This is a genomic window from Ralstonia pickettii (assembly GCF_000607165.1).
Classification (GTDB): domain Bacteria; phylum Pseudomonadota; class Gammaproteobacteria; order Burkholderiales; family Burkholderiaceae; genus Ralstonia; species Ralstonia holmesii.
This window is the reverse complement of sequence record NZ_JFZG01000038.1, coordinates 1-52,729: the sequence shown is the minus strand read 5'-3', so window position 1 is coordinate 52,729 and position 52,729 is coordinate 1. Positions and strand designations below refer to the sequence as shown.

Below are 52,729 nucleotides of genomic sequence, written 5' to 3'. Positions count from 1 at the left end.
TTCGATGAAGAAGAGCGGGATGCATATGAATACAAGCTGGAACGCGATGCTCAGGATGTTGAGCGTGCTCATCGCTGTCGAAGCATCGGGCGGCATCGTGGCCTGGGTCAGCAAGCCTGCGAGCTTTTCCGCCAGGCTAGCGCTCGGCGCGGCGGGAGCTAGCGCGGTTACAGCCGCCGTCAGCTTTGTCATGTAGTTGTCCGTAATCTGGACAAACATGATGATGAAAAGTGATGCAACGACGATGAGGAAGACGAAGTACAGCGCAGTGTTCAACCACGAGTAGAACAGTGCTTGCGTTTGCTTCCAGATCAACCAGATAACGAAGAACGGGCCGACAGCAAGCACGAACGCGAGGCCAAATTTGGCATACAAGATGTTGTAGGCCGCCGCAACGAGAAGCAGGATGCAAGCGACGGACACAAGCAGCAGTGCAACCAAGAGGATCACGCCACCGCCCACGTTCAGGTTCTGGAAGGAGTCAACCATGGCTGAGCCGATGCCCATACAAAGGCCCTGCATCTTGTCGCTCAGCGAGTCGAGAATCTGGCTAGGGCTTCCGCTGGTTCCGATGGCATTGGAAAGCTCGCTGGGCAACTTGAACAGCGGCGCAGAAATCCAGCTTGAGTAGTAGTTTCCAGCAGCGTAGAGAATCAGGCAGATGGTGATTCCCTTCATTACCCAGTCGTTCATTGGCGAGTCGATCTTGCCCTGCATAACAAGGAGCGACCACACCAGCGCCGACACGCCGAACATCACCCAGCCAATAGGCAGGACATACCCCGACATGCCGTTCGCGGCCTGCGTGAAGACCGACTGCAATACGCCGTCGACGTTCTGGAAGAAATCAGCAAACGTGCTGGAAGCCATGATGTACTGCCTTTACTTGAGGTTCACGCGCACACCGACAAAGCCGGCCGGATTGGCCCGGATCATCTTGTTAGCTTCGGTGTTGGCAGTCTCGAAAGCGGAGCAATTCACGCCGCGCTTGCCGCCCGCAATCTCGTCCTTGCATGCCTTGTTCAGCGCCAGCCATGGCGCGGTGTCGCTTCCGTCGTAGTAACCCTTGGCAGCCACCAAGGGTTCCGCCACGGCCTTGGGTTGATCGGGCGTGGTTGCGGCCGACTTAGGTGCCTCCTGGTCGCAGGCAGCCAGCAGAACGGCGATCAACAGAACGGTGAAATAGCGCATGTCAAATTCCTCTGAAATTGGCAATCAGAAGCGGATGCCAGAACCGGTCGTGAGCATCTTGTTGGTGGCTGCCCCGGCGTTCATGCGATCCATCCTGTCTTGCGCGTCCTGCATGACCTTGAACATCGCCAGCTTGGAAGCCTCGTTCTGCTGCTTCACTTGCTCCAGTGCAATGCGCGCTTGCAGGTCTTGCAGCGACTTGGGGTCGGGCGAGTTTTGGATGGACGAGAGGAACTGCGACAGGTTGTCGATGTTTGCTGCGGCTTGCGCATAGCCTTGCGAGCCGGTGTATTGCGCAAGCGACGCCTGTTGCCAGCGCTTGTTGCAGAGCGCCTGGGCGGCCTGGTTGCTGGAAACATTCGCGCACTGGACAACGGCGTTCTGCTGCTGCGTGTTCTGGAGGATGCCGCTAATACCAGACAGGGAACCAGAGACGTTCCCGTTCTTCAACGCGCCAAGAAGCGCTTGTTGGTCTGGCGTAAGGAACTGCGAGAGAAGCTGGTTATTCAACAGCTTCGACACGTCGCGCAAACCATTCAGCGCATCGAACTGCGACTTCATCTGATCCAACTGAGACTTCAACTGCTCCAACTGCTGCGCGGCAGTAACGAGCTGCTGAACCATCTGCAAGTTCGCAGCGTTGTCGTACGTGGAGATGCCTTGAGCCTGGACACCAGTGAAAGCGACAAACGCGCTGACTGCGAGAATAATTTTGCGGATCATGATTAGTGCCTCTTACGGAAGAATTGGGGGAGCCAAATTTCGGGCTTTTCGCCGTACTGCTCGATCAGGTCACGAACGACCATCACGTTTTCGATGCTTGCTGAGAGGACGGAAATCATGTCGTCCATGCCACTCAAGTCGTTCTTCACAACAACCGACTCATTGCCCTGCTTCAGAAGGAACTTGCCTGGCTCATCAAGCATCTCCCGTTTGACGAAGTTGAACTCACGTCGGGTGAGCTTGAGGCCGTCAACATAGTCGCTCTCGTGCGCCCGATCGTTCGGTAGCACGATCAGCGTCGGGAACTGTTGCATCAGCGTCCCCCTGATTGGGGAATTGCTGAGGTCAGTCGGGTCTTGTGTATCCAGACCGATAATGCCCTGCTGCTTGCGTACGGTTTTCGCCTTGTTCTCGATGGTGTTCAACAGGAAAGGGTCTTTCAGGGCCTTCCACGCTTCAGCGATATCAAGAACAAACGGGCTTCCATCGATACCGCTTTCGATCTTGTGGTTGATGAGCAATTGAATCGGCGTACGCGCGTACTCGTTGTCTAGGAACGAGGTCATGTCGAACCCGAAGTCGTTTGCGTTTGACATATCGAAACGATCGACCTTGTTGTCGAGCACCCAGCCGTATGGGCTATCCGGGCCAATCCATCGCTTCAGTGCAGCACGCAAACCTGTTACCAGCACACCATTCGGTAGACGCTTTGCATCCTCATCGCCCGGCAACGTGTCCATAATCCGGGCCAAACGCCGATTTGCCGCGAGTTTGTACACATCGTCAATCACGCTCAAAAGAATGTCGTCGTCTGCGCCCGAGCGCGTGTATGTCTCATCGGTCTGAGCGCACCACAACAGCAGTTCCATAATGAACAGCCGCGATTGGGGCGTATCAGGAAGCGAGAACGGATTCAGGCCGGTCGGCTTGCCAGGTTCGAAGGTGAAGTAGCGCCCCCCCATCGCCCGAATCAGAATTTCCTCGCCATAGTCCTTGTCCCAGGCGTAGGTCTTGAAGGGCCGCACACCAAGACCCTTCCGCTTTTTACGCAGCAATGCGCGAAGCTGCATTTTCGTAAGCGTCTTGCCGGAACCAGACGGGCCGATGATGATGTAGTTGCCCAGCTCCTTTTTGTGCTCTCGCGCAGCGCGCCCTTCCCGTTCACCTTCGGCGGATGCACCAGCCAGCTTGGCCGGATCGCTCACATCGTCACCACGCGAGCTAATAATGGCCGGCGCTGATACAACATCCTGCATGCTTTGCTGGTCTTCATCCTCGTCTTCAGCGTCGTCACCCTCTTCCCTCTCTTCTGTGTATTCGAGCCTGATGCCCTGGTTCTTCAGACTTTTCCGGGTGACGTGATAGTTGAAGAAATACGGTGCTCCGCTCGTGGTCTCAAATACCGTGATAGGCATCCCCCACTGGCTGCCATCTGCGCGGCCTGTGAGGAAGTTATGCATCGGGAAGAACGCAGCAAAGTTGTCCGTGCTGATCGGCATCGCATCGAGCCGTTCAGTGATGAAGTTGCCGGGCAGCATGCCGAAATACTGCGTGATGAGCTTGCCACGGCGCTTGCGGATTGCCGTCAGGTTCTTTTCTTCCAACGCGGCGACAGCAAAGCCGATACCCTCGTTGACCTCTTGGATGGAATCACCGTAGATGGTCAAGATGAATTCGTGCTCGCCCATCCCAAACTTGCCGGATGAGAGGTTGTTCCGAGCGGCCTTCAGTTCGTCCAGTTGCGTTTTGTTCGATTCTTGGTCGGTGCTTGAGAAGTTCGAAATTTGCTGGTCGAGAAACTTGTCGGCCTTGTTAATCGGCAGGAAGGTGAGCGACTGGCTAAGGATGAACTCGCACGGCAACCGCAGCAGACTGTGGAACACAGACGCGTCGATTTCCGTTGCACCATAGGGCGCTTTGAGGCCGATGATTCCTGCAAACCGGGAACGGGTCGGCCCCATGATTTCAATAATTTCCGTCCCGAAGTTCAGTTCGCTACGCTGAATGGCATATCGAACCGAATAGCTTTCGAGAGGAACCGGAGCCCATTCCCCATTGAGAATGAGCCCATAGAAGGATTGCAGCTCGGACAGGGCGGGCTTGTCTTCAAACTCTTGCACCCCAAGCACGGTCGGGTGGAAGCGGCGAAGACTGCGGCGGAGCTGATTGGTGATGCGGTCGATCTGCTCAACGCCAGCCTCAAGTAGCGCGCGGCTTCCTGTCTTGTCGAGCTTGGAGCCAAGTCGCTCAGCTCGGCCTGGTGCTGTCCGGTACACCGTCGAAAGATACAGCTCGTTCAGATAGAACGTCTTCTTGTCGACGCGCTTGGCATACTGGTCGCCAAGCATTTGAGAAAAGTGGTTGTCGTACTCGATATCGCTCAGGTCATATTGCAGCTTGCGACGAACCATGTGGCTCCACAATGCCACGCGGGTGTTGTTTGCCCCGAGGGTGTTGACGGCGGCAAATAACTGAGCCGTATAGCCATTCAACTCGTCCTTCCCCATCGTCTCAAAGGGAATGCCGTTGAATTGAATGGTGCGCGTCAAATCGCGATCAATCGTGACGCAAGTGTGGGCGTCAACCTGCGACGAATACGGAATGTATTTCGTCGCAGGTTCTTCTTTGGTAATCAGGGATTCAACGAAGGCCGTCATAGTCGTTCTTTCTTGCGTTCGGCGGTGTTGCGCAGAAGGTCACGACATTTTTCCCATGAAGCCCTTTGTTCTTGATGAAGAGCCACCAGTGGTAAAAATCCGCCTTCAAAGTCGTCAACCAATGAAAGTCTTCGGCCGTCTTCACGACAAAGTAGAAATGGATCGGGATAAGGGTCAAAACCCAAAAACCAATCAGGCGGAACAGCGCCAGGCCGACCATTGCTTCAGTGAGGAAAACAGCGAGGGGCACGTAGAGCATCAGGGCGGGGCGTTGCCCCGCCCGGATGACGACACTCTTCGCCAGCTTGTCGTCGTCCATGCTGCTCAGACGCCGCTAATGCCGCTGTTGGTGCCGACAGCGCCCTTGATGAATTGGATGATGCCCACGGTGCCAAACGCGAGGCCGGTGCCGATGAGCGAGTTGATGAAGGTCTGCTTAGGGTCTCGGGCACCGAGGAAGTTGCCGGCCTTCCAGTTCATGGCGGAACCCAAGGAAGCGATGCCGCCGACCACGCCGACGATGCCGTAGAGGGTGTTGAAGATGCTCTCGCCCGTGGAGCGCAGCGATTGGGCCATCGCTGGGTCGCTTACCACGAGAAGCGCATAGCCGCCGATGAGAGCGACAGATTGAATGCGGCCGATGCGCTCGATGGTGATGGATTTGCGTGCGGAGTTCAGCTTGCTAAGTGCTGCCTTGGTTTGCTGGATCATGACCTACCCTCTCAAAAGGGATGTTTATTTCTTCGAACCGTCGCTCGAAGATGGCTTCGAGCGTCCTAACCGCCTTGTCGAGACTCTTCCAAGTGCGGGGTTCGGACCTGTTGTGGAACTTGGTGACTTTGTGCTCTTCCGATACAGCCCCTCCCAAAAGGACGCCTACTTCCCACAGCCCCTGGTCGTTCTGCCGGAGCTTGATTTGCGCGATGTCGCCGGCCAGTGCCGCAATGTCTTGAAGTCTCATGGTTTCCCCGATGTGGTGTCAGTGTGTCAGGCGCCGGAATTACACCACATCGCGCATTAGCACCGTTCTGAGACACCAAACATGGGCAGTTGGTAAACTGTTTGTGCTCATATAGTACACTAAAAGATCATAAAAAGGAACTCCCTCCCATAGTTAAACGGGGTTGCAAAACGACTTCTCTACCTGGCGAACGTTGCCCGAAGCACCACCGGGCCAGCCTCATCCGTATTGGGTCGGCGGGCCTCCACGCGTACAGCGCTAGGGGCGACGACGGGGAACGACCTAGGCACCTCCCCGGCATCCCCAAACAGCGATTGGGATGGCGCGGAAAACATGCTGGGGCTGCTGGCATCCTCTTTTGCGACCTGTGTGACTGGCTCAGCACCCGCCACGTCGCGAGACGCATCGGTTGCCGGCATTGCCGGAAACGCTGCTGAGGGGATACCGACCCGCCCAAGAATGTCGCGGGCGTAGCCATTGCTGACGGGGTTGTGGACACTCCCCGAGTTGAAGCCACGGAGCGCGGCAAATGTCGCCCCGTCCGCGCGATAACCTGCCTTGATCGCCTGCGCGTAGAAGTTGCGATAGATCGCACTTCCAACGCGGAGATTCATGCAGGGATCAAATGCTTGCTCCCATGTCATGCCATAGCGCACAACATTCGAGATATGCACTTGCGCCAAGCCCACCGAAAATCCCTTCCCTTCTCGCGCGAGGTTAACGGCAGTTTTGACAGCTTCTTCATAACTCTTTGGTTGGGTCTTCAGAACGGCCTTGCCATCCAACCCAATCGCGTAGGGATTGAAATTCGACTCCTGGCGAACCAGCGACGTGAACAGCCGGCTATCAACGCCGGCTGCGCACACGTCAATTGCCTGAGCCTGCGCTGGCATTGCTGCTGTTATTGGCATTGCCGTTCTTGTAGAGAATCGACGCGCTCTGATAACCGCTGGATGAGCCGCCAAGGTTGAAGTAGTAGCTGTTGTCCATCGAGCCGTTGTAGACGCGCATGGCGTAGCTCGTGACCCCATTTGGAGGAATCGTGTATTCGAAGTATTGAGTGCTTGGCGTCCCGAAATCGTTTGTGGTGACGTACGTGTAGCAAGCGGCACCCGCGACACTTGGCGAATATGCCGCGCACGTCTGAATGGGGCGCAGGCATACGCCCGTGAGCACGACGGACCCGTTATCGGTTGTTGCCTGTTCGGCCGTGAAGCCAGAGGGGCACTGCACGTGGGGTTGGGAGTAGTAGGCGACCTGCGTGTTGTCCTTGTCATTGAACAAACAGGTGGGCCACGGCTTGAACTTCTTGATGAAGTTATTGATGAGCCAGTTCACGGGCGGCTGGCATTTGCTCTCCGCAGTCGGCCCTTTCGGGTTGGCAAAGCACAAGACGATCGCGCAGGGGAAGTCCTGCTCTTGAACATCCCCGTTGAAATTGGGGGATGGGGCTTGGGCTGACGCCGTGCCGCAGTAGGCGGCCAACGCCAGCGTCAGCAGTGAAACTAGTTTTTTGGCAAATCGCATAGTGACTCCTGAAAGTGCATAAACAGTACACCAAATATGTATTTATAGTAAGAGCGAGCGTGGCGCAAGCAAACGTACGTTTGTAACGGCGGATGGAGTCGTTCTCTGCATTCCCCATGAGAGGGGTTGTGCGAAGCACCATATGAAAAAAGGGCCACTTTGTTCCCAAAGTGACCCCTCAAAAGTTCCCAACAAGTTCCTAGCAAGTTCCTATTGTGCTCCCAATTCGAGCTACCTACCGCGTTCGAGACCTGCGCTGACCAGGCTTGCGCGTGCGCGATGGCGCACCTGAAATTTCCCGTGCAAGCGTTTGGCGCGCTGTTGTCGCCGCTCCCTTCTCTTGCTGCCGAATCGAGACCGCTGCCCGGAGAATATCGGCCTCACGGCGATCGTCACGCAGCTCCAGCGCGGCGTACTTTCGCGGCTCGCGGGACATGGATTCGGCCAAGCGGGAGTGGTTGTCGGTGTAGATCGTGAGGTTGTGCCTGGCCCGCGAAATCGCCACGTAGTACACAGCACGGTTGCTGGTCAGGCTCCGAGTATCGGCGTCCATGAGAACGCGATCCGTGGTCAACCCTTGCGCGCTGTGTACGGTCTGCGCGTAGCCATGCTGAGCGTGAATGGCCGCCGACCTCGACAAACGCGCGCCGTTCTCCAGAACAATCGCATCGTGGTAGACCGCCTTCACTTGGTGGCGCTCCCCGTTGTAGACGTGCTGCTTGTTGTCATTGCGGGTAATGCGCAGCCAGTCGCCCTGCACCACCTCGATCTCGGCGCGTTGATATGTCGACACACCGGCCAGCTTGCCGGCGTCCACGGTAATCGGGCTGCCGTCGCCGCCCTTCAGAATCAAGGTGTTTGCCCGCGAATCGATGGCCGTAACCTCGTAGTGCTCGCCCCGCTTCAACCCATGCAGCCCATCACGCTCGGCCAGCAACACAACACCCTCCTTGTAACTGGCAGCCTGGCGATGCTCAGCACGGGTCATGTCGAACGATTCGAGCGCCTGTACGCGCTCGCCGGCCGGAAGGTTTAGTCGTTCCCGAACGAGCTGGTTCACCTCCCGCCGCGCATCGTTGGTTCCGACAACAATGATGGTCCGATCACGCTCTTCCGCAGTTTGAGAGGTGTAATCGACAGCGATGGCCTTATGACGGTCTTCGGGCTTCTCAATTTGCTGCACGCGCTCTTTCAGCAGGAGAACGGAGCCGCCAATGTTGTCGTTCGCTGCCTTTTCAACGGCCGCTTTCAGCTCCGCGTCCTTTTGCCGTTGAATCTCGGTGATGTGCGCAGTTTGCATGCCGGCATCTTGAAGCTGCTCGAACGGCTTGCCGGCCTCCACCGCCTGTGTCTGCTTTCTGTCGCCCAGCAGGACGAGACGAGCCCCATGCTGTTCAATGCGCTGCATCAGGTCTTCCATCTGGTGTGCAGGAACGACGCTGGCCTCATCCAGAAACACGATCGTTTTGGGACTAAGCAAACCGGGCTCTGGCTCCTTCGCCAGAAAGGACGCCAAGGTGTTCGATTCCATCCCCAGCTCTTTGAGGGCCTTGTTCTGCGATCCATACGGAGCCAAGCCGATGACCTTGTACCCCTCCCCGGCTGCCTGCTTTTGAGACTCTTCCTTGATCGCATTCACTTGCTTGCTGAGTGCGTGACTCTTCCCCACGCCCGCGAAACCCTGAATTCCAACAACCCTGTTCGTTGTGGTCAACACAAGCTTTGCAGCGTCACGTTGCCCGGCGTTGAGGTCGCTGCTAGCCAGCATCGCGTCAACCTCAGCCGCTGACTTAATCGGAGCAACAGTCTCCCGCCCCAACCGTTCCATCCAAAGAATCCGCAGTTCGCGATTGCGCATGTCGGTCGTGGTGTACCGCTCTTCCGTCTCCACAAGGCGGCCACTCGCAATAGCTCCGTCGACGGTCTTCTCTGCCCTAGCCTGGTCATAACCTTCGACGTGAACAAGCATCGAGACCCATGAAGCGCGCGTCAGCTTCTGAAGGTCGTTGTCGTGCCGGAATTTCTCAAACTGCTTGTCGACGGCCTTTGTCTGAGACTCGCGAGAAAACGACTTCGCGGTCTGATACAACGGCAGTTCAGGAAGAAGCCGGCCATCAGCCTTGGCGCGTTCCAGCTCGCGATCAATTTCTGCCACACCGCCCAGAGCCTTCAGGTATGCCCGCTCAAGCAGCTCCCCACGGGTAAAGATGCCCTGCCGCTCGGTCAAGTGTTCAATCGCAAACTCAAGCGCCGCCTTCGCCTTACCTGATCGATCAATGCCATGCTCAGGGGTCTTTGCGTCATGCTCAGGGGTCCGCGCGGGTGCGCCGGCTTGCGGCTTAGCTTCTTGAGGTAATGAGGATGCCGGTTCGTCCCGAACAACGGCCGCTGGCACCTTCTCGTCCGCTGGAGCGGCCGGACCACCGCCGCCACCACCAGGACGAGAACCAGAATCGCCAGGCGCTTGCGCGCCCTGCCCTTGGTCAACCTTTTTGCCGCTCTGCGGTTCCCCTGCGCCCTGCGGCGATTGCGTGCCAGGCTTTTCGCTGGCGGAACCACTGGGCGGTGGCTCCTTTGGCATCGATGAGCCGCTATTCGCCTGATCGGGCGTGACTGGCTTTCCTCCACGGTCATCGATCGTCGGCACTCGTAGTGGCGCAACGCGATTTTCTGGAGCCGCCTCGGGGATCTCTATGCCAGCCTGCTTCAAAGCATCGCGCCACTCCTGGCGCAGCGCGGCGCGATCGCCCTCGTCCTTCCGCTTCCGCGTGTTCTTCGTGATCGCTTGCTTCATGCCTCCTGATGCTGTGTCCCTGGTGAGACCTTGCGCATCAAGTTCTTGCTCAATCATGCGGCTGCGCTGGCTGAATAGCTTGATAGCCGCATCCGGCACAGAGGCCATCTCGAAGCCATCTCGTGTCGCACGGATTTCGTAACCCATATCCTCAAGCCGCTGGGCAAGCTGCGCTCGGTAATAGGCTCCGACCACCTTGACGCTCTTCAACATCTCTTCGTTTGCGATGGCAGTCCAGCGGCCATCTTCACGCTGCGTGAGATTCATCGTCACCGCATGCGTGTGCAACTGTGGGTCTTGATCGCGCGATAGATCATGCTGAAATTTCGCGACAACAAGCTTGTTGGTGTGCTCACGAAACGAGATACGCTTGACCTTCTTTCTCGCGACAACTTTGCTCTGCATGAGCTTGAGCGCATCTTTGACTGCTTCATCGTGCGCAGCGATGACGCGGCGATCGCCGCTCACCAGCGCAACGATACTCACGCTTTTCGGTGCACTGAAGGTGAAGTCGATACCCAACCGAGGGTTGACGCGCTTGCCGTCTTTATCCGTCTTCGGCGCGGGCTTCCGAACAACACGGCCATCGGGCAACTTGCCGTCAAGAAGCTCTTTGAATGTTTCGCGATCGACGCCCCCCTCAAGGCCAAGCGCAGTCGCGCCATCTCCATCCCATTCGCCTCGATGGCCTTCCTTGGTGTAGTAGTCGTCGGTTTCTTCGTAGTAGCTCGCGGCCTGACGAGACTCTTTGACAAACGAGAAGGTCAGCATTACTCGTCGCTCGCAAAATTGAGAGTAGACACCGAGTTGAAGTCAGGGGCGGTTGTCCAACGGTTCTCCGCCATAACAAGGGGCTCGATAACGCTCTTGCGGTTCTTGTAGAGCATCGTCACGCGCGAAATAGGGAAGTTGCCCGAATACTTGAGGTAGCCGGTGAGGTCGGGCAGGGTGTGGAGCTGCGATGCCATCACCACCCGTTCCTTTTCCTTGTCAAAGGACGTGCTGGCACTCCTGCCGCTGGTCTCGCGTTTGCGGATAACCTCGTGCTCGCCCAGGCCCCTCGAAATTTCTTCAGACGTGTAGGTATCCATTTCCGCCACACCCAAGCTGAGCGTGCTGCGCAGACTGTTCCGCAGGGTCAGGGCATCGTCCTTGCCGTTGGTTGAGTTGAGCTGCGCGTACGATTGGAACCCGGCAAGGATGTACAGCTTGTGCTTACGACCCTTGGTCGCGGCAGGAATGAGGTAATTCAGCTTCTCCAACGAGTCCAGTTCGTCAACGACCAGATGAAGGGCAGGGCGGTGCTTGTCGATTGGCGTCGACAAGGCAGCGGCGCAAGCCACATCAAACATGCACGAGATGAGCGGTTTCAACGCGTGGAGCTGATCTTCCCGCCATGTAATCCAAAGGTTGCCGGTGCCGGTATCAATCCAATCCCGCAGAACAAAGTCGTTGGCAGCCTTCTCCATGGCTGACAGATACTTGTGTGGAGTGATGTAGCGCGTCAGCACAGTCCGTACGCTGCCAAGGGTTTCCTCCGCGCCGTGGAACATCCCGGCCGCCGCCGTGTCCGCGAGCATTTCCTGTAGCTGTTCGTTCGGCGCGATGGCCAGCCAGTAGACCAACTCGTCCGTGGTGCCCCGTTGCAACCGCCACAGCTTCAACATAACCTCGGCGGTAATCGTCCGTGCCATAGCGTTCCACTGCTCCTGCTCCGTCGACGGACTTTTTGGAATAACGCTGACTGAAAATTGCTCCACGTCGAATGGAACGCGAATTTCGTTGAAAATACCCCAAGAAACCGAACGCTTGTCAAACGGGTTGAGGATTTTGTCGCCCGGCCTGTAGAATTTCTCCATAAACTGACCGTTAGGGTCAACACAGATAATTCGATCCGGCTTTGAATTTGGTCTCCACCATTTGGGTAGATTCCTCGCCAGGGCAGATTCAATATAATCTGCGATTGCCTGCGATTTACCGGAACCGGTGGAACCGATCGCGCTAGCATGCTGCCCTTCCACCTTCGTTGGCATCGGAATGCCACCCAAGCGAAGCTGTTCAGTAAACCAACTACGCGTCATATCCGCCAACTGCGCAGCACTAACCATGCGAGTGCCGCGCAAAAACATCATAAAATCCGCGCCATCAAAACCGCTGCGGGTGTAGAAGGCGATTACCGCGAAAATAACGAACCCGTACAGAAAGGCAATAAGTGCCGGAACCCAAAGTAGGGGAGTGTGCGGCGTCGAGAGCAGCGCATAATAAAGTGCTTTCGCATATTGACCTCGGGGGAGGGTGTACGTCCGATTGGCCGCCCAAAACCACGCCCCCACCGTCATCCCCAGCACCATCAGGAACAGCCACCCCTTGTGTCGGTCGTCATACCGCCGCGAACCTGCGCTCATAGTCCACCCCCAGCCTTCAAAAAGTCTTCCACCGCCTTCGAGCTGACGTAGCGGTCAATGACCAGGCGAGCGTCCTTCCCGAGCGACATGTGAAGCATCAAAAAGATAGCGGCAAGCAGCCGCAGTTCTGTATCCCGGTCGTGCTCTTTTTGTTCCTCGGCGTCGCCGGAGCTGGAACCATTTCGCCTCATATCTGAAAGCATCGATAGAACCATTTCTGAGTTGCGCCGCAGCTCAGATAGCAAGCCTTCACCGGGGTTCAGGTTGCCGAAATAGACCCGCTTGATGTGAGGGCCAAGGTCGGCTTCCCCTGCAATTTCCATCTGCCGGCGCATAAACGCCTCTTCCTCGTCCTTCAGTCTGACGCTGACCACCCTCATAGAACACCTTGTATGACAAACAAATGTTGAAATTACGCGCATCCTACACCCTCGTGTATGACAAAGTAAGCCCGCGCATACCACTGGTTTTGTCGTGAAGCCAAGTGGAGCTTGGCTTCACAGCACCTCGCAAGAGGTGCGTATGGTGTGTGACCCCTAGGACCGTAGGTCGACCAGCCGCTTTTGGACCGTGCCGGGGCCGTTTTTGGACCGGTCGGGCCATCAAAGGGCGTATTTAACCCGTCTTTTGTGGTGTTTGGATCACTTATGAAGATGCGGCAGGGATAGCATCTGTAGTAAGATGTTCCCTAGATGTTCCCTACACGTTCCTACAACGTTCCTTTTCTGTTTCTTTTCAGCAAAATCGCTACGCAAAGTGTTCCCTTTTAGTTGCCTTTAAGTACCCATCAAGTTACTATCAAGCCCATGGAATCCACAGACGAACTCGCCAACATAGAAGCCATGGCCCGCACGCTGGTCGCTCAACAGTTGCGATCTAAAGCGGTCCTGCTGGAGCGCTTGTTGCCGCTCATCGACGAAGCCAACGCACTCGGCCACACGCACGCGAAGATTCAAGAGACTCTGCAAGCGGCCGGCCTAGAGATGACGCTGCCGGTCTACATGCAGACCCTGAAGCGGGCGCGCAAGCGCGCTAGGGAACGGGCTGCGACCGTCACGGCTGGATCGATCAAACCGCAGCAGCTTGGCGGGCCAGGCGGGTTGAAGAGTGGTTCACCTGATCCAATTAGTAGTGGTTCACATGAACCAAACCGAAGTGGTTCACATGAACCAAAGCAAGCCGAGGTAACGCCGTCACAGGGAAGTGAGGGGGACGCCTTAGAAGTTCGTACCGCCTTGAGGGAAGCACAAAAGGCTTATCAAACTGATTATCGAAACATCGCCCGTCAGAATAGGAAACCGACATGACCACCAAAGACCTGAAAATCGCCGTCATCAACCTGAGCGGGAACGTTGGCAAAACCACGCTCTCCGTCAACTGGCTTGCGGCAAGTCGCCCGAAGGCGAAATTCATTTCGGTCGAAATGCATAACGCCTCTGTCGCCAACGAGGTCGAAAGTGTTCAGGCTGAAGAATTCTCGGCGTCCGAGTTTCGCGAGATTTTCAAACAGCTCATGCTGCACGATGACGTGATTATTGATGTTGGCGCATCGAACGTTGTCGGCTTCATGTCGGAACTGACGCGCTATAAGAGCGCTATCGGTGAGCTTGACCTGATTATCGTGCCAACCGTTCCGGCCGATAAGCAGCAGAAAGACACCATCGCGACTATCGAATGGCTTTCCAAGCTGGGGATTCCGGCCAGCAAAATCCGCGTTGTCTACAACATGTATGACGGCGGAGAAAGCGGTTTGCTGGCGGTCGAACAGGTTTATGCGCAGATTAGCGGCTACGCCATGACGGACGGCAAGAGTAAGGCCACTTATGAACCGCACATCGTTATCAGGCAAAACGAGGTGTTTGATTTGGTCCGCCGCAAGAACATTCGCGAGCTGGCGGAAGATCAGACGGACTGGAAGGCCAAGCGAGCAGAGGCTAAGGCTGCGGGCGACTTCGAAATGGTTGAACAGGCCATCGAGCACCAAGCGGACCACGACTTGGCCGTTCACGCGTACGCCAACCTTTCGACCGCAACCGAACAGCTCTTCGGCAAGGCCAAGAAATGAGCGAAGCGGCCAAGCAGCAGGAGGGCGGCCCCAACACGCGGCGCGATGCCGCTATGCGGATTCTCCTGGGCGAGTTGCATGAGACTTTCGATAGGGCGGAAGCCCTCATGAACGACGTGCAATCGGTAGAAAAGCAATTGAAGGAGACCGCGCGCACGGTTCAAGATAGCGCGCGGATGGCCCAGGACGCTGCCCGGATCGCAAAGGCAGCAACCGCAGCACCTGAACCTGTTGCCTTGGCCGCTCCCGCCCCACAAATCCCCCGTGCAACACTCGCCATCGTCGGTGTCTTAGCCGGCTTGGCGGCCAGTCTCGTTGTGGTCGCGGGAATGTACGTACTCAACAGGGATCGCGATGATGCGAAAGTGGGCCGCGCGGTAAAGGCTGCGTTCGCGACACTCGACGCAGCCACCCAAGCCAAGCTGCAAACGGCCATCAACAAAGCCCCTGAGCAGTGATTGCGGGGGAAAATCCCCAACATCATGCGAATAATGTCCGGGTATTACAGTTAATGACACTGTAATGCCCCTTTTTTTACCCTCCGTTACTGCAACTAGCGTCAGGAGTGTCCGCGCCTATGCAGGATCGGTAGGAGTAGGGCGGCCGGCAGAACTCCGGGCGGTTGCCGCGCGACTCAGCGCGACTCGCGGGACCGAGTAGCGGGTATCACCATCAACGCCAGACCCAGGCCGGCACGCGAAGGAACCCCCCCTCTCTGCAAGCCAGCTTTTCACAGCGCTCGCCGGCCGGCCGCGTCGGTACGGGCTTCGGCGTTGGCCGACCTGGCGCATTCCCAGCGCGCGAAAAATGGGGGAGCGACCGGCCCGTAAGTGGCAGGGGCGCGGTGCGGTTGTCCACGGGCCGCCAACGGCGGACGGTGGGCAACCGCACCCCCATTTCCATGCCAGAGCTGCTGCGCCGGCACGCGGGAATGCGCGGCGCTTGCACGCAAGCGCCTGGCGCGGTGCCGGCCGCCGCGCCAGGTTCGCGGCGCGCGAAAAATGGGGAAGCGACCGGCCCGCAAGAGGCAGGGGCGCGGTGCGGTTGTCCACGGGCCGCCAGCGGCGGACGGTGGGCAACCGCATCCCCATTTCCACACCAGAGCTGCCGCGCCTGCACGCCGCGAATTGCTCCCACTCTGCGGCGGAAGCCGCCACTTGTCGGTGCGGCCGCCAGCTCGCGCTAGCGCGAGCTGGCGTAGAATTGGCTCACATGAACCAATTGGATCATGTGAACCAACTGGTTCACATGATCCAAAATCGTCCACTACAGGGTTAAATGCAAACGCCCCACGGCAAGCCGTGGGGCGCTCATACTTTTGCGAGCCTGGCCGCTATCACCAGCCTGAGTAGGGCAGCCGCTCAGCGCGCCCTCGTTCTCCAAACGCGCGGCAGAAAGCCCGCGCGCCAGATTCCCAGCAAACTAGTCGCAGTGAATCCGACCTGTTGCACCAACAGACCATATCGACCGATCCCAACAGCAAGACCAGCCATCGCTAGGTTTGCAGCGAGAAACCACAACCAGCCATAACGGGAAATGCGACTGTGCGTCGCCAACAGAAACGCACCAGTCAACCCCATGGCAGCCCCCGCCCATTCAAGAACCGTGAGCAAGTTCATGACTTCAACCCCTCCTGTTCGAATGCGGCCAGCACGGTGGAAGCCCTCGACAACCAAGCCGCCCGCGCTTTTGAGCCAAGCGGCATCAACCGCAACCCTTCGCGCAGCACATGTGCAACGCCATGAAACGCGGGGCTAGGTGCCATCTTCACGTAAGCAATCGAATCGCATTCCGGGCAACGACCAACGGGGGAGGGGTCGCCAGGAGTCAAGGCACATTCCTCAATTTCTGCGGTATCAGCCGCAACGCCGACCCAACCGCAGTTACCGCAGCAGGAGGGTTGGCAGTCATCAACATGATCGACGGTTGCACGGTATCGAGAGGTAGTCATTGCACAAGCCCCTCAATCGAGAAGAACGCGAGTAGCCACAAGATCATCAAGGCGCAGCTTGTCGCTCGAATCCCTAGAAATGAGACAGTGGAAGACGGGCACACCCAGGCGGGTTGCTTGCATCCATTCGCCGGGCACACCGCGCTCCGGTGCCGTGCCGGCAACGGGGCGAATGTTCAGCTCCTTCAGCTTCGCCCGCGCTTCGGTGTCCTTGGCTTCCAGCCAACAGAGGCTGTACGTGCTGCGGAAGTTATGCTCCATGTAGAACAGGCGCTCGGCCGGCTCTTCACCGAGTTCAGGGTGATAAATCATTGCGTTCCCCACATCGATCGACATGTGGAAATTATACCTTTCGTATCTCGTTTTGTCTATCTTTAATGCGATAGATTTTCCTTAACTTTGCGCGGCTTTGATAGCCGTTCCTACCCCGAGACGGGAAGGTTTGCCGGCATCAGGCGAATAGATCGAGCTGGTCTGCCTTCTCGATCCGCTTCGCTACAATCGCCGCACGTTGTGCGTCGATTGAAGTTGGTTCAGCAGCAAGCTTCGGCGCGTCCCCAGCCACCGGAGCAGCGGCCTCGGCCGGCTTGCGCTCGCCTTCGGCGCGTTCGCGCCGGTTGAGCCGAACATCCCACATGCCCAGGACATGCGCGGGCGTCACCCAGTGGCCCCAGGTCTTCTCTGGCCACAACGCGTTGCCATGAATCACGATTGCAGGAATGTGCAGCAATGAGAGCTGGATATAGGCCATGTGTACGGCGGTCAGGTCAATATCCGTCGTGGTGACATGCATGGCCTGCTGGTAGTTGATTCCCTGATCTTGGATCGCGTGAGCCGTTGCGATCACCATCGCACCGGCCCCGGCTGTCGGCTCATTGAGCGTGAAGAATCCCTCTTTCTCGATCACGGCCGCAACGTTGGATGTGACGATCTTCGCCATCAGGTAGGACACCTCATAGGGTGTGAAGAATTGGCCCTTCCAATGATCGCCAAGCTCCATCGCCATGAAGACTTGCCCGAGACAATCGCACATGCCCGCGCTCAGTGCCTCGACAATGCACCTCAGCATGGCGGGGAAGCGCTCAACTTCTTCACGCTCATAGCGAGCAACGATTTCCAGATAGCGCGCTTCACGTTCCTCGTATTGGCTCCGGTCAACCGAGTTGCTGATGCTGAGGGCAGCCATCTCGCAAAAGTCGCGGAAAACCTCGTGCCGGCGATAACGTCGCGAGTTCATCTCGACCAGCTTCACAAACTCTTTCTGTGCGGCGTCCAGTCCGGCCGACTGTGTTCTCTTAGCCATGTCTTCGCTCCCTCAAAGGTGAGAGAACTATACCCAAGGTATCTCGTTTTGTCTATCTCTTGATGGTAAAAAAAACCCTGGCAGAATTTCGCCAGGGCAAAGTTGCGCCTCCGGGGGTGGGTCGCGCATTCAGTGAGGGTTGGATTCCTGCACAAATCGGATGATTGCGCCTTCCAGCGAGGCCGCCACGTCGGACATGTCGGCTTTCAGGCCAGCGCCACGTACTGCATCCGTCGCGGCTTGAAACGCCGCTTCAACGGCTTGCTTTTGTGCGGGTGGCAGCTTGTCGCGCAGCTCGAACCACTGCAAATCTTGTTTGGTCATTGGCATGGTGCATTTACCTCGTGTTTTTGATCGTTAGGCAATGAACAGGGCAGGGGAGTCAGCGGCCAGGTGGGCGCTCGCCGGGTTCTGCTGAACGTAGAACCACGCATTGCCCCGGAGCCTGGGAGATGTTTCCAGACTCGTCCAGATCGAAACAGGTGCCGCCAGCATCCCGTACGCCGCCATCGACAATGCGGATCGGCGGCTTTGCGTCAGCCTTTCCTTGATCGCGAAGCGGATCAGTAGACCGCTGTTCGCTGTAGACCGTAATAACGGTGATCGGGCGAGCCGCAGCCAGCGTGAACGCCTGTGCGCTCGTTCCGAAAGCTGCCAGGAGAATGACGCATGCGGAGAGAGTCGATTTCATGATGGTTTCCGTATTCGGTTGGTTAGGCGTTCGGATCAAAGTGCGGCACGACGTTGCCAATGCGCACCGCAATGTGCTTAATCTCGGTTGCGCGCGGTACATCAGGAATTGCGCACAACTCGGCCGCATCGCCGGGCGCATAGTCGATGCGCGATCCAACAATATTTTTTGGATCGACTACCTCCACGTGCGCCCAGTACGATCCGTCTGAGCATCGCGAAACCTCGATGTGACCGCCTGGAAACTGAACCACGGCGGTGCTCGGTTCCGGGTTGCGCTTATCGCCTTTGAACGTGATTTGCACTGCGTCTTCGGAGTGCGTCACTCTTGCTCTTGCCATTTCGTCGCCCCTTTCAGCTTTGCTCGTCGTCGTCTGTCTCGGACGGCTTGCCATCGCCCAAGAGGCTTTGCTGGCGCGGATCGCCCTCGGCATCCGCTCCACCCTCCGGGCCGCGAAGCTTCTCAGCTTCGGCGTGCAGCTCCATCAGCTCTTTGAGATACCGGGCAGAAACGGGGATCGTCTCGTCGTCGCCAGCGAGAGCAACCTTGCCGCGCAACTCGTCAGGCATCGCAGAAAACATGTCTCCGACGTTCTTGGCATAACGGTTTGCGAACTTCGCTGGCAACCGGCGCGCGGACTCAGGATTGCGGGCGGCATTCGTCACTCGTCGCGTGACTTTCTTCGGCTGGCCGTCGCTTGTCTCGTCGCCCACGCCACGCGCCGAGTCGGATAGCTCTTGAAGAAGCTTGCCCGCGTCATCGCCATATTCGCGGATTGCTTGGAGAGCAGCCCCTACCGAGACCCGCTCAAGCGCAAGAAGGTCTTGTACATCGGCGTTTGCGTTGGCGAGTGTCAGCGCCTGCTCAACGTGCGTGATCGAAACATGCCGACCCGCACAGATATCCTGCTTAGACCAGCCGAATTTCAGGAGCCGCTTGTAGCCAAGCCCCTTTTCCAAAGTCGAAAGCGGGCGGCTACCATCGCCGGAACCGAGCATGTGCAATACGCGATCAACGTTATTTCCGTCGACCTCGCGAACGTCCACCTTGCGAACTTCGTGCCCCTCCGCAATCGCCAGCATGATTGCCGCGTGGCGACGATGGCCGTCGTCAATGACTTGCGTGCCCTTGTGTACATCGATCGGCGGAAATACCGCGCCCGCGATGTACATCTCCTTCAGAAGATTGATGGACTCCTTCAGCGCTGGCGTCTCAATGCGCAGGTTGAACCCAGGCTCAACCTTGAGAATTCGCGGATCGACCTGATAGATGGTCTTCTTGGAGACAGCATCGTTGCCTTTGTCCTCCGCCATTTGCTTCAGCGACTGCGACTTGGTGCTCATTGTGTAACCCCCTGTCAGTGCTTGTTCGTTCACCATGGGAATAATTCTAACCTGCGTATCTCGTTTTGTCTATCTCTATTTAGATTGAATTTTCCGATCAGCTTGATTACCTGATAGCCACCGATCTGCCCGCCAAATAAAAGGCCCGTTCTCGGGCCTACGTCTTTACGCTGCCGGGCCGGTGCCCACCTAAGCGGCAGCAACAATGTCGTTCACAGTGAGACAACCAGCGAAGATGCGCCCGCTCTTATGCCAGCCCTCGCGAGTCCCGCACGGGTATGCGCCAACACACCGGAAATCGTGTTTCTGCGAGGCCGATTCAACCGTCACAACCGCGCCGCTCCGTGTGAGATATTTCCCCGGCGCGGTAATAATGGTTGGGAGCAAAACAAGGGGAGCGAAGTAAGCAGAGGCCATAGCCACGCCCTCAGAGCAGCGATGCCGGGATTGCCTCGCACCCGATTTCATAGTTGTCGATAAGGTGCTGGTAGCTCTCGCATGCTTCTGCGCCCCTTTTCCGCAGGAATGCCAGATGGGATTCCTGGGTCATGTGGTCAGGCGTGACGCGACCCGTATAGAACAGCGCCAGGGATCGCACGTGTTCGCCTACGTCGGCAGTTTTCACGGAGCCGTGATACAGGTCGTAGCGCCCCTTGTAGATGAATCCGTCGTCAAACTCGATCATGAAATCGCACTTGTCGTAGCCGCCGTTGGCTGGTGCCGTCGCGCTCCATGCCCTCAGAACACCATTTGCTTGCTCAAACGTGCTGCACTTTTCCGACCGACCGCAAGCACCAAACGGGCCTTCTGCACGAGTAACAACAATGGTCTTCATTCCGATCTTGGTTGCTGCGGTCATGACGCGATTCCTCTTTCCGTTTGCAGTGTCTGTCTCGATCGCCATGTAAACAATTATACGTTTCGTATCTCGTTTTGTCTATCCCTCGATTGATTGATTGTTTTAATGCCGCTCACTGTTCGATAGGGTGCGCCGATTGGCATGAGCGTCTGATAGACCCCCCTTATTGCAAGCCAGCTCTGCCGTTGATGACCGGCCAGGCGTATTCCGCTGGTGCTGTCCCTTGCCCGACAGTCCGGGGGACTGTCGGGTGTGCCGGTAGGGGCTGGGGCCGTAGCCCTCGGGGCCGCACAAGCGGCCACGACCCCGTATCCCGGCACAGGACACCAGCGGCCACCAACCTTCGCGAACCATCGCCCAAACGCAAAACGCCCCTCGGCATTCACCAAGGGGCGTCATGGTTATCCCTTTCCAGAGTTGTGCTAGGCACCCCCCCAGGTCAGAAGCGCTTTCAGGTTTTCGGCGTCCAAATATCCGCAGCCCTCATCAGTGCGGACCGCTTCACGCCCATCCACATCGACAGTTATAACGTCTCCATAGACGCCATGCGTATCGCTGCACGGGTCGCAGGACCACGAAATCGACGCGTTGTATTCGGTCAGCAACGTTTGAAGCTTTTGGAGAAATTCGGCACGACGCTTCGCAGCCTGTTCGGTTGTCAGCACGGGTTGCCTCTCTGCTCAGTTGCCAGCGGTGGCACAAGCGGATTCAATGAAATCGCTTGCCAAGCAACGGGGTACATCCCATCCCCAATCGGTGCGCAGCACTTCTTGCAAATCCTCCACTGCGTTGCTGTTGCTCGCGTTGCGAGCCTTCACCTCTGCGATCAGCTCGCGCAACTCACTCGGAATCGTCATCGGCGTTTTCATCGCCATCCCCTTTCATCCAGTAGCGTTAAATGGCGATGCCCTTGTCGGCTTTGTCAGCGAGTATCACGCGACCGCCGATCACTTCCAGCACAGCCGCGCCGGGGTGTTCTTCCATGAAGGCATTGGCTTCGCGCGTGCCGTCCTCACTGTCGGGAAACTCAGCCACGATGGCGAACGACCGGTCGAAAAGGGTGTGGCGCTTTTGACGTGGCTGCGTAGCTTCCGTCAGCTCACGCGTGTTCTTGATTTCCGGCTTCATGGTTTCATCTCCCTCGATCACTATGGGACTAGTATAATTCACGTATCTCGTTTTGTCTATCTCATTGCAATTGCATTATTTGATGGCTGTCGATTGGCGATAGCTATTGCCGCAAAGAGAAACGCCCCTAGGCGTTCGCCAAGGGGCGTTCTCTGTCCATTCCTCGGGTGTCAGTCGATCACGACTACCGTGCCGCCTTGGCGCTCGGCTGCGGCCTTGGCGAGCTGTTCGTCGGTGTATTCGGTGGCCTCCATCCAGTCAGCGGTCCATGTGTTCCACGCGGTCAGGTACTTGCCATCGCGGCGAATGATGAAGACGGGCATTGCTGTCTCTCGTGTGTTCAGTGGCGGGGGTTAGGCAATCGCGGTCCTGCTAATCCGGATCATCTCTGCCCGCAGCTCGTTGTAGTCCATCGACATGATTTTTGCCTTTGCTTCGATTTTCGATTCCAGGCTGTCAAGCGGGTTGATGTTTGCCATCAAATCCTTGCGCGCCGTTTGGCAAAACTTCAGCATGTCAGCGCCGCCTTGGTTCGGGCTGTATTGGTTGTCGCGTGCCATCGTCGTTCCCTTGTTGGTCGGCAGCGCGGGTTAGGCGAAATGCAGAACGCCGCCAATGTCGCTGTACGGCTTGGCGGTCGCCCACCCGCGATGGAAGTGGTTGTAGTAGCTCTTGCCGCTCACTAACTTCGATTGATTGTCGTACCGGATAGCAAGGCCAGCGGCGACCAACGCACGTGCGGCAGCCGATTCACGTGCACCGGACACGGCGATACAGACTTGGCCATCGCGGCGGTCCAGCAGCTTCTGCATCGTCTTGGTCATCGCCGCTTCCTCCTATCATCCGTAGACGATGTGGCCGAACATGGCGGCCTGCAAGATGAGGTCAGCCAGCTCGCCGTCCACCTGACCGGCGTCGTCCTCGACTACTGCGACGAGTAGCGCCCCACTGTGCGAGCTGTGCACGTTCGCATGGTCTTCGGGCTTGTCCATGGTGCGCGTCATGATGCGGCGCATGCCTTCCGCCAGATCAGTCAAGCCAATTTCCTTGCGGCTAACCGCGCTATCCGCGTCCCCATACTCGGTCACGCGCACGCGTGCATGCTCCGGGCCGTGCTCGCCTTCGTAGCGTTCCAGCGTCTTGAACTGTGCCCAATAGTTGGACCCACCTTCTACGGCCGTGCACAACACGTCCCAAAGGAATTGGTCGGAAACTTCCAGCTTCAGATTGATATCCATCATCACCCCCTTGTTTCAGTTTGGCAGGCCAAGCGCTTCACGGCGATCTGCCGTGGTCAGAACCTTGTTGACCTCGTTCAACTTCTCGTAAGCCACCGCAGGAACGCTCGCATTCCATTGCAAGCCGTACTGACGTACCAGCTCACGAAATGCACTCATTGCTTCTTCTCGCGTCACGCTTCACCCCCTCGTTAACCATGCAACCATTATAGTTAATGTATCTCGTTTTGTCTATCTCAAAATTGATTGATTGTTTTAATGCGGCTCACTGTTCGATAGGGCATACCGATTGGCATAAGCGCCTGATAGCCCCCCCTTATTGCAAGCCAGCTCTGCCGTTGATGACCGGCCAGGCGTATTCCGCTGGTGCTGTCCCTTGCCCGACAGTCCGGGGGACTGTCGGGTGTGCCGGTAGGGGCCGGGGCGGTAGCCCTCGGGGCCGCACAAGCGGCCACGACCCCGTATCCCGGCACAGGACACCAGCGGGCACCGTGGCATGCCGGCCGACAGTCGGTAGAATCCACGGGCCGCCAGCGCTTGCGCCCAGCGGTAACGCCACATAACCAGACAGAAGAGGGGATGCGCCAATGAGCAAATCCAAGCGCCCTCTATACGGCGAGGACGCTGCGGCCCTGCGGAAGAAAGCTGGGCTCACTCAAGTGGAATTAGCCCAACGGTGGGGGTTAAGTCGCTCGCAAATTGGCCGCTATGAGAGGGTGGGAGAAATCGTGCCGCAGCGGATAGCCGACGCCTATTACGGCTTGGCCTTCAGCCAGCAGAACGCCTAAAATATGCCGCATGCATGCGGCATTTGGCGCTTCCGTGCGCTACAATCCGTGCAGCCTCTCGGCTAGGGTGGGCGCGCTTAGCGCGCAGCTCGTTTGAACAGGGGGGAGTCGCGTCAACGACCGCGATTCCAAAATCGAACGCATACCTCGTTCGCCGCGTTCGCGCGGCGTTTGGTAACAGATGACGAACTCAATGGACCGCCTTGCCCTGCGCAGCATGTCTGCGGGGCGATTAATGCGTGTGGCTGTTGCGCGATCCTCGCTGGGAATCGCGCTCGCTGTCTCACCTTGGATGGCTCACAGCCAGGAAGCCGCCCAGCCAGTAGCCGCCTTGGGTGCGGCGCAGCCGTTGCAGGCTGTGAATACAGACGCTGGCGATACGCCGGGCCAGACCGGCTACCGCAGGTATTCCAGCAACAGAAAGACGAACGACAGGCTGAACGCGGTTTTTTCGCTGATCCGCACGGAAGGCAACGGCCTGACGTGGGAAAAGGCGCAACCGGAGGATGAGGCCGAAGACCCGGTTCGAGTGGCAGCAAAACCGGTTTCGGGGAAGGGCGCGAAAGATGCCACAACCGCCACGGCCAGCAAGGATGCTGCCAAGCCGGTTGCGCCTGAACCGCCTAAGCCTGAACCGCTGCCCGTGCTGACTTGGACATTCAAGCCAAACGCGACGGCACGCGAAACGCTCTCGACATGGGCAAAAGCGGCCGGCTGGAATGAACCGAAGTGGAACGCAACGAATCCCTTCCAAGGACAAGGCGAGGTGCGCGGCACGTTCATCGACGCACTTCAAGCAATGGCCTCTGCCGCACCGCAGTTGGATTTTCGCGCCGAAATCGATAAGCGCGAAATCATCGTCACCGACGCTAGCTCACACTAACGTATCCCACATTGTCTATCGCACACTGCGGAATGATTTAAAAATTCAATCGGTGTTGCGATAGACATATCGAATTACATTGATTATGATGGCATCGTAGTCATCGATCAGGACATTTCGCAAGAAGCTCATCAACCGGAGAAGAACATGAAGCACGAGGGAGTTTTCAACCATTCCGCCAAACTGATTGCCGTGGCATCGTTTGCGCTCGTCCTGGCGGCCTGCGGGGGTGGCGGCGACGGCACCACGGCCACGAACGGCGGCGGCACGGGTGGTAGCACTGGTGGGACGACAACGCCGGCAGGAACGCCGATCGACCCGTATACCGGCCAGGCTGCAAGCGGCACGCCCACGGCGAGCGTCAGCGGTTCCGTGGTCAACGGCCCCACGGCCGGCGCAACGGTCACGGCATACGTGGTGAACAGCGACGGCACGAATGGCACGCAGCTCGGCGCGACGACGACGGACGCCGCTGGCGCATTCAGCATGACGCTGAGCCAAGCTCCGGCCGGCATGGTGCGCTTTGTCGCCACGGGCGGCACGTTTGCGTCGGAGGCCGATAGCTCGCAGCAGAAGAACGTTGCCCTCCAGCTCGTCGCGCCCTATGTCACGACTTCGCTGTCGAACTTCGTGATTACGCCCGTGACGCACCTGGCGTCCACGCGGATCGCCTATCTGGCATCGACTGGAGGTAAGAGCCTGGCGACGGCATACACGACGGCATCCTCGGCCGTGCTGCAACTCCTGACGGGCAACAACGTCATCGCCTCGGGGAACCGCAGCCATGGCGGCGTGGACTACTTGGCCATCATGCCTGGCACGGCACAGGACACGAACAACACGTACGCTGACGCGTTGACGGGGGTGGAGTACTACGGCGTCGCACATGACCTGCCGTCGCACGTCGCACTGCGCGTCCTGACGCTGAGCAGCGTGACCGGCACGCCGTCTGTCAACGACAGCAATGGCCAGGCAATCAACGTGGGCACGTGGACGGGCAGCACGTTCGATGAGAGCCAGCCCTACACTCTCGCGCAGCTCTCGTCCACGGTTGGCGGCGGCTTGCCGGCCAACGATGTGCTCGCGCTGGTGCAAACCATGAATGCTGTGACGGCCTGCACGACCGGCGACCATGCAAGCTACTACCTGCGCTACCCGCTGGCACAAGGTCAATCTGACTATCTGGACACGGCTGCATGCGGCGCGTACACCAACAACCTGAACGCGGTGAAAGCGAAGACGGCAACGAACAACCGCAGCAAGTACGTGAGCTAACGCGACTCCCGCAGGCACAAAAAAGCCCGGCATGCCGGGCTTTTTCTTTCTTTCACCGCCAATCAGCCACCGCCCGAGTTGGGAGAACCATCCGTCTGATCTGACCGCACCCACCGCGCATTGCTGCCACACAAGCCATCCCAGTTTCCATTCGCCACAACGCAGATGCCGCCATGTGTCCAGCCGTCGATCCATCCGGTAGGAGCTTGCATGTAACCAATCACCGAGCCATTCGAACTACCCACTGCTGGCCGCCATACCCCCCCCTGACAGGAGAGAACCTGACCATTAGGATCAGTCGTGATTGCGTTGCCAGAACAGCCATAGCCAGCCCAAGCCAGTGCCGGCAGGTACACCACGTTGTTTGCGACCAGCGCGCCGTTCACGGTGTGGGTTCCATACACCGTTTGATTGCCATAGACCGTGCTGTAGCTGGCCGTCGTTTGATACGCGGACATGGTGCCCGAGACGTTGGCATTGCCGTTGGCGTTGACGTTGCCGGCGTTCACTGCCACATAGTTGCCGTTCACGTCTTGGATGTAAGCGGACCCGCCAGGCGCAGCACGCACCGCGATATTGGTGGCATCCCCATACAGCGCCGTGCCCGCAATCTTCAGGCTGTTGCCGGCCGGAAGAGTCATGGTGCTTGCGGTGGCCGGCCCCGTGTTCAAAGACGCTGACGAGATATTGCCGGCCCCGGTAATGTTCTGCCCGTTGGCCTGCATGGTGCCAGTCAGCTTCCGGCTGCCATCCAGTTTGTAGAAGGGCAGGGTATCGACGTAGCCGGTCGTGAGAGACCCCGCGCGCATAGCAATCGCGCCTGACCCGCCACCCGCGTTAGGCAGGCTCCACGAACCGGATACCCCAGTGAAGTTGGACGGGTTGCCGGGCAGAGCCTGGCCACCATCGAGGCCAGCCGCATTCATGACATACGCCGCCAGGTCATTGCGTACGTTGCCCTGCAAATCGCGGTACTGGCTCGTGGTGATGGTCGCCGGCAGGGTACAGCCAACACCGGGGCAATTCGACGGCTGGATGGATACCGCGAGCGTCAGCTTGCCTGGATTGTTGGTAGTGAAGCCCAAGGGCAAAAACCCGTTCTGCTGCAACTCTGCGACGGTCGGAGCGAGCGGGTTGGCAATCGTAATGGTGCCGCCCGAAGGATTGGTAATCGGGCCTGCTGAGCGGCCGGCGAGTACATCGCCGTTCGTAGCGATGTACTTATTCACGCCGCCTTGCAGGCCGTTCAGATACTGGCCCGTGGTGATGGCAATGGTCCGCTCAGCCGCACGCAGCGTCTGCATGTCCATCTGGACAAGGCTACTGGCTGTCAATGCAGCCGCGAGTGTAATGTCCAACATCAACGACATACGACCCCCTACATTCTTGTTAACGAAGAATGGGCCTGCTGCTTATGCGCGCAGGCCCATATAGGCATCTTACTGCCTTTGAACGACGATGGTGTTGTTCGTCGAGTTGCAAGAAGCAGTCGGGTCAAATTTGCCGCCAAACGCCTTCACGCTCGTGCCGTTCAAGGACATGGTGGCCGCACTGCCGGCTACGCCCTGAATGACCTTCTTGCACCCTTCCTGGGCAAAACCAACAATCGTGTACTGGCCGGCATCGTTGGCCGATTGCACCGTGCCAGGGGCCACGGTCAACGTGCCGCCGCCCTTGATGTTCACAACACCACCGCCTGCGTCTTGGATGGTGGAGAACCCGTTGAACAAGCCGGACTTCTCGGCGTTGGCCGTGGTGAACTGCGCCCACTGGCCGGTATAGGCATTGCTGGAGTTGGCGGCCAGCTCGTTGAATTCCTTCACGAAGTCGGAACCGACCTGACCACCCGAGCCCCGGTTGAACGCCAGGATGTAGACGAGAGCGATGCCGGCAGCAATGATTGCCCACAGCATGAAGTTCTCGATGGTTGCGCCTGCTTGGCGGCCAAGGCCCCGCTTGAGGCCACGGCGGATGCCGCGCGAGGTGACAGCAACGCTCCCGTTCATTTGCTTCTTCATAGTTGCACTCCTTGTGAAAACACTGACGTGGTAAATAAAAGTGGTTTGCCGCCTTAACGGGTCGGCATATAGGTGCTCATGCTCACTGCATCTTGGAACTGCCATCCCATCGAGTAGAACCCGGCTTGAATGCCGATCACAATGGCAACCAGCAGGATTCGGGACCAGAGCTGAATGCGCAACGCGCGCCGCTCCATTTCCTTCGGGGATTTTGCAAGCGAGTTCTTTGCGACGGTGCGCAGCATCCGCGACACGTCGGCATAGTCGGCAATGTCCTGCATGCGGAATTCAACATCGCGATCCACCATGCCGACCTTGAAGTTCTCGCCCTTTGCGTGCGGGTTTTCCTCGTAGTTGGCGAGGATGCGGCGAATGTGGTGAGACAGCCAGACCGTCGAACTCGACTGAATGAGCCGCAATGCGTTGGGCACCGATATCACGCGGTTGTTGATGCGTTCAGTAACGGCAGCCAGGGTCACAAAGAACGAAACCGCTTGAAACTCGGCGTACAGCTTGTAATGCAGGATATGCCGGTCCATCCACTCGCGATATTTCCCGATGTAGTTCGGAACGGACCAGATCACAAGGCCAATGAAGGCCACGATGAATGCGATCCAGAGCGGCCAGAAATGCCGCACCAGAAAGCTCATCCAGTGCATGACGATGGCCGCCGTGCCCAGGGTCTCAACAGGTACGTTCGCCGGCAAGCCGCGCTCAATCTCAGGGATGATCGAGAAAGAGTAGAAGCCCACAAAAATCTGTGCCGCGATGAACGCGAAGATCAAGGTGAACCAAATCACCGCGATCGCTTCCTTCGTTGCATCGAGTGCTGCCGTCACCTCCGACAGCTCCTTGAGACCCTTCGCCAAGTTGCCGTGCTTCTCGGCAACCATCAGGGGGGCATAGTCTTCAGAAGGAACGCTTTCCCGAATGGCATCCGCAAACGAGGCGTCCAGCCGATAGTTCTCCAGCCATCGAGCCGCCAACCGCCCCTTTGGCTCGCCTGGATAGCGCTCGGCAATGCGTTCGATGTGAACGGAGATGTTGATGCTGGGCATAGCCTCCATCGTCTCCGCCAGGTCGTTGTAGAACGCGGCGCGCTCGCCGGCAAACTTCCTTCGGTCCTTAGTGAAGCGATCCCCGACGAAAGGGAGGACTTTAGCCAGGTCGCCCAACGGGCGGCCGATCTTTTCAGCCAATTGCATCATTGCGCGCTCGCGAGGTGGAGGTGATTGGTTGCCTTGAAGAGCCGGGCTTGTTCGTGCTCGTACTGTTCGATGGTCTGGAAGCGCTTTTCCGCCATCGAGAGGCAGATTTCGCCACGCGACACCTTGTACATCGCAATCTCCAACGGGGATTTGCCATCGGAGTTGTCGCTATCGAACCCTGCGGTGCGCAGCGAGCGGTAGTAGTGCTGCAACTCGATGTTCTTGGATTCTCGGATCAGCAAGAGCATGTCGGTTGTCGGCTCGATGATCTGAGCGACGAGGGTTCGCCCACGAATGCCGTTGAGTTCGGGCACACCCTCGCGGGAGCAGGCGGGGCAACCATGAGGGTTGCGAACCTTCATGCCGCCAACGTCGAAAGAGAAGAGGCGGTTCACACGCGTGAGCGATTCCACAGCCGATACCGCGATCGATGTTTCAGCAATCTCCACAATCGCCGGCTCGGGACTGCGCAGCGCGGCCCTCAATACTTCCAGCGTGTTCGGATCATTGACAGGCAGCGCGCACGACTGGCAGTTCTTGGGAACAAGCGCCAGGTGAATCAGCATCTTCAGGAAGTCTGGCATCGTCACTACGTCGAGCGACAGCCCAAACTCTTCGCTGACGAGACGCTGAGGAATAGCCAAGGCGCTTGGGGCGTGGATGGTGGTAAAGCTCGGTTGCCCAGCAAGCACGGCGTCACGAAACGCACTCGTCGTGTTCACGTCCCGCAGCTCGGAGATGACCGTTACATCCGGGTCAGTCCGTTTGTTGGCCATGCTGAACGGCGTGAACGCGTCTTTTCCCTCGTCGTCGCCAATGCCGCGCGACGTTGAGTGTTGGTTCGCGCCCTCATGGCTGTGCAGATACTCAATCGGGTCTTCTGCGGTGTTAATTTCGAAGTGAGAGGGCAACAAGCCGACAATGGTCTGGAGCAGCTTCGACTTGCCTGAGTTCACGCGGCCCGAGATGACCCAGCCGCCGCCATCCGCACGCAACGCGCGCAGCAGCGTTTTCTCTTGATACGCTGGAAGGCCGGCACCGTTTTCCTGCATGCCGAGCGAGGTGAAAATGTCGCTCGCGTCGAGCTGCATCACCCGATGAGTGACCTTGAGCCCCTTGTGGATCGGAAACTGGGACCAACGGAAACCAAGGCGTTGGCCGCCGATGGTTTCCTCGATCTGACACTGCAATACCTCGCGCTCGGAATACGAGCTGGTTGAGGTGGAGTTGCCCCGGAACGAATACCAGAAGCTCAGCATGCGGAGCATTTGGCCCGAATTCATGCGGAACTTCTTCGGTCGGATCACGTTGCCATCCATGCGAAAACCGACTGGGGAATACTCCTGTTCGGCGCGATACCGAAAGTGGATGTCTGAAACGCCGTTCGCCACGGCGAATTCCGCGATGTCCACGAACATTTTGTAGAAGGGGCTGTCGCGATCGGCGGCCAGCCGCGACGCTACGTCGGCACGACTATCGGCGCGGGCAAGCTCGGACACCACTGATTGCGTCGCCACATAGACTGCCGGCGCATCAGGGCGATACCCCTTCTTTTGCAGGTCCGAGTAGATTTGGTCGACCACATCGTTGCCCACCATGTCCCGAATGAGCACGATCGCGAATACACGCTTTTGCTCATCAGAAACCGGGCGGAGTTGGATGGGGCAAATCGAGTGCTTCAGCTCGTCGCGAATTGACACGTCCGCCTGCAGCGACTTGATGAACTGCGGCAGCTCAGCCGTAGCAAACACCTCGCGCTCTGCGACTTGATATTCACCATGCCGCGCCGACTCCCCCGATTCGCCATCAGCATCGAGTACAACGCGATTGAATGCCCTGGCGGGCATGGCTTCAGGCACAGCTAGCCGTTCAGACTGCTGGGGCTTCGCTGTCGCTTTCAGGCGGCCAGCGATACGCAGAAATGGGTTCGGCAGGTTCTTGAGCATGATTAGCGGTAGGCGGGTTGGGACGGCATTCCGGGGAACAAGCCGGGAGCCATTTGTTGCGCGGCAGGCTTCGTGCTTGAGAGTTGGTCGGGGTCCGCCTGATAGCCGGTTGTCGAATACAGCGGCCAGACGTGTTTCTTGCCGCGCTTATCAACTGCCGTCAGCGCTGAATCCGAGATAGCGGTGACGGTGTAGCCCTCGAACTTCTTGCCCTTGTAGACGCCGCCAGGCACCAAGCGGCCATTGATGGCGAACTGCCCGTGGTAGTTGTTCGTGCCGTCTTCGGTGCTCAACCCATAGACGGAGAAGAAACACGGCTTGTTGGCGTCCTCGGGGCATGCCTCGCTGAAGCGCGGGCGCGGTGGCTTTTCAGCGGGCGGAAGGGCGGCCGTTGGTGCTGGGAGCTGCGGCATCGTGGGCATCTGGCCAAGCTGCGGCGTCGCAGGCGCCTCGGCGGCCTTGAGTTTGTCGAGCTGGGCCTTGTAGGCGCGGCGCTGACCCAAGTCCTCCCAGTCTCCCAGCGTGGGGGTGCGATCAACGCCGGGAATGCCGCCATTGGGCTTCGCCTGCGCGGGAGATTGCGCGGCATTCGCCGTTGCTGCCGGCACGGGCGACGCGGTGGGTTGTTGCACGGGAGCAGGCGCGGGGGCCGGTGCAGGCTGCGCGCTTGCGCCGGGCAAGCCAGGTGTGGCGGCCACGGATGGTGCGCGCTGAACTGCGGGGGCGGGAGCAACCGGTGCAGGCGTGGGTTGCGCGGCAGGAACCAGAGGTGCATTCAGCGATGGCGAGGTCGGCCCCGCGTTGGCCGCAGCCGGCAGGAGTGCGAAACACAGTGCCGCAAGCGGCGCGGTCGTCTTGATTGCTTTCATGTTGTCCTCAGTTGCGCGTAATAAGTTCGCCTTCAAGCGCCACGTGGAAGGGCGTCTCGGCGGTGTCGGTGGTCTCTTCCACGCTCAGCTCAGCCTTGCTCAAGGTCGAGTAGGCGGGGAAAGAGCCGAGCAGCTTCACGTATTGGGAAGACCCGTTGTATGACCAATGTGTTGCCCGATAGACCGGCCCCTTGATCCCGGTCACGGGCACGCCAACGGGCACGAGAAATGGCACAGCTTCGGGCAGCGTGTCAGCCTTCACCAACCGCTGAGCTGCCTGCATCTGCGAAACGAATCGCACGTCACGGTCGTCGCTCATCCCCGCCTTGGCGAGCAGCTTTCCAAGCGTGGTCTTCTGCATCACTGGCGGCTTGACACTGACGACCATCTGATCGGGCTGTGCCAGGTAGACGGACTGCGACTGGTATTCCTTCGGAGCGGCAGCGAAGAAGGTTTCGTTCGTCGCAAAGTCCTTGTTCGCGCGAAAGAACGTTAGCTGGCACTGCGGCGTACCAGACCACGGCACGTAAGCCTGCGCCTGCGTGTTCGGGGCATGGAAGTCGCATGCGGCTTTTTTGAGTTCCCACCCACCGTAGGTCGTGCGCAACGTCGTGCGCATCCACTGATACCACTCGGTGTAGTCGGGGGCGAGAACAACAGCATCGTCGGCGTGGGCCTGGATGTTCTCTTGATACAGCTCCGTGGGCGTCTTCTGCTCGTTCGGATTCGGGGGGAAATAGGCTTGCTTCGCGACGTAGATTGCAGCACCAACCATGCCAATCGCCACGATAAACAGGGCAATGCGCTTGTAGAACGCTGCGCGGGTGGGCGGCTTCAGCAAACAGGTTGCGTCAGCGTGCTTTGCAACGTCTTCAAGCGACAAGGTGTCGGGCTTGCTGGGCAGCGGGGCATCTGCATCGCCCACCAGCGTGAAGCCTTCTCCGCCGCACTGGCGGCCGAAGTCCAGATACACGCGATTCAGCAAATCGCCGGTCAGCCCCGTCAGGTCAAAGCGCGTCGCCGGCCGGCCTTTCATGAGGCCAATGGCCGCGAAATTCCGATCGGGAGTACGGAAGACCAGCAGGGCATTCGCCGGCAAGCCAGGGATGCGGCCGAACGCCTGCGCAGCCGCGTAGAGCTGCCCCGAGGTTGCCGGCAGCGTCGTTTCCTTCGTGCGCAGGAACCCGGCATACCCAGCTTCGCCGTGGTGCCAGAGAAGCGGAGACTTGAGACTGAATGCTTTCCTCGCAGCGACAGCGCCATACGCCCCTTGCTCAACAAGGGTAGGCCAGTCCATCCCGAAGACGAGCTTCTTGCCGCCGATTTCGAGAATCATAGGGACGACCCCTGCTGTCCAGCCTCGGTGTCCTTGATCGATGCGCTCACGACAACCAGCGTAGCCGTGCGCGTGCGATTCGCGTTGATCGATCCGCCCGCGATCACTGGGATGTTGTGGCCGAGGGTCCGCTTGTCGTACTGCGCGGTGTTCGAGTCAAAGACCGTGAGCACAGTGGTCGCGCCGTTGCGAATGATGGCGTCCGTGGTGTTGCCCTGGCCGGCAATATCCACGTTCTGCACGGTTTGTTGGGTGGACCCACTGCCAGACGTGAACGGTGTAATCGCGCGCAGAACAGACGAGTCGAAAGCCAGCGACACAGCGATCGAGTTGCTGTTCGTCACGCTTGCGTAGACCAGCATCTTGAGACCGACTTGATCTTGTGCGGTCGTCAGACCAGGCGTGCCGCCCGTGCCGCCTGCGGTTGCCGTGGCCGGTGTCGTGCTGGCGACGTAGCTGAAGCGAATGCGGTTGTTGTAGTAGGACGTATGGCGGTTCTGGACTTCCAGCGGAATGTCATCGGTGCTGGCCGTGTTACCGATCGAGGCAAGCGCCTGCACAGCAGCTTGCGTGCCGCTGAACTGCCCGGACGTGATCTGCGCACCGATGGTTCCCACGTTCTGCGACACAAGCGAAATGGGGGACGTGCTTGTGATAACGAAGCCTGGGACGCGATTAAGCGCCTTGGTGAGAACGGCTTGCCAATCAACGCCCAGCTCCCCCCCGTTGTTGATCGTGACTTGCACAAGGCGAACATGGAGCGCAACCATCTTGGAGAGCTGCGCGCGATGGAAGTTGACGATCGATTCGGCGCGTTCGACGGCCTCTTTCGTATCGGTGAGGGTGATCGTGCCTTGCGTGATGTTCCCGCTGACCGAGCCAGAGCGAGTCATGACCGTCTGCACGTCATTGAGGATCGAATTAACTTCGTTGAGGTTCTGAGCCTCGCTCTTCACAGCAGCCTTGTCCTGCTGTTGATTGTTCTGAAGCGAGTTCTGGTTGTTCGATTGTGCGGTGTTGTTGATGTTCTCGGTGCTGAAGCTCAGGTTCTGCGGCCGGATGGGGAGCAACCACGTTTTTGTCACCATCCGATAGACGTTGATAACGCCTTTCTTCTGGTCGTAGTTCCAGTTGACACCGAGTCGGGTTGCCAACAAGTCGAGCACTTGATTCAGCGGCAAGTCATCAGCGACTTCCACCTCTTGCGGGCTGTCCTGGCCGGTGTAGCCGGCCGAGACAAGGCCACCGCTCGTAGCCCCACCTGTGACGCTGGAGAGCGCAGGGAGCGGGCCGGCAGCAACGCGGCCGGGGCCGGCAGGCGCAGCGGCCGGCAGAGGTGCCGTGGTGCCGTCATCGAGCTTTTGGGCGCGCGGGAGCAGTGCGGACTTGGGCAGGTACACATCGGTCGAAACCACAACTGGGATCTTCGTCGCCAGTGTGATTTGCTCGGCCGCGACGGCGAGGTTCACACGCTTGTTGGGAAACACCAGTTTGGTCTTGACACCCTTTTGCAAGGCGAGCGGTAGATTGGCCGTGGGCGACAGCGCGACGCTCTTGCCCGCGAGATAGGGCCGATCAACGAAGGCGCGCTTCCGACGCTCTTCCTTGCCGCGCGTTGTCTGGTTGATGAGCGCTTGCGCCGCCGACGCGGTATCCGTAGCAGCTTGCGAAATCAGGTCTTTGCTGTCCTGGGTAAGCTGGGGGGAAACGCAGCCCGAGAGCATCAGCGCGGCCAGCAAGGGGTAGACGACAAACTGGTTTTTATTCATGGCAGCCCTTGTTACTTCGGATCGCAATCCGTGCTGGTCGGCAGCACGCGCAGAACGTTGTTGGTGTAGAAGCACGGATGTGCCGGCAGATCGGTGCTCAGCGTGGTATCGAGAACGTCTTGAACCGCGTCAGTAAACGAGCCGGTGAAGTTGGACGAGGCCACCACGGGAATGTCTTGCCCGACCTCCCAAAAGGTTTTCCAGCCGGCTTGCCGACCCCAGCGCACGAACAGCTTCTGGAACGTCTCGTCGGTAGGCGTGGCCGCCCAAAGCGGGGCGATCACAAGCCCTGTTGCTTGCGCGGGCTCGGCCGCTGCGGGGGCAGCGGCTGACGCAACGTTTTGCGCGGGTGGCGTGGCGGCGGGCGGCCGTGGGCCACCCTCGATAACGAGCGCGGCCTGACTCAATGCAGGGACCAGCGCGAGCACAACCAATAGCTTCCTCATTGCTTTCCTTGTTCGTAAAAGGACACGTTGGCCCGACCCCATGCCGGACAGCGCACTTGCGCGCCGGACCCCACTAAATGCTATCATATAGTACACCAAACGATAGCACTTAGGCGACGGTTTGCATACGTATACGGGTGCGTGTATGACGCCGGGGGCACATCTTTGGGTGAGGTGAGACCTCGGGGAGCCGGCGCGTGAGGGTGGTGACGTTCAAGCAACGACGCACCACGCCGAAGAGCGGTAACGGCATTTCGTTGTCGTTTCTGAACATCTGCCCCCTATCAGTAGGGGTTGGCGCGCATCACGTCGGCCGACACCATCTCGGCGCAAAGGCAATGAGGCAACACATGCAATTCAACGGAAGGGAACTGGAGAGCACGCACGGCCAGGCGGCACAGCACGCAAAGTCGCGGAGAAGAGGGGGTGCGTTCGCCGCGTTGCTCTTACTGGCAGCGGCACTGGTCACGCGCACCGCGTGGGCTGACTGCTTGGACGATGCTGCGAACTACTGGGGCGTCCCCCCTATTCTTGCGCGTGCCGTCGCACAGCAGGAGTCGCAGATGCGCGCCAACGCGATCGGAAAGAACACGAACGGTTCGCGCGACATTGGCCTCATGCAAATCAACTCGTCGTGGCTTCCTACGCTGCGGCGCTATGGCATCACAGAGGCAGACCTGTTCGATGGATGCAAGAACGCGTACATCGGCAACTGGATCATCGCGCAGAACATTGCGCACCACGGCTACAACTGGACCGCGATCGGGGCATACAACGCCGTCAGCCCTGAGAAGCGGGATGCCTACGCGCGCAAGATATACAAACAGCTCATGCGGCTTCAGGGCAACGTTGCGCCATCCGCACCAAGTCCGCTCGCAGCCGAGTGAACAGCGCACAGCAGGCCCCATCGGGGCCTTTTTCACATCCATCGCTTTCTTGACACCGTTTATATAAACGGTAGAATCAAGCCACCATCAAACCTTCCTGTGCCACATGATGCGAGCATTCAACTTCACCACGTGCGCGATTGCCTTGCTGGCGCTTACTGCGTGCGGAAACAACACGGCTGATACCCAACAAGCTCCAGCTCGGCAGAGTGCCAGTGCGCAAAACGCGACCGGCCCCGAGTTCGCCGCCTATGTCTCGACACTCCAGCTTGCGCAAGATCGTCACGATCAGGAGTTGGTCGACGTGGCGCGCAAGCACCTCATCAACGCGGTGGCGGCTGGCGATGTAGACGCCGGACGCCGCCTACTCGATGAGAGCGACCCGGTATCGCACCTTGTGTGGGAAGGCACTGCGCCTGGCGTGATCGCGCTCGCGGACAAGCTCATCGGCCAGAAGACGCCACAAGCGCGGGTCTATCTGCGCTTGGCTGGCAATCTCGTCAGCGCAGGCCTCTACGTGCCACGCAACTACGATCGTGCGACGCTGTATTACGCGGGCTCCTGGGCGGCAGGAGAGGGCGCTTCCGCAGCGCTGACGGCCAGCACCTACTACGCTGCGCACGACCTCGTGAACGCCTACCTGTGGACGTTACGATGCACCCAAGGATGCGGGAGGCTTCCGGCATCCACCAACGAGCTGGAAGACAGCCTCGATGCACCGACGATGAAGCTGATTCAGAGCAAGGCGAATGATCCGACTGTGATGGGGCTCTGACATGAAGCGAACGATCCTGGCAGCGGTCTGTGCGGTGATGCTGGCCTCCACGTCAACGGCTGAGGCTGGCCGCAGCTCCGGTGGCTTCAGTGGTGGCAGTGGCCGATCCAGCGCGATTGCAGGCGGCTCTTCGCGATCAAGCGGGGCATCCGGCTATTCGTCCTCTGGCGGCTATCGTGGGTCAGCCGCCACTGGCCTGCGTTCATCCAACGGTGCGCGCCGCGTCGAAGGCACAGCGCGCGGTGGGTATCGAGTATCTGAAGATGGGGCCAAGGAACGGGTAACGGTTGGCCAGACAACTGCGAACCGGCTGTACGCGTCCCGTGTTGCCGGCACGGCCGTGCCGCCAGTAACAGGCGCGGCTCCCAACACACTGCGACCCTCCCCGCAGCTTCAAGCGCGTATCGAACGAGAGCAGCAGAGAAACGGGCCTGGCTGGCTGGGGACGGCGGCCCTTGTATGGCTCTTCAGTCAGCACGACATATCGCCAAGCGACCGGACGTGGATTTCGTCGCAGCTTGAGCAGCAAGCGGCTGTAACCGACAACACGAGCGCCTATCGCACGGCCAAGAAGCTGACGTTTGCTTACGAGGGGTTGCCCAGCCAGGCTGTCGTTGGTGAACAGATCGAGATGGCAGTAACTGCCGTCGACGCGAGCAAGCACAAACAGGCGCTATCGTGCTCAATCATCGGGCCTGGCTCGGACACCTCCGCCACAAGCACACCGATGGACAGCGGCACGTTGGTGGCCTGGCAGCCGCGCGCTGAAGGCACTGCCTTCCTTCAATGCGACGGGCTGTACGAAGGCGAGCGCAAAGCGATTCAGGTCGTACAGCGAAAGGACAAGACACTGTGACGGAAGCCACAAAGGCCCTGGTGGTCTGCACCACAAGCTACGATCGCCGCAAAGGGGGGAGCACAACCCACGCTTGCCCGGAGGATTCGATGGTCGCGCTGTGCGGAACGCACACGCGGGAATGCACGTGGCAGACCCTGGCGGAGAAAGGGCAGGTGTCCTGCAAACGGTGCACGGCCATCATCGCGCGGCGCGACGCCGAAACGAAGCCACACAGCCAGTAAGCGGAAGGCCCGCCACAAAAAGGAAACGCCGGCAATTGCCGGCGTTTTTACTTCTGCGTCCCCGTTGCTCTTATTCCTTGTCGATCAAGAAGCGATTCAGTTGTTTGCCGACGAGCCAGGCCGGCGTGCGGCCACGGCCGGACCACGTTGCCCCAGTTTTCGGATCACGGTACTTCGGCGGCACAACGTTGCCCTTGGTGGATTTGCCGCCACGACGACGGCCAACAATGTCCTCCACCGTCAGGCCCGCGTCATCCATGATGCGGCGAATCTGCGCCAGCGCGCTATCCCGCTCCTTCGCCTGGGCCTCCGCAATCTGCGCGTCCAGATTTTCCCTCTGTGCTACCAGTTCTTTGTAGGTCGCCATTGCCTCATGTCCTTGTTTGCGACGTTGGTGGAAAGCTCAATCAACCCTTCGCCTTCTTGAGAAAAGCGTCAATCTCTTCAAACATCGCGGTCGTACCCTTGTAGACGCGTGTGGTGGCCACCGATGTATCGAAGTACCGCATGAATCGTTGTGCGGCCTGCCATGGCAGATGCCGTGCGATATCGTACTTCTTCGCCAGCTCGATATTTTCAACGCCGTCGACCAGTACGCTCCGTGCCAGCTCGATCGAATGTTCCTCCTGCTCGGTGAGCTTGGCGGTGGCATTGAACTGCTTTTTCGTGAGCATGCGCCGACCCTTGTGACGGTCCACGATTGCGTCAATCGCGGCAAACATCTCGGGCGAGCCCTCGTAGGTGTACATCTCGTCCGAATCGGCCTCCAACAGCCGCTTGACGGACTGGTAAGCAAACTGCCGGGGCTTCGCCACCTCCTGGGCGGCCTCCGCATAGCCTTTTCCGTCGACCAGCACGGCGCGTGCAATCGCCGCCGCCTGTTCCTTCAGGCGCGATTTCGCCAACAGGGCCTCAAACGCCTCGGGCTTCAGCTTCGGCAGAGTAGTGGGCATGGTAAGTGTCAACATGGTTTCCGTTCCCGCAATTATCCCTCATTGGCGAAACACCGGAGTTAACCCTAAGTCACAATCGAATATCAAAAGCCGATAGTGAAATACCATCCCAGCGGGGACGCTGAGACGGCCGGGGCATTCGCAACTCCTGAGCAAATTATTAGATGAATTCAAAACGTCTATCACATGGGAATTATGCCGCAGGCACTATCCCATGTAAATAGACGAAATGAATTACATACGAGAAAGGAAACCGCTCACTTTGCGGCGCGCGTAAACGTGACCTCGGCAGAGCGGATCACGTCAGGCAATTGGAGCTGCATCTTGGCAAGCACGGCCTGCATAGGCGACCAGTTTCCGCCTTGCTTGCGCGCATTCCATTCGACTTCCAGCGCGGAGCCATCAACGGTGTAGTGCCCGCGATAGCTGTATTCCTGCTTGTTCTTGTCGGTGAAATGCATCTCCGCGCCCTTGCCATCGAGCGTGAGAACGTAGCGGCCGTCCGCTGTCGACGCGACATACTGGCCGAATAGCTTGGACAACTCGCGAGGCCCATCGCCACCAGCCGGCGCAGCGGCCTGCGCAGCAGCTTGTTGGCGCAATGCTGGCTCCAGCCACCATGTGTAGCCGAAGAAGAGGGCGACACCCAGGAGGGCAACAAAGAACAGGCGAATAACGAGTGTCATTGGGCACCAACAGCCGGCTTGGCTACGGCCTGGTCATCACCCTTAGCGCCTTGGCCAAGAAGCTGTGCTTTTGCCTCACGCATGAGCGGCCGGAAAAGGAAGTAGCCGACCATGATAGACAGCGCGCCCAGGCCCGTGATTACGACGGTTGCAACGCCAGGGACCGAAGACGCGCCAAAGCCGATGCCGAAGCCGAACAAAATGCCGCCGACGAGATACATGAAGACGCCAAACGGCAGGCGACGAAGAGACATAGAACCTCCTGAGTTAAGTGTTGGTGGGATCGGGCTCGGAAGCATCGCGCATCACCATGATTTGCTGGCAGGGCAGATGCATCAATTCGCCTTCGAGCTTCTTGGTGCCCCACAGCTTGCGATTGCAAAGCGGGCACACAAAGCGGTATTGGCCCGATGCGGGCTCGGTCTTTTCCACCACCTCGATTTCGAGCGTGGCTACCTCTTCTTCGGTCAAGGCGATTTGCGTCTCTTCCGGCAACTGGTGCATCGTCCGCGACAGCTCCTTGACCGTCACAGGGAAGCGGTCGAGCCATGACAGCGCGAAGGAGTTGGTCAACAGCTTGCGGCAGGCTTCTTCGAACGGCCCGCCCTCGATAACGTACGCGTCGATCTTCTCGCCGGTCATCTTCCCGCCAGGCTTGCCGGTCTTGCTGGGCATGAGGCCGATGCTCTGAAGCTTGTCCCCGTAGTCTTTGTTGGCGTAGCGTCGCCGCCCAGGCTTGCCGTAGTGCGTCTGCCAGGCAAACGCCATCTGCATCACCAGCACCTTCATGCTCTCCTGCAAAGTCTGGACGGCGAAATACTTGGGGTTGAGCGCGATTTCATCGACTTTCTGTGCGCCTTGGCGGTGAACCCATCCTTTTGCCGTGAAATAGCCGGCTGTCATCTTCTGCCGCTGGATCGTCAAAAGCGGAGGGGGCACCTCATCGTCAAACAGCTCGCGGTTGAAGTGGTCGAAAGCCGCTTGAAGTTCGGCGGACATTTCGGCCGTGGGCGTGGTGGATGAGCTAGTCATGATCGCGGGTGGTCTTAGCCTCTCTATTCTAAAACACAGCTTTTAGAACACCAAATATATATTTTTAGTGCTCGAAAATGCTGTGCTTCCGATTGCACGTTACCGGTTATCGGGTGCGCGAGCTGATTGTTTAGGCTGTGGCCGTTTATTCCCCCAATCAGAAGGGGGATGCTTCGGCCGCGCACCCCCGGCACCCCTGCCATGAGGCAATCAATTGCGCTACGGAGCGGCTAGCAGGGTCTACGGGCGTGTTTGAGCCCTATGGACCCCCTTCCTTGCAAGCTATTGGGCGGTGATGATGCGGAAAGCGGTTTGGGCTGGATCGCACGCGAGCCCGGCTGAGCACCTGGCCGGGGTTTTGGCCAGGTGCGATTTGTCCGGGTCTTGCGCCCGATAGGGGCACGGCGGTTACGCCGTGCGGTCGGCCGGCTTGCCGGTCGAGCCGCTTAGACCAGACCTTGCACTGGCTGTGTGGAAGCGCGGTGTCTTCGTGTGAAGGGGGTTAGCCCGAAGGGCTCTCGATAGAGCGGGCAAAGCCCGCGACAGGCCGACGCGAAGCGGCGGGGCGAAGCGACGAAGGAGCGCAGGGTAGGCGGTCTTTTGGTCGGAAAAGGGAGCGCGCGTTGAGTTATCCACAGGCGGCGGCCCTCTTGTTACCTGTAGATCACTTGAAAGACTACTTGGAAAATCCTACTTGCTCTGACAAGCACAGGGCGGAAACCCGCATGGGGTAAGGCTCGCTACCGATTGCACGTCAGATTTGCGCTACCGATTGCACGTTAACCGGCTACCGATTGCACGTTTTCACGCTGCCGATTGCACGCGCACAGGAAGTCACATTTCCGCCGGATCGCCGTAGGGGCTTGGCCTGGCCGTTTTCTACCGATTGCACGTTGATAAGTCGGCTTATCCACAGGGATGCCCACTGGCAGTGGCCATAGCGTCGGCCTGGCCTGGCAACCCGCCACCAAGGCCGCCGAAGACGCGGGCCGCTCAGCCGGCAGAAGAAAAAACGGGCCGCATCTGCCGGCAATTCCTGAAATCTAAACCGCAGCTCTATACGGAATATCCAACTGCAATCCCGCAGGGGGTATCACTACCGGAGCTGCCATGCTTTTCATTGCATTCATCCTGGCCGTTGTTCTGACGGCTATTGCCTACTACAAGCGCCACAACCTCATTCTTTGGGTCGGCGTCGCTATCGCCTGGGGCTCGCTTGCGCGGGAATGGGCGGGCGAGCTGCTGCGCCAGGCCAGCCTCTGGCTGTTCGGCGCATAACTCGCGGCGAGTCTGGCGGCACGCCTGCCTGTCGGCGTGCCGCCAGAATTGCGGTGCAAAATAAAGAGCGTCGCGTCAATGCCGTTACTGCACCAGAACTAACAAAATACCTTGACACCGTTTATATAAACGGTATTATGCTGTTATGCCCTTCACAAGCTGCAACAGGAAATGAGAAGACGCCATGACTGAAAAAGAACAGAAGGAAATGACCCGCCTGGGCCGCTTGTGGGCCACCGGGAAAGCAACCACGCGGCAGATGCTGCGCCACACCGAGTTGGCCAGGAGGAGTGCGGCGAAGCATGTTGGCGCGGTCGACCATGCAGGAAAGCGCCATGCGGACGTGTGACTGTTGCAACAATGACTTCGTGGGCGAGCCCGGCCGTACCACGTGCGGGCGCTGCGAAAGTTTCAACGCGCGCCTGGAAGAAGAACGCCAGGCCGAAGAGGCGTGTGAGCGCCGCCGCCGCGAGCTGTCGCCGGAATACGCGCGCAGGCAGTCTCTTTGCGAAGAGGGCATAGCCGTGTACCAAGTCGGCAACATCTACGACACGGATGCGGAAGGCAAACCGATTCCAGAAGGCGACCGCGACAAATGGTTTGTGGCCGCGCCAGCGAATTCTCCCTACGGGCCGTTGGTGCCTGCGATCCCGCTGGCCGCGACGGAGGAAGAGGCATGGGAACTTGCCCACCAGCACCTGTCCACCGGCACATCCGCTGGCGATCATTAGAAGAGGAACCTCGTCCATGCGAAGGAAAACTTGCGTACTGCTGCTGGCCGCCCTGTCATCGTTCCCTTGCTTCGCACAGGTTGCGCCCGGTGTTGTTGGCATGGTCCCGCCGATGACGGACGCAGAGGCGGCCTCTGCACCGAAAGCCCGCGTCTTGCTTATCCACCAATTCAGGTGGGCCACCTTGTGGGACTACGGTACGCATGCGGTCCCCCAAGATGCTTTTGCTGACCCGGACGCTTGCGAGCAGGCGGCGCAGCGCCTTGAGAGCTGGAACAAGAATAGGCCACCGGAAAATTCTCGTTATTTCTGTCGCGCCGCCGAAACGACAAGCGAACAGTCTTGGGGCGATGCAATGGTGGCCACGCGCACCGTCATGGCCGCACGTGTGGCCGCAGCCGCGAAAACCGCCACTCAGAACTAGGATCATGTCATCTCGAAAACTCACGATCGCGGCCGTCGTCATTGCACTACTGGCCGGCGTCTATGGTGCCGGCCTGATGGTTGGCCGCATCTCCGGGACGAGGGCCGCCAGCAAAGCCCTCGACCGCCTGCAACTTATTTGGCCGTCGTTCATGACCATGCCGATGAATGACCGGGCGTTGATCGTTGTGCTCGCGATGAGCTGCCGTCTTGAAGACCGCCAGGCCAAGGCCAGTGAAGTCATTGCCTGCTTGCGCGAGGCCGCGTCCGATCCGCATACATTGCTGCCGAACGGCGAGCGTAGGGCAGACGTTCCCGCGCGACTAGAGCAACTGCTTCCTCCCACGATCTAGCGCGCGAGCCGCGTACCGCGCCGGCCGGTCGCCGGCATCACAGATAGGTGCAACATGGAATCGCAACAACCGAGCATCGCAGCCGTGCAAGCACTGGACGGCAGGAACTTCGCCATGCTGAGCGATGCAGAGCGCCAGGTTCTGAATTTCTTCCTCGACCAAGGGCGCAAGCACAACGTCAAGGTGGAGATTGTCAGCGACGTTGACCCGGCCATACTCGAACGGGCCAGCCGCGAACAGGCGGCCGAGATTCTGGCACGTGCCAACAGCCACGTGAAAGTCACGACTCACGCCTGACGCTGTGTACACACACCCATCCAAGGAACGCCATGCCGCATCCCTGGCAACGTAAAGAAATCGGCCGCCGCCTGTATGCCGGCTCCCTCATTGAGAAGCGCAACACTGCGCTTCAGCTCGCCAAGCGAGTCAGTGCCGTGCGCGTGGAAGACAGCCGTGCAGCGCACCTCGTAGGCCACGCCCGCGTAACGACGGTTCAGCAGTACTGCGAAGACGACCAACGCGCCACCAGTCAGATCGACGGCGGACGTGAACCGTACTTGCTCGTGGAAGACCCGTATAACCCCGGCGAGCTGCGCCCTGTCGAGATTTACGATCGGCGCGTTGATGCCGTGGAGCCGAGAACCGGGCTGTGTTGGATTCATCTGTCGCGCGGTGACGCCCTGGTGAAGCCGGACACGTTGGTCTACTGGAAGTAGGGGGCGCGCGTGAACAGCGACCTGAAGATGCTGGCGGATTGGCCCCTTGGAACACTGTTGGCCATCGTGCTTGTGCTGGCGGCCAGCTTGATCGGCGTCATGATCCTCCGGGGCGTGTACATCGTTGGCGATTCGTGGTGGCTGCCTGCTCACAGCGCGCAAGCGCGCGTTGTGAGCAAACGATATACGCCACCGGAACTCAAGACGCTGCTGATCTATAACGCGTCGCTCAAGGCATCGCTGCCACAGCCTTATGTTGAGTCGGCGGCCTGGTCGCTGACCCTGGAGGTCGACAAGGAACAGGCTATCGCGCGTGTCGATGAGCCCGTATTCAACGCATCGCCCGTGGGCAGCATCAAGCAGATCATTTACGTGCGCGGCCGTTTCTCGCGCCGCGTCTACATTCGAAGCGTTGTCTAAACGCAGACCAAAGGAAAACGCAATGAGCACGTGGGTCAAGGGGCACGATGGAAAGGGCACTCAAAGCACGGTTCTGCTTACCGACTTGATTGGCCCTCTGGCGGGAATGATGTGCGTGGTCATCTTGCTCAAAAGCAAAACGCCCGCCGAGCTATGTTTTGGCATTGCTTTCGCCGTTTGCTTGGGCATCGCTGGATTCGGCCGATGGGCATTCCTGCGTGCGGAGAAGGAGCGCGGTCGCACCGAAGCCATGCAGCAACAGTTGGCTGACAGGGATCGTCTCATTGCGAAGTGGAAAGTACGTGCTGAGACGGCGGAGCGCGCAGCGCATGAACTGGTTGAAGAGACTCGCTACACCCTCGGGGCTGCCGCCGAAGTTCTGTCAAAAAGCGACAAGGCAGCAGGCGATGCGCTGGCAAAGATTGCACATGTTCTTCCCTATGTCCTCTCAGGCCGCCGACATTGGGATGACTACCTTTCCGAGACGGACGCGGCGAGCGTAAGGGCGACAGCGCAAGCGATTTCACGCGCGCATGGATTTGAGCTGCCGAGTCACCCGACTGAGGCCGTCAAAAGCCTGCTTGAGCTGGCGATGATGTTGCTTGTCCCGTCCTACTCGCTCCCTGTCGAGGGCTTAAGAATCCGCTATCCCTTGAAAGGGGACGAGAGTTAGCCGGACGGAAAGCGCTTGATCCTTGCCGCTGCACTGCGGCGGCAACCGTCAAGGGCTCTCAATGGGAAAACGATGATGAACACGATGAAAGTAGTGGTTGCGCTCGCGTTGGCGGCTGCGACCGTGCATGTGCTCGCTGACACAACTGGCACCGCAACCGAGGTGCCGGCGCAGGCCAAAACCGTGTATGGGTGGACGTGCAAAACGGCATCCGGGGAGGTCGTTCGCGAAGGCATGCACTCGGTTCCATTCCACGTCGGCCAGGTCGTGGAATCGACGGTCGAGCCGCATGGGAAGGGCATTGGGATCAAGGAGGCGGGCGCATGCAGCCAAATTCGGTTTGATCTGGACGACGGCAGACAAGCGATGTGCGAGCCGATCGGTATTCCGGTCGCACATGCCCTGGTCGGTGGGTGGAAGTACGCGCCCGTCGACAAATCGAAGTGCAAGGCGTGAGGCCAGGGAAGAACGATGCGTGATGTGAAACCTCTGCGCGCGGGGCAGTACATCGCGAAGTGCCGACAGAAGACGTTGCTCGCCGCCGTGGTGGCCGGCCACTCGCGGGTCTGGCCGCAGGCCGATGTAACGGTCCAAGAAGGATGGGCACGGTTCTACAAAGACGGCAAAGAGGTGTGGTCATGCAATCCGCTGTATGCAGCGGCCCACTTCGATATCGAGAAGGTCAAGAAGTAGCAGGCACAGCGGTGCTACGGGTGCCGCGAACGCGGCCATCACCCACATCAACGAGGAAACCATGACCACCCAGGAAGCCAACACACAACCGGTTGCCGACGCCACGACGATGCGCATCATGAATTGCACCGTGACGTGCCCGCATTGCGAGGAAGAGGAAGGCGGCTGGCTGATAGACCCGCGCGGCGGTGAGCACAAGTGCGAATCCTGCGGCGGCGTGTACCGCGTGCCGGAGAACGTAAGTCTGCGGTTCTAACGCGCCATGCCCTCCATCGTCTCGGCGCACTTTAAGCTGCACAAGCCCTGCAAGAATTGCCCTTTCCGCAAGGTGGGCGCGATCGAGCTGGCCCCTGGTCGCTTTGAGGGCATCGTCAAGCAGCTCGTGGAAGACGATCACAGCACGTTCCTGTGCCACGAGACCGTGCACAACGAACGCAGCGGCGGGGACTGGAGCGACGAGGGCGAGTATTCCGCGACCGGGCGCGAGAGCATGTGTGCCGGCGCGATGATCCTGCTGGAAAAGCTGGGCCGGCCGACCGTCGCCATGCGCCTCGGGCGCGTGCTCGGTGAGTACGACCCCGCGCGCCTCGAAGCCTCGTTTGAGGCCGTCATCGAGCCGCCAACCCCCGATAATCAATCGCCGCAGCGCGGCAGCAAGTAGGTAGAGCATGGGCATCCGGTTTGAAGCCAGTTTTCTGGATGAGATTCGCAGCAAGGTCGATCTGGTCGACCTGATCGGACGTGAAGTGCAGCTCAAGCGCGCCGGCCAGACCTTCGCGGCGTGCTGCCCGTTCCACGAAGAAAAAACGCCGTCCTTCAACGTGTCGCCCACGCGGAACACCTACCGCTGCTGGGGTTGCGGTGCCAGCGGCAACGCGATCGACTGGATGCGCAAGCGGCATCACATGACGTTTCCGGAAGCGGTCGAGCACCTGGCCAGCGTGTGCGGCCTGCCGCTGCCCAAGGCCCCGCAGGACACCCCGGAGGACGCCGCACGGCGCAAGCACCTGGCCGAGCTGTATCAGGCACTCAGGACGGCAGCGCGGGCCTTCTCGCGCGGGCTCGATCGGAGCACGGCGGGCCGCGCCTATCTGGAAACCACGCGGGGCCTCAGCGCCGAGACCATTGCGCGCTACGACCTGGGCGTGGTGGAAAAGGGCGTAGTGGGCTTCATGGAAAGCACGGTCGGCCGCGCCGCGCTGATCGCTAGCGGCCTGGCCGCCGAGCGTGCGGACGGCAGCCTCTATGACCGCTTCCGGTATCGCGTCATGTTCCCCATCCACAACGAGGCGGGCACGCTGATCGGCTTCGCCGGCCGCTCGATGCTGGAGAAGCCCGACAAGACGCCCAAGTACCTCAATAGCCCGGAAACCGAGCTGTTTCACAAGGGCCGCGAACTGTACGGCCTGCACCTGGCCAAGCAAGCCATCCGTGCCAGCGGCGTCGGCGTCGTGGTGGAGGGCTATTTCGACGTGATTGGCCTGGGCCAAGCCGGGGAGGATCGCGCCGTGGCCCCGATGGGGACGGCCATGACGGGCACGCAGATTCGCCGGCTGCTCGCGCACGCGGACACCATCGTCTTCGCCTTTGACGGCGATGCGGCCGGCACCAAGGCCGCGCTGAGTGCGGCCACCGTCCTGCTGGAAGAGATGCGCGACGGCAAGGCCGCCAAGTTCCTCTTCCTGCCCGAAGGCAAAGACCCGGATGAGTTCGTGCGCGCCTACGGCATCGACGCCTGGCGCGATGCGCTCAACACGGGCATGCCGCTGAGCACTTTTCTGGTTGGCCACGTTACGCAGGGCATGGACCGCAGCCTGGTAGAGAGCCAGGTGGCGGCCGTCGCACGGGCGCGCGAGCTGCTGGCGCGCATCCAGCACGCCGAGACGTTCCGCCGCGCGCTGGAGCTGAAGCTGTCGGAAGCGATCGGCCTGGCTGTTTGACGGTGGGAACGGCACTGCCTGTGCCGCAACGGGCACACGAGTCGGCCAAGCATTGACCGCTCGATATGCGGAATGGATACTGTACAAATATACAGGCATCCAGCAATGCAGAATCCCGAGCGGAAGCGCTACCCGCCACTCACCCAGGCCGAAATCCGGGCCATCTACGCCGAGAACCCAACGCGGGGCGTCCGCCGTCTCGTGTGGGAAATTTATTGCCTCCACGTCGTGATGAAGACCGCTGGCGCGGTGATCCGTGCGCGCCGCCTCAAAGACCAGCTCATTCCTGGCGGCTTTGACTACGTGCTGGACGAGCTGGCCCGTGTGTTGGAGGGGGAGGTGGCGTTGCAGGAGAACCTACCTTCACTGCACATCATTCACGAGAAACGCCGGTTCCGTTACAGCACCAAGAAGCGCAACCAGCGGGTGTTCCGCCGCGATTAGCGCGCCGGCACCATCAGCGAAACGCGTCACGCCCCCGCAACTGGTTGGCGCTATGCTGTGCCGGCTTTTGGCATCCGCCAGAGAGACGCCGCACCCCTTCGCCAAAAACGGGAGCATGCGCAATGTGCAACAACTACAAGCCGTCAGAAATCGACCGCATCCACAGCGTCTATCGCATAGACGTTGCTGGCGTGGGCGACTATCCCCGCGAGACCTGGCCGGACTATGCTGCGCCGATTGTTCGCCAACGCGCCGATGGCGTGCGCGAATGCGTAGTTGCAAACTTCGGCTTTGTGCCGAAGCGCCGGTTGCCACCCGGCAAGAGCTTCGACACGACCAACGCCCGTTCAGAGACAGTCGGGCAGAAGCCGACGTTTGCCAAATATTGGCGCGCGGCGCAACTTTGCCTCGTTCCAGCCCAGGCACTGTTCGAGCCCAACTATGAGGCCGACCCGAAGAAAAGCACGCGCTACCGAATCTGGCTCAAGGACGAGCCTGACTTTGCGATCGCAGGACTATGGCGCTCATGGGATGCACGCGTGGCCGACAGCCTGGCTCCGACCGAGAGCTTCACCATGCTCACGGTGAACGCGGACGAACATCCGCTCATGCGCCGTATGCACGCACCCGGCAAGGAAAAGCGAAGCGTGGTTGTCGTGCCGCGCGACCATTGGGAAGCGTGGTTGTCGTGCCGCGATCCCGAGGTGGCGCGAACGTTTTTGACGCTCTATCCCGCTGAGAGGATGGCCACAGAGCCAGCGCCACGCACACCGCGTCCCACGAAGCAAGCGCCCAAAGAATCGGCAAGCGGAGGGCTTTTCTAGGCTTTGTAGAGGGTCGTGCGCTGCGGCGTCCGGTGCGCATCGAAGCCACGTGGCGTCAGGTCAAGCATCAGGTCACTGAAGACCTCGATCATGGCGTCGTTCACCTGTACGTGCACGATCGGGAAGTGCACTTCGCCATCCTCGATCGCCTGGCGGTAAGCCGCCGCCGCATCGCGGCAACCTGATGCATCGAACATCGTCACGGTGAGGTAGGGAGCCGTGACGCCGGCAGGCGTCGCGGTGGCCCGTAGGAATATCTGCACATTCACGATGACGTGGCCAGGTGGGAGGATTCCATTCGCCTGTAGATGGGCAGCCAAGGTGTCGCCACCACGGGTGTTCTGCGCGTACGCCGCGCCGCTCCAATCGTCGTCCATTGTCGTCATGCCGCCTCCTGCTTCTCGATACCAGCATGCCACAGTGGCAAACCAGAGCCGCCTAACCGCTTTCCCCACCAGCTTGCGATGCCCAGCTTCGTTCGAGTACCGTAAATGCTCAGCCGCGTGGAGTGTTTATGGACTACTACCTCAACAATTGCCGATTCTGTGAAAGCTCCGACATTGGTGTAGAGCTTCGCTCCGATGGACTGCTCGTGAACGATGCAGAACAACGCCATCCAGGCCGCTATCTGGCCTTCTCCGCGATCTGCAATCGCTGCGGGGCGCGAGGCCCTATCGTGAAGGTCGAAGAAGGCTATACCCCCGTCAGCAGACACTTTGCTGTGGAGACGGCGGCAACCCTGTGGAACGGGGAGTCACTTGACTAGCGGGCGAGCTTTTCCGAGGACAGCCCAAACCATGCGGACGTAGGGTGGCATCCGCCTAATGCCTCATGCATACTTCCTCGTAATGCGTTCAATAGAGAGTGCGTTACAGGAATATGCCAAAGCCCCCAGTCATTGAGGAAAACCAAGTACGGCATGCAGTGAAGGTCGCAGCCGTTACAGGGCAAAACAGTGTGCGCGATGTTGCGCTTCTGCTTGTGGCCTACGGTACGGGACTGACCCCAAACGAGATTGCCAAACTACTGGTATCTGACTTCCTGAAGCCCAACGGCGACGTTCTGATTGAGTCGACCGTAAGGGCTGAGATTGCCTTCAATGGCAAGGCGCGCTCGCTGTTGTGGGCGAGCCCAAAGGTGCGGGCCGCCGTCGAGCAGTACATGGCACATCGCCTATCTGCTGGGCACGGAATCACAACAAGCCCTGCGGCCTATCGCGGGTTGGACCCTGACAGCCCCATTTTCCTGACCGGCGAGGGCGAACCGTTCAAGTTCACACGCCGCCATACGCCGGCAGGGGCCGTCAGCTACTCGTGCGAGTCGTTGACAGAAATCTTCCGCCGTCTGCATCAGCAAGCCGGCATCACGAATGGCAACGCCAGCGCGGCACGTCGGACATTCGCGGTGATGCTGCACCGGCAGGGGGGCAACCTCAAGATCATCCAAGAGCTGATTGGAGTTTCGAGCCTTTCTGCCGTTAAGAGACTGGTCGAAGGCGACCCGGTGCGCCTAGCGTCCATTGTGAGCGGAGTTATTTGAGTGGTTCGACTTGACACCGTTTATATAAACGGTATGATTGCATCATCTCGTGCTACTCGCGTGAAGCTGATGCCCCTCCTGAACATTGACCTCCCCAGCCTGGCCACAAGCGTCCTACCGGAAGAGGACCGCCAGGCGTTCGACGCGCTTTCCGTGAGCGAACGCCTGGCCAGGATTGCAACGCGCGCCCGCGCCGTTGGAAATACCACCGCCCACGCTTCAGCGATGAATGCACTCGCTGTCATGGCTGATCCCGCGTATCTCGGCCTTTCCGCCGTACGACTGGCCGTGCAGACGTGCAGCACGCTCGTCAGAATCCCCGCTGACCGGTGCGATTTCTTGATGGCGGCCGTTGCCACACCGAAACCGCAGAACGATGGCTTCACGCAGGTTGCAAAATGGCCTCGGGAAGCGGCCGGGCGGTGGGCTCTTACCGTCACCACACAAGACGTGGCACGTGCGCTGGCCGCAAGGTCGGATCGAAGCAAATAGGGGAACCCGATGAACAGCAAAGCGATGTATGGCGGCATTGACGAGGAAATCAAAGCGGTCCTCGACTCGCCCGAAACAAGCTTCTGGCTGAAGGCAGCGCTCAGCCAGGCGTTGCAGCGTGATTGCGTCGACGCAGCGGCGGATGCAACGCTGCTCTCGAATCTACTGGAACGCCGCTGCGACAAGATGCTCGGGAGGAAGGGATGATGCTCAAGCCTGGCTCGGCCGCGATCTTGACAGCGGCAATCCTTGGGGCGGCGTGCCTGGCCTTCGGGCTATTGGATGCTCACGAACCGGTCAATCCCCTCAGCACCTCCGGCGACTGGCACGCGAATATCGCGTTGCTCGGGGTAGTCGTCCTTTCCGTGCAAAATCTGGCGGTTTAGGTGGGATTTCCCTTTCAGATCAACGGCTTGGGAATTCAGCATTTTCCTGGGCGCTGTCCTTTTCGTGCGAAATCTGGCGGTTTCCCTGCGTCGTGGCGACACGGCTCGGCGCTGCAGGTGCCATATTCACTGCGCAGTAAATAAGCCGGTTTCAGCGAAAGTTGGGCCACCGTCTCACTTCGGAGCGCCGGGCGGAGGCGGACATCATCAGTTTGCCGCATCGGCCAGGCCGAGCCTCGCCCGATATTCAGTCAACAACACCTGCTGGGCTTCGAGTCGGGCGTTGCCCTTGGCCAACTCGCCGGCCAGGCGTTCGCGTTCGGCGCGTTCGGTGGCTAGTTCATCCGCCTGCTGTTGCGCCGCAGATCGCAGCGCATCTCGTTCCGCTTCGGTGCGCGCTTGATCGACGCGCGCTTGGTTCAGGTTGACGCGAGCCTGTTCTGCCTGCGTTTCCAATTCTCGGATGCGTTTGCCCGAGGCGGCAAGTTCCGCGACCAGCCGAGCGCTGTCCTTGTTCAGTTGCGTGATCTCCCCCTGCTTGATGATCAGCGTCTGATTGGCCTGTCGGGCTTCCGCCTGCAGTTGCTGGACCTGCTGCTCATGCCGGCGCGCATCCTGATCGCGCTGTTCCCTGCTGGCATTGCGGAAGTGCTCCAGTGATTGATGAGCGTGCTGTAGCTTGTCCTCCAGCGAGCGCCGAAAACTTTCATGTTCTGCCAACCGGGTGCCGAGGTCCTGGACCTGCTGTGCCGAGCGTTCAGCCTCAATCGCGCGCTGCTGCAGCGCTGTCTGCGTGTCAGCGTGCGCGGCCCGCACGCTGGCGAGTGTGCTCTGCGCCTGTTCCAGTTCGGCGCGAAGTGCGACCACATCCGTGGCCAGCTTGTCGACTTCGGCACGAACGAGCTGGCGCTGGGCCGTGGCGGCCGCCGCCTGCTGATCGACCACCGCCTGCGCTTCTTCATGCAACCGCGCCGCCAATCTGCCCACCAGATCCAGGATGGCGTCGGAGGTCGAGCCAGCGCGGTTCAGC

General features: G+C 59.3%; 71 protein-coding genes (1 of these 71 cut by a window edge). 30 read left to right on the top strand and 41 right to left on the bottom strand.

All coding sequences use genetic code 11. From position 1 onward, the window contains the following. The 6 genes in view from BG83_RS0127305 to BG83_RS0127280 are tightly spaced (at most 24 nt apart) and all read right to left on the bottom strand, a layout consistent with a single transcriptional unit that may run on beyond the window. Positions 1-870 carry the 5' portion of a type IV secretion system protein gene (locus BG83_RS0127305; RefSeq protein WP_024979720.1) on the bottom strand. It extends 120 nt beyond the left edge of the window, so 870 of the gene's 990 nt are visible here — the first part of the coding sequence; its start codon is at positions 868-870; its stop codon lies off the left edge, out of view. Positions 871-882: 12 nt separating this feature from the next. After that, entirely contained in the window at positions 883-1,191 is a 309-nt protein-coding gene (locus tag BG83_RS0127300; protein WP_024979719.1) for a hypothetical protein, read from the bottom strand. Between the two features lie 24 nt (positions 1,192-1,215). Continuing rightward, complete coding sequence (locus BG83_RS0127295) at positions 1,216-1,914, bottom strand: type IV secretion system protein (RefSeq protein WP_024979718.1); 699 nt, start codon at positions 1,912-1,914, stop codon at positions 1,216-1,218. Positions 1,915-1,916: 2 nt separating this feature from the next. Further along, positions 1,917-4,571: a hypothetical protein gene (locus BG83_RS0127290; RefSeq protein WP_024979717.1), complete on the bottom strand. Its 2,655-nt coding sequence runs from the start codon at positions 4,569-4,571 to the stop codon at positions 1,917-1,919. After that, positions 4,555-4,890, bottom strand: coding sequence for a VirB3 family type IV secretion system protein (locus tag BG83_RS0127285; protein WP_024979716.1), 336 nt, complete (start codon positions 4,888-4,890; stop codon positions 4,555-4,557). Before BG83_RS0127285 ends, BG83_RS0127290 begins: the two co-directional genes overlap by 17 nt. Before the next feature lie 5 nt (positions 4,891-4,895). Beyond that, positions 4,896-5,282: a hypothetical protein gene (locus BG83_RS0127280; protein WP_024979715.1), complete on the bottom strand. Its 387-nt coding sequence runs from the start codon at positions 5,280-5,282 to the stop codon at positions 4,896-4,898. Here BG83_RS0127280 and BG83_RS29525 point away from each other — a divergent pair. Continuing rightward, positions 5,281-5,592, top strand: coding sequence for a hypothetical protein (locus BG83_RS29525; RefSeq protein WP_152543783.1), 312 nt, complete (start codon positions 5,281-5,283; stop codon positions 5,590-5,592). The two genes, BG83_RS0127280 and BG83_RS29525, sit on opposite strands and share 2 nt — an antisense overlap. A gap of 119 nt (positions 5,593-5,711) precedes the next feature. On the opposite strand, the gene BG83_RS28440 is transcribed toward BG83_RS29525, so the two are convergent. The 5 genes from BG83_RS28440 to BG83_RS0127250 all read right to left on the bottom strand — a co-directional run bounded on the left by BG83_RS28440 (position 5,712) and on the right by BG83_RS0127250 (position 12,638). After that, entirely contained in the window at positions 5,712-6,425 is a 714-nt protein-coding gene (locus tag BG83_RS28440) for a transglycosylase SLT domain-containing protein (protein ID WP_024979713.1), read from the bottom strand. Further along, positions 6,400-7,059 (bottom strand): hypothetical protein, encoded by a 660-nt coding sequence (locus BG83_RS0127265; RefSeq protein ID WP_024979712.1) that lies wholly within the window; start codon positions 7,057-7,059, stop codon positions 6,400-6,402. The genes BG83_RS28440 and BG83_RS0127265 overlap by 26 nt, the downstream gene beginning before the upstream one ends. A gap of 235 nt (positions 7,060-7,294) precedes the next feature. After that, positions 7,295-10,624 (bottom strand): MobF family relaxase, encoded by a 3,330-nt coding sequence (gene mobF / locus BG83_RS28435; protein ID WP_024979711.1) that lies wholly within the window; start codon positions 10,622-10,624, stop codon positions 7,295-7,297. Next, positions 10,624-12,258, bottom strand: coding sequence for a type IV secretion system DNA-binding domain-containing protein (locus BG83_RS0127255; protein ID WP_024979710.1), 1,635 nt, complete (start codon positions 12,256-12,258; stop codon positions 10,624-10,626). The genes mobF and BG83_RS0127255 overlap by 1 nt, the downstream gene beginning before the upstream one ends. Continuing rightward, positions 12,255-12,638, bottom strand: a complete 384-nt coding sequence (locus tag BG83_RS0127250; protein ID WP_024979709.1) for a hypothetical protein — start codon at positions 12,636-12,638, stop codon at positions 12,255-12,257. Before BG83_RS0127250 ends, BG83_RS0127255 begins: the two co-directional genes overlap by 4 nt. Positions 12,639-13,064: 426 nt before the next feature. On the opposite strand from BG83_RS0127250, the gene BG83_RS0127245 reads away from it, so the two are divergent. Genes BG83_RS0127245 through BG83_RS0127235 form a run of 3 tightly spaced genes read left to right on the top strand, consistent with a single transcriptional unit; the run spans position 13,065 to position 14,781 of the window. Continuing rightward, positions 13,065-13,565, top strand: coding sequence for a hypothetical protein (locus BG83_RS0127245; protein WP_024979708.1), 501 nt, complete (start codon positions 13,065-13,067; stop codon positions 13,563-13,565). Then, on the top strand, positions 13,562-14,323 hold the full coding sequence (locus BG83_RS0127240; protein ID WP_024979707.1) for a hypothetical protein: 762 nt from the start codon (positions 13,562-13,564) through the stop codon (positions 14,321-14,323). Before BG83_RS0127245 ends, BG83_RS0127240 begins: the two co-directional genes overlap by 4 nt. After that, positions 14,320-14,781 (top strand): hypothetical protein, encoded by a 462-nt coding sequence (locus tag BG83_RS0127235; protein ID WP_024979706.1) that lies wholly within the window; start codon positions 14,320-14,322, stop codon positions 14,779-14,781. The genes BG83_RS0127240 and BG83_RS0127235 overlap by 4 nt, the downstream gene beginning before the upstream one ends. A 1,505-nt stretch (positions 14,782-16,286) precedes the next feature. On the opposite strand, the gene BG83_RS0127230 is transcribed toward BG83_RS0127235, so the two are convergent. The 15 genes from BG83_RS0127230 to BG83_RS29615 all read right to left on the bottom strand — a co-directional run bounded on the left by BG83_RS0127230 (position 16,287) and on the right by BG83_RS29615 (position 22,995). Continuing rightward, complete coding sequence (locus BG83_RS0127230; RefSeq protein WP_024979705.1) at positions 16,287-16,610, bottom strand: hypothetical protein; 324 nt, start codon at positions 16,608-16,610, stop codon at positions 16,287-16,289. Between the two features lie 115 nt (positions 16,611-16,725). After that, a complete protein-coding gene (locus BG83_RS0127225; RefSeq protein ID WP_024979704.1) occupies positions 16,726-17,577 on the bottom strand; it encodes an N-6 DNA methylase in 852 nt (283 codons plus the stop codon). A gap of 129 nt (positions 17,578-17,706) precedes the next feature. Continuing rightward, positions 17,707-17,901 carry a hypothetical protein gene (locus BG83_RS0127220; protein WP_024979703.1) on the bottom strand — a complete coding sequence of 65 codons (195 nt, stop codon included), beginning with the start codon at positions 17,899-17,901 and terminating at the stop codon, positions 17,707-17,709. Positions 17,902-17,959: 58 nt separating this feature from the next. Continuing rightward, a complete protein-coding gene (locus tag BG83_RS29515) occupies positions 17,960-18,268 on the bottom strand; it encodes a hypothetical protein (RefSeq protein WP_152543781.1) in 309 nt (102 codons plus the stop codon). Positions 18,269-18,290: 22 nt separating this feature from the next. Continuing rightward, positions 18,291-18,572 (bottom strand): hypothetical protein, encoded by a 282-nt coding sequence (locus BG83_RS0127210; RefSeq protein WP_152543780.1) that lies wholly within the window; start codon positions 18,570-18,572, stop codon positions 18,291-18,293. A 49-nt stretch (positions 18,573-18,621) separates the two neighbouring features. Continuing rightward, the gene (locus BG83_RS28430; RefSeq protein WP_080693772.1) at positions 18,622-19,611 is read right to left on the bottom strand and encodes a hypothetical protein; all 990 of its coding nucleotides are present in this window, start codon (positions 19,609-19,611) and stop codon (positions 18,622-18,624) included. 427 nt (positions 19,612-20,038) lie between these two features. Beyond that, positions 20,039-20,470, bottom strand: a complete 432-nt coding sequence (locus tag BG83_RS0127200) for a hypothetical protein (protein ID WP_024979700.1) — start codon at positions 20,468-20,470, stop codon at positions 20,039-20,041. Between the two features lie 422 nt (positions 20,471-20,892). Further along, complete coding sequence (locus BG83_RS29510) at positions 20,893-21,135, bottom strand: hypothetical protein (RefSeq protein ID WP_152543779.1); 243 nt, start codon at positions 21,133-21,135, stop codon at positions 20,893-20,895. 15 nt (positions 21,136-21,150) lie between these two features. After that, positions 21,151-21,339 carry a hypothetical protein gene (locus BG83_RS0127195; RefSeq protein WP_152543778.1) on the bottom strand — a complete coding sequence of 63 codons (189 nt, stop codon included), beginning with the start codon at positions 21,337-21,339 and terminating at the stop codon, positions 21,151-21,153. 25 nt (positions 21,340-21,364) lie between these two features. Then, complete coding sequence (locus BG83_RS0127190; RefSeq protein WP_024979698.1) at positions 21,365-21,598, bottom strand: hypothetical protein; 234 nt, start codon at positions 21,596-21,598, stop codon at positions 21,365-21,367. Positions 21,599-21,768: 170 nt separating this feature from the next. Next, complete coding sequence (locus BG83_RS29620; RefSeq protein WP_160169407.1) at positions 21,769-21,921, bottom strand: hypothetical protein; 153 nt, start codon at positions 21,919-21,921, stop codon at positions 21,769-21,771. Positions 21,922-21,951: 30 nt separating this feature from the next. Further along, positions 21,952-22,158 (bottom strand): hypothetical protein, encoded by a 207-nt coding sequence (locus BG83_RS0127180; RefSeq protein WP_024979697.1) that lies wholly within the window; start codon positions 22,156-22,158, stop codon positions 21,952-21,954. A gap of 30 nt (positions 22,159-22,188) precedes the next feature. After that, a complete protein-coding gene (locus BG83_RS0127175; protein WP_024979696.1) occupies positions 22,189-22,422 on the bottom strand; it encodes a hypothetical protein in 234 nt (77 codons plus the stop codon). A gap of 15 nt (positions 22,423-22,437) precedes the next feature. After that, positions 22,438-22,839, bottom strand: a complete 402-nt coding sequence (locus tag BG83_RS0127170) for a hypothetical protein (RefSeq protein WP_024979695.1) — start codon at positions 22,837-22,839, stop codon at positions 22,438-22,440. Positions 22,840-22,851: 12 nt separating this feature from the next. Continuing rightward, a complete protein-coding gene (locus tag BG83_RS29615; protein WP_160169406.1) occupies positions 22,852-22,995 on the bottom strand; it encodes a hypothetical protein in 144 nt (47 codons plus the stop codon). A 428-nt stretch (positions 22,996-23,423) separates the two neighbouring features. On the opposite strand from BG83_RS29615, the gene BG83_RS0127160 reads away from it, so the two are divergent. The 3 genes from BG83_RS0127160 to BG83_RS0127150 all read left to right on the top strand — a co-directional run bounded on the left by BG83_RS0127160 (position 23,424) and on the right by BG83_RS0127150 (position 25,782). Continuing rightward, entirely contained in the window at positions 23,424-23,624 is a 201-nt protein-coding gene (locus tag BG83_RS0127160; RefSeq protein ID WP_024979694.1) for a helix-turn-helix domain-containing protein, read from the top strand. 193 nt (positions 23,625-23,817) lie between these two features. Further along, the gene (locus BG83_RS0127155) at positions 23,818-24,507 is read left to right on the top strand and encodes a hypothetical protein (protein ID WP_160169405.1); all 690 of its coding nucleotides are present in this window, start codon (positions 23,818-23,820) and stop codon (positions 24,505-24,507) included. A gap of 147 nt (positions 24,508-24,654) precedes the next feature. Continuing rightward, positions 24,655-25,782, top strand: coding sequence for a hypothetical protein (locus tag BG83_RS0127150; RefSeq protein WP_024979692.1), 1,128 nt, complete (start codon positions 24,655-24,657; stop codon positions 25,780-25,782). 62 nt (positions 25,783-25,844) lie between these two features. Here BG83_RS0127150 and BG83_RS0127145 read toward each other — a convergent pair whose 3' ends face one another. The 8 genes from BG83_RS0127145 to BG83_RS28425 form a co-directional block, all read right to left on the bottom strand. Next, a complete protein-coding gene (locus BG83_RS0127145; protein WP_152543776.1) occupies positions 25,845-27,086 on the bottom strand; it encodes a hypothetical protein in 1,242 nt (413 codons plus the stop codon). Positions 27,087-27,221: 135 nt separating this feature from the next. Continuing rightward, on the bottom strand, positions 27,222-27,800 hold the full coding sequence (locus tag BG83_RS0127140) for a hypothetical protein (protein WP_024979690.1): 579 nt from the start codon (positions 27,798-27,800) through the stop codon (positions 27,222-27,224). Between the two features lie 53 nt (positions 27,801-27,853). Next, the gene (locus BG83_RS0127135; protein WP_024979689.1) at positions 27,854-29,008 is read right to left on the bottom strand and encodes a hypothetical protein; all 1,155 of its coding nucleotides are present in this window, start codon (positions 29,006-29,008) and stop codon (positions 27,854-27,856) included. Next, positions 29,005-30,954, bottom strand: a complete 1,950-nt coding sequence (locus tag BG83_RS0127130) for an ATPase, T2SS/T4P/T4SS family (RefSeq protein WP_024979688.1) — start codon at positions 30,952-30,954, stop codon at positions 29,005-29,007. Before BG83_RS0127130 ends, BG83_RS0127135 begins: the two co-directional genes overlap by 4 nt. A 2-nt stretch (positions 30,955-30,956) precedes the next feature. Beyond that, positions 30,957-31,823: a hypothetical protein gene (locus BG83_RS0127125; RefSeq protein ID WP_024979687.1), complete on the bottom strand. Its 867-nt coding sequence runs from the start codon at positions 31,821-31,823 to the stop codon at positions 30,957-30,959. A 7-nt stretch (positions 31,824-31,830) separates the two neighbouring features. After that, positions 31,831-33,159 (bottom strand): hypothetical protein, encoded by a 1,329-nt coding sequence (locus BG83_RS0127120; protein WP_024979686.1) that lies wholly within the window; start codon positions 33,157-33,159, stop codon positions 31,831-31,833. Then, the gene (locus BG83_RS0127115; protein WP_024979685.1) at positions 33,156-34,928 is read right to left on the bottom strand and encodes a hypothetical protein; all 1,773 of its coding nucleotides are present in this window, start codon (positions 34,926-34,928) and stop codon (positions 33,156-33,158) included. The genes BG83_RS0127120 and BG83_RS0127115 overlap by 4 nt, the downstream gene beginning before the upstream one ends. A gap of 11 nt (positions 34,929-34,939) precedes the next feature. Next, the gene (locus BG83_RS28425) at positions 34,940-35,374 is read right to left on the bottom strand and encodes a toxin co-regulated pilus biosynthesis Q family protein (RefSeq protein WP_080693762.1); all 435 of its coding nucleotides are present in this window, start codon (positions 35,372-35,374) and stop codon (positions 34,940-34,942) included. 206 nt (positions 35,375-35,580) lie between these two features. Here BG83_RS28425 and BG83_RS30100 point away from each other — a divergent pair, with 206 nt between their 5' ends. The 3 genes from BG83_RS30100 (at position 35,581) to BG83_RS29505 (ending at position 37,892) form a co-directional block, all read left to right on the top strand. Next, the gene (locus tag BG83_RS30100; RefSeq protein WP_327204882.1) at positions 35,581-36,261 is read left to right on the top strand and encodes a lytic transglycosylase domain-containing protein; all 681 of its coding nucleotides are present in this window, start codon (positions 35,581-35,583) and stop codon (positions 36,259-36,261) included. Positions 36,262-36,367: 106 nt separating this feature from the next. Continuing rightward, positions 36,368-37,036, top strand: coding sequence for a hypothetical protein (locus tag BG83_RS28235; RefSeq protein WP_051541605.1), 669 nt, complete (start codon positions 36,368-36,370; stop codon positions 37,034-37,036). 1 nt (position 37,037) lies between these two features. Continuing rightward, complete coding sequence (locus tag BG83_RS29505; RefSeq protein ID WP_152543774.1) at positions 37,038-37,892, top strand: hypothetical protein; 855 nt, start codon at positions 37,038-37,040, stop codon at positions 37,890-37,892. Positions 37,893-38,186: 294 nt separating this feature from the next. On the opposite strand, the gene BG83_RS0127090 is transcribed toward BG83_RS29505, so the two are convergent. The 5 genes from BG83_RS0127090 to BG83_RS28420 all read right to left on the bottom strand — a co-directional run bounded on the left by BG83_RS0127090 (position 38,187) and on the right by BG83_RS28420 (position 40,787). Continuing rightward, the gene (locus BG83_RS0127090; protein WP_024979682.1) at positions 38,187-38,483 is read right to left on the bottom strand and encodes an H-NS family nucleoid-associated regulatory protein; all 297 of its coding nucleotides are present in this window, start codon (positions 38,481-38,483) and stop codon (positions 38,187-38,189) included. Positions 38,484-38,523: 40 nt separating this feature from the next. Continuing rightward, positions 38,524-39,069: a hypothetical protein gene (locus tag BG83_RS0127085; protein ID WP_024979681.1), complete on the bottom strand. Its 546-nt coding sequence runs from the start codon at positions 39,067-39,069 to the stop codon at positions 38,524-38,526. 257 nt (positions 39,070-39,326) lie between these two features. After that, positions 39,327-39,755, bottom strand: a complete 429-nt coding sequence (locus tag BG83_RS0127080; RefSeq protein ID WP_024979680.1) for a hypothetical protein — start codon at positions 39,753-39,755, stop codon at positions 39,327-39,329. Then, positions 39,752-39,976: a hypothetical protein gene (locus BG83_RS0127075; RefSeq protein WP_152543772.1), complete on the bottom strand. Its 225-nt coding sequence runs from the start codon at positions 39,974-39,976 to the stop codon at positions 39,752-39,754. The genes BG83_RS0127080 and BG83_RS0127075 overlap by 4 nt, the downstream gene beginning before the upstream one ends. A gap of 46 nt (positions 39,977-40,022) precedes the next feature. After that, on the bottom strand, positions 40,023-40,787 hold the full coding sequence (locus BG83_RS28420) for a hypothetical protein (protein ID WP_024979678.1): 765 nt from the start codon (positions 40,785-40,787) through the stop codon (positions 40,023-40,025). Between the two features lie 1,110 nt (positions 40,788-41,897). Between BG83_RS28420 and BG83_RS29775 the strand changes: the two genes are divergently transcribed. From BG83_RS29775 to BG83_RS0126990, 15 genes are all read left to right on the top strand, one after another. After that, positions 41,898-42,065, top strand: coding sequence for a hypothetical protein (locus tag BG83_RS29775; protein ID WP_200869072.1), 168 nt, complete (start codon positions 41,898-41,900; stop codon positions 42,063-42,065). A gap of 184 nt (positions 42,066-42,249) precedes the next feature. Further along, positions 42,250-42,414 (top strand): hypothetical protein, encoded by a 165-nt coding sequence (locus tag BG83_RS29610; RefSeq protein ID WP_160169404.1) that lies wholly within the window; start codon positions 42,250-42,252, stop codon positions 42,412-42,414. Continuing rightward, positions 42,386-42,796: a hypothetical protein gene (locus BG83_RS0127055; protein ID WP_160169403.1), complete on the top strand. Its 411-nt coding sequence runs from the start codon at positions 42,386-42,388 to the stop codon at positions 42,794-42,796. The genes BG83_RS29610 and BG83_RS0127055 overlap by 29 nt, the downstream gene beginning before the upstream one ends. Before the next feature lie 428 nt (positions 42,797-43,224). Then, the gene (locus BG83_RS0127045) at positions 43,225-43,572 is read left to right on the top strand and encodes a hypothetical protein (RefSeq protein WP_024979675.1); all 348 of its coding nucleotides are present in this window, start codon (positions 43,225-43,227) and stop codon (positions 43,570-43,572) included. Positions 43,573-43,626: 54 nt separating this feature from the next. After that, the gene (locus BG83_RS0127040) at positions 43,627-43,869 is read left to right on the top strand and encodes a hypothetical protein (RefSeq protein WP_024979674.1); all 243 of its coding nucleotides are present in this window, start codon (positions 43,627-43,629) and stop codon (positions 43,867-43,869) included. 32 nt (positions 43,870-43,901) lie between these two features. Continuing rightward, entirely contained in the window at positions 43,902-44,288 is a 387-nt protein-coding gene (locus BG83_RS0127035) for a hypothetical protein (protein WP_024979673.1), read from the top strand. A gap of 9 nt (positions 44,289-44,297) precedes the next feature. Next, on the top strand, positions 44,298-44,708 hold the full coding sequence (locus tag BG83_RS0127030; RefSeq protein WP_024979672.1) for a hypothetical protein: 411 nt from the start codon (positions 44,298-44,300) through the stop codon (positions 44,706-44,708). Positions 44,709-44,730: 22 nt separating this feature from the next. After that, complete coding sequence (locus BG83_RS28225) at positions 44,731-45,381, top strand: hypothetical protein (protein WP_024979671.1); 651 nt, start codon at positions 44,731-44,733, stop codon at positions 45,379-45,381. 15 nt (positions 45,382-45,396) lie between these two features. Beyond that, entirely contained in the window at positions 45,397-45,837 is a 441-nt protein-coding gene (locus BG83_RS0127020) for a hypothetical protein (RefSeq protein WP_152543771.1), read from the top strand. A 15-nt stretch (positions 45,838-45,852) separates the two neighbouring features. Further along, the gene (locus BG83_RS0127015; protein WP_024979669.1) at positions 45,853-46,074 is read left to right on the top strand and encodes a hypothetical protein; all 222 of its coding nucleotides are present in this window, start codon (positions 45,853-45,855) and stop codon (positions 46,072-46,074) included. Positions 46,075-46,135: 61 nt separating this feature from the next. Beyond that, complete coding sequence (locus BG83_RS0127010; protein ID WP_024979668.1) at positions 46,136-46,330, top strand: hypothetical protein; 195 nt, start codon at positions 46,136-46,138, stop codon at positions 46,328-46,330. Between the two features lie 6 nt (positions 46,331-46,336). After that, complete coding sequence (locus BG83_RS0127005) at positions 46,337-46,735, top strand: hypothetical protein (protein WP_024979667.1); 399 nt, start codon at positions 46,337-46,339, stop codon at positions 46,733-46,735. Positions 46,736-46,742: 7 nt separating this feature from the next. Further along, positions 46,743-48,014, top strand: coding sequence for a DNA primase (gene dnaG, locus BG83_RS0127000; protein ID WP_037032600.1), 1,272 nt, complete (start codon positions 46,743-46,745; stop codon positions 48,012-48,014). A 105-nt stretch (positions 48,015-48,119) separates the two neighbouring features. Next, positions 48,120-48,458, top strand: a complete 339-nt coding sequence (locus tag BG83_RS0126995) for a hypothetical protein (RefSeq protein WP_024979665.1) — start codon at positions 48,120-48,122, stop codon at positions 48,456-48,458. 122 nt (positions 48,459-48,580) lie between these two features. Next, positions 48,581-49,282: an SOS response-associated peptidase gene (locus BG83_RS0126990; protein ID WP_024979664.1), complete on the top strand. Its 702-nt coding sequence runs from the start codon at positions 48,581-48,583 to the stop codon at positions 49,280-49,282. On the opposite strand, the gene BG83_RS0126985 is transcribed toward BG83_RS0126990, so the two are convergent. Further along, positions 49,279-49,668 (bottom strand): hypothetical protein, encoded by a 390-nt coding sequence (locus BG83_RS0126985; protein ID WP_024979663.1) that lies wholly within the window; start codon positions 49,666-49,668, stop codon positions 49,279-49,281. The genes BG83_RS0126990 and BG83_RS0126985 overlap by 4 nt on opposite strands. Positions 49,669-49,796: 128 nt before the next feature. Here BG83_RS0126985 and BG83_RS29500 point away from each other — a divergent pair, with 128 nt between their 5' ends. From BG83_RS29500 to BG83_RS0126960, 5 genes are all read left to right on the top strand, one after another. After that, positions 49,797-50,048 carry a hypothetical protein gene (locus tag BG83_RS29500; protein WP_152543770.1) on the top strand — a complete coding sequence of 84 codons (252 nt, stop codon included), beginning with the start codon at positions 49,797-49,799 and terminating at the stop codon, positions 50,046-50,048. 113 nt (positions 50,049-50,161) lie between these two features. Further along, the gene (locus BG83_RS0126975) at positions 50,162-50,821 is read left to right on the top strand and encodes a site-specific integrase (protein ID WP_024979661.1); all 660 of its coding nucleotides are present in this window, start codon (positions 50,162-50,164) and stop codon (positions 50,819-50,821) included. 60 nt (positions 50,822-50,881) lie between these two features. Then, positions 50,882-51,313: a hypothetical protein gene (locus BG83_RS0126970; protein WP_152543769.1), complete on the top strand. Its 432-nt coding sequence runs from the start codon at positions 50,882-50,884 to the stop codon at positions 51,311-51,313. A 9-nt stretch (positions 51,314-51,322) separates the two neighbouring features. After that, positions 51,323-51,520 carry a hypothetical protein gene (locus tag BG83_RS0126965; RefSeq protein ID WP_024979659.1) on the top strand — a complete coding sequence of 66 codons (198 nt, stop codon included), beginning with the start codon at positions 51,323-51,325 and terminating at the stop codon, positions 51,518-51,520. Continuing rightward, positions 51,517-51,699 carry a hypothetical protein gene (locus BG83_RS0126960; protein ID WP_024979658.1) on the top strand — a complete coding sequence of 61 codons (183 nt, stop codon included), beginning with the start codon at positions 51,517-51,519 and terminating at the stop codon, positions 51,697-51,699. Before BG83_RS0126965 ends, BG83_RS0126960 begins: the two co-directional genes overlap by 4 nt. Before the next feature lie 207 nt (positions 51,700-51,906). Here the strand turns inward: BG83_RS0126960 and BG83_RS0126955 are convergent. Beyond that, on the bottom strand, positions 51,907-52,729 hold an 823-nt coding region (locus tag BG83_RS0126955; protein WP_024979657.1), incomplete at its 5' end, for a hypothetical protein.

Bases quoted from the DNA above. Each gene is read 5' to 3' on its own strand.
- BG83_RS0127300 (WP_024979719.1), bottom strand. From the start codon at position 1,191: ATGCGCTATTTCACCGTTCTGTTGATCGCCGTTCTGCTGGCTGCCTGC.
- BG83_RS0127295 (WP_024979718.1), bottom strand. From the start codon at position 1,914: ATGATCCGCAAAATTATTCTCGCAGTCAGCGCGTTTGTCGCTTTCACT.
- BG83_RS0127290 (WP_024979717.1), bottom strand. From the start codon at position 4,571: ATGACGGCCTTCGTTGAATCCCTGATTACCAAAGAAGAACCTGCGACG.
- BG83_RS0127285 (WP_024979716.1), bottom strand. From the start codon at position 4,890: ATGGACGACGACAAGCTGGCGAAGAGTGTCGTCATCCGGGCGGGGCAA.
- BG83_RS29525 (WP_152543783.1), top strand. From the start codon at position 5,281: ATGACCTACCCTCTCAAAAGGGATGTTTATTTCTTCGAACCGTCGCTC.
- BG83_RS0127280 (WP_024979715.1), bottom strand. From the start codon at position 5,282: ATGATCCAGCAAACCAAGGCAGCACTTAGCAAGCTGAACTCCGCACGC.
- BG83_RS28440 (WP_024979713.1), bottom strand. From the start codon at position 6,425: ATGCCAGCGCAGGCTCAGGCAATTGACGTGTGCGCAGCCGGCGTTGAT.
- BG83_RS0127265 (WP_024979712.1), bottom strand. From the start codon at position 7,059: ATGCGATTTGCCAAAAAACTAGTTTCACTGCTGACGCTGGCGTTGGCC.
- mobF (WP_024979711.1), bottom strand. From the start codon at position 10,624: ATGCTGACCTTCTCGTTTGTCAAAGAGTCTCGTCAGGCCGCGAGCTAC.
- BG83_RS0127255 (WP_024979710.1), bottom strand. From the start codon at position 12,258: ATGAGCGCAGGTTCGCGGCGGTATGACGACCGACACAAGGGGTGGCTG.
- BG83_RS0127250 (WP_024979709.1), bottom strand. From the start codon at position 12,638: ATGAGGGTGGTCAGCGTCAGACTGAAGGACGAGGAAGAGGCGTTTATG.
- BG83_RS0127245 (WP_024979708.1), top strand. From the start codon at position 13,065: ATGGAATCCACAGACGAACTCGCCAACATAGAAGCCATGGCCCGCACG.
- BG83_RS0127240 (WP_024979707.1), top strand. From the start codon at position 13,562: ATGACCACCAAAGACCTGAAAATCGCCGTCATCAACCTGAGCGGGAAC.
- BG83_RS0127235 (WP_024979706.1), top strand. From the start codon at position 14,320: ATGAGCGAAGCGGCCAAGCAGCAGGAGGGCGGCCCCAACACGCGGCGC.
- BG83_RS0127230 (WP_024979705.1), bottom strand. From the start codon at position 16,610: ATGTCGATCGATGTGGGGAACGCAATGATTTATCACCCTGAACTCGGT.
- BG83_RS0127225 (WP_024979704.1), bottom strand. From the start codon at position 17,577: ATGGCTAAGAGAACACAGTCGGCCGGACTGGACGCCGCACAGAAAGAG.
- BG83_RS0127220 (WP_024979703.1), bottom strand. From the start codon at position 17,901: ATGACCAAACAAGATTTGCAGTGGTTCGAGCTGCGCGACAAGCTGCCA.
- BG83_RS29515 (WP_152543781.1), bottom strand. From the start codon at position 18,268: ATGAAATCGACTCTCTCCGCATGCGTCATTCTCCTGGCAGCTTTCGGA.
- BG83_RS28430 (WP_080693772.1), bottom strand. From the start codon at position 19,611: ATGAGCACCAAGTCGCAGTCGCTGAAGCAAATGGCGGAGGACAAAGGC.
- BG83_RS0127200 (WP_024979700.1), bottom strand. From the start codon at position 20,470: ATGACCGCAGCAACCAAGATCGGAATGAAGACCATTGTTGTTACTCGT.
- BG83_RS0127195 (WP_152543778.1), bottom strand. From the start codon at position 21,339: ATGAAAACGCCGATGACGATTCCGAGTGAGTTGCGCGAGCTGATCGCA.
- BG83_RS0127190 (WP_024979698.1), bottom strand. From the start codon at position 21,598: ATGAAGCCGGAAATCAAGAACACGCGTGAGCTGACGGAAGCTACGCAG.
- BG83_RS29620 (WP_160169407.1), bottom strand. From the start codon at position 21,921: ATGCCCGTCTTCATCATTCGCCGCGATGGCAAGTACCTGACCGCGTGG.
- BG83_RS0127180 (WP_024979697.1), bottom strand. From the start codon at position 22,158: ATGGCACGCGACAACCAATACAGCCCGAACCAAGGCGGCGCTGACATG.
- BG83_RS0127175 (WP_024979696.1), bottom strand. From the start codon at position 22,422: ATGACCAAGACGATGCAGAAGCTGCTGGACCGCCGCGATGGCCAAGTC.
- BG83_RS0127170 (WP_024979695.1), bottom strand. From the start codon at position 22,839: ATGATGGATATCAATCTGAAGCTGGAAGTTTCCGACCAATTCCTTTGG.
- BG83_RS29615 (WP_160169406.1), bottom strand. From the start codon at position 22,995: ATGAGTGCATTTCGTGAGCTGGTACGTCAGTACGGCTTGCAATGGAAT.
- BG83_RS0127160 (WP_024979694.1), top strand. From the start codon at position 23,424: ATGAGCAAATCCAAGCGCCCTCTATACGGCGAGGACGCTGCGGCCCTG.
- BG83_RS0127155 (WP_160169405.1), top strand. From the start codon at position 23,818: ATGGACCGCCTTGCCCTGCGCAGCATGTCTGCGGGGCGATTAATGCGT.
- BG83_RS0127150 (WP_024979692.1), top strand. From the start codon at position 24,655: ATGAAGCACGAGGGAGTTTTCAACCATTCCGCCAAACTGATTGCCGTG.
- BG83_RS0127145 (WP_152543776.1), bottom strand. From the start codon at position 27,086: ATGCAGACGCTGCGTGCGGCTGAGCGGACCATTGCCATCACCACGGGC.
- BG83_RS0127140 (WP_024979690.1), bottom strand. From the start codon at position 27,800: ATGAAGAAGCAAATGAACGGGAGCGTTGCTGTCACCTCGCGCGGCATC.
- BG83_RS0127135 (WP_024979689.1), bottom strand. From the start codon at position 29,008: ATGATGCAATTGGCTGAAAAGATCGGCCGCCCGTTGGGCGACCTGGCT.
- BG83_RS0127130 (WP_024979688.1), bottom strand. From the start codon at position 30,954: ATGCTCAAGAACCTGCCGAACCCATTTCTGCGTATCGCTGGCCGCCTG.
- BG83_RS0127125 (WP_024979687.1), bottom strand. From the start codon at position 31,823: ATGAAAGCAATCAAGACGACCGCGCCGCTTGCGGCACTGTGTTTCGCA.
- BG83_RS0127120 (WP_024979686.1), bottom strand. From the start codon at position 33,159: ATGATTCTCGAAATCGGCGGCAAGAAGCTCGTCTTCGGGATGGACTGG.
- BG83_RS0127115 (WP_024979685.1), bottom strand. From the start codon at position 34,928: ATGAATAAAAACCAGTTTGTCGTCTACCCCTTGCTGGCCGCGCTGATG.
- BG83_RS28425 (WP_080693762.1), bottom strand. From the start codon at position 35,374: ATGAGGAAGCTATTGGTTGTGCTCGCGCTGGTCCCTGCATTGAGTCAG.
- BG83_RS28235 (WP_051541605.1), top strand. From the start codon at position 36,368: ATGATGCGAGCATTCAACTTCACCACGTGCGCGATTGCCTTGCTGGCG.
- BG83_RS29505 (WP_152543774.1), top strand. From the start codon at position 37,038: ATGAAGCGAACGATCCTGGCAGCGGTCTGTGCGGTGATGCTGGCCTCC.
- BG83_RS0127090 (WP_024979682.1), bottom strand. From the start codon at position 38,483: ATGGCGACCTACAAAGAACTGGTAGCACAGAGGGAAAATCTGGACGCG.
- BG83_RS0127085 (WP_024979681.1), bottom strand. From the start codon at position 39,069: ATGCCCACTACTCTGCCGAAGCTGAAGCCCGAGGCGTTTGAGGCCCTG.
- BG83_RS0127080 (WP_024979680.1), bottom strand. From the start codon at position 39,755: ATGACACTCGTTATTCGCCTGTTCTTTGTTGCCCTCCTGGGTGTCGCC.
- BG83_RS0127075 (WP_152543772.1), bottom strand. From the start codon at position 39,976: ATGTATCTCGTCGGCGGCATTTTGTTCGGCTTCGGCATCGGCTTTGGC.
- BG83_RS28420 (WP_024979678.1), bottom strand. From the start codon at position 40,787: ATGACTAGCTCATCCACCACGCCCACGGCCGAAATGTCCGCCGAACTT.
- BG83_RS29775 (WP_200869072.1), top strand. From the start codon at position 41,898: ATGCTTTTCATTGCATTCATCCTGGCCGTTGTTCTGACGGCTATTGCC.
- BG83_RS29610 (WP_160169404.1), top strand. From the start codon at position 42,250: ATGACTGAAAAAGAACAGAAGGAAATGACCCGCCTGGGCCGCTTGTGG.
- BG83_RS0127055 (WP_160169403.1), top strand. From the start codon at position 42,386: ATGCAGGAAAGCGCCATGCGGACGTGTGACTGTTGCAACAATGACTTC.
- BG83_RS0127045 (WP_024979675.1), top strand. From the start codon at position 43,225: ATGTCATCTCGAAAACTCACGATCGCGGCCGTCGTCATTGCACTACTG.
- BG83_RS0127040 (WP_024979674.1), top strand. From the start codon at position 43,627: ATGGAATCGCAACAACCGAGCATCGCAGCCGTGCAAGCACTGGACGGC.
- BG83_RS0127035 (WP_024979673.1), top strand. From the start codon at position 43,902: ATGCCGCATCCCTGGCAACGTAAAGAAATCGGCCGCCGCCTGTATGCC.
- BG83_RS28225 (WP_024979671.1), top strand. From the start codon at position 44,731: ATGAGCACGTGGGTCAAGGGGCACGATGGAAAGGGCACTCAAAGCACG.
- BG83_RS0127015 (WP_024979669.1), top strand. From the start codon at position 45,853: ATGCGTGATGTGAAACCTCTGCGCGCGGGGCAGTACATCGCGAAGTGC.
- BG83_RS0127010 (WP_024979668.1), top strand. From the start codon at position 46,136: ATGACCACCCAGGAAGCCAACACACAACCGGTTGCCGACGCCACGACG.
- BG83_RS0127005 (WP_024979667.1), top strand. From the start codon at position 46,337: ATGCCCTCCATCGTCTCGGCGCACTTTAAGCTGCACAAGCCCTGCAAG.
- dnaG (WP_037032600.1), top strand. From the start codon at position 46,743: ATGGGCATCCGGTTTGAAGCCAGTTTTCTGGATGAGATTCGCAGCAAG.
- BG83_RS0126995 (WP_024979665.1), top strand. From the start codon at position 48,120: ATGCAGAATCCCGAGCGGAAGCGCTACCCGCCACTCACCCAGGCCGAA.
- BG83_RS0126990 (WP_024979664.1), top strand. From the start codon at position 48,581: ATGTGCAACAACTACAAGCCGTCAGAAATCGACCGCATCCACAGCGTC.
- BG83_RS0126985 (WP_024979663.1), bottom strand. From the start codon at position 49,668: ATGACGACAATGGACGACGATTGGAGCGGCGCGGCGTACGCGCAGAAC.
- BG83_RS29500 (WP_152543770.1), top strand. From the start codon at position 49,797: ATGGACTACTACCTCAACAATTGCCGATTCTGTGAAAGCTCCGACATT.
- BG83_RS0126975 (WP_024979661.1), top strand. From the start codon at position 50,162: ATGCCAAAGCCCCCAGTCATTGAGGAAAACCAAGTACGGCATGCAGTG.
- BG83_RS0126965 (WP_024979659.1), top strand. From the start codon at position 51,323: ATGAACAGCAAAGCGATGTATGGCGGCATTGACGAGGAAATCAAAGCG.
- BG83_RS0126960 (WP_024979658.1), top strand. From the start codon at position 51,517: ATGATGCTCAAGCCTGGCTCGGCCGCGATCTTGACAGCGGCAATCCTT.